This is a genomic window from Chryseobacterium barbadense (assembly GCF_042849955.1).
Lineage (GTDB): Bacteria > Bacteroidota > Bacteroidia > Flavobacteriales > Weeksellaceae > Chryseobacterium.
The window spans coordinates 1-57,671 of sequence record NZ_BAAFHL010000016.1 but is presented as its reverse complement, the minus strand read 5'-3'; the positions used below and the strand labels follow the sequence as shown (position 1 = coordinate 57,671).

Sequence of the window (57,671 nt, the reverse complement as noted above, 5' to 3'; positions counted from 1 at the left end):
GGATCCTGAGCGTGTACAAAAAGTTTTAATTTTTTGTATCTTCTCATATCCAGTGCCGTATTCTTGAACACTCCCCTTGCTTCGTTAGATGCCAAAGAAGTGGCTTTTAAATATAATGATGCTTCATTTTGTCTTTGTGCCCCTGCATTTCCACTAAGAACCTGTCTATCAATTCCAGGAGGAAGCACATAAGGTGGCTGGTTTAAAGCATTTTCTTCAATATTTACACTTCCTATCTCAAAATTATTTGGAAGAACATCTGCACTCCCTTCATCCGTAGCAGGATCCGGTATAGAAGGAGGCGTGGTAGAAGTATTACTATACTTTGCAATATTTTTAGGATATCTTCTCCAGTCTGATCTTACCAGGTCCATAGTACCGAATCTCAAAGTAGATGTCTGTTCGAATCCTGCTAACATTAATCTCGCAAATCTTACATTGTTCAATACCTCAGGACTGTGGTCACCTTCCGCTCCCGGTTCATTATATTTTGAGACCGGGATTCTGAACAAATACCATTTTACCTGTGCTGTATTTCCATTCTGGAACTGTGCCTGAACTGTTTTGATATCAACAATATTATTATCGCCTAATACTAAGCTTGCAGGATCTAGCTTTACCACATATTCATTATAGTTTTCACTTTGATCAAGGTTGTAGTCTTTATTGATATCTTCCGCATCCGGAGTTTGTGAAGAAACTTCAAGGGAGTTGCTTTGTGAATTTCCGTCCGGATTTCTGAAATATTTGTATCGCTGAATCACTGAAGATGCCTGGCTGCCCGTAAATTTATCTGACATATAAAATACGAAATCATCTACAGCCGGGTCAGCAATATTGGTTACCGGGTTTACAAAGGTATTTCCAAATCTCATGGCTTCCTGGTCTGAACTTAGACCATCATATCCAAGATCCTGAACTGTTCTTTCCTGACCTTCGCTTGAGAATGCATAAAGAATCGGCGGCTGCTTCGGCTGTACACCCCAATTGGAATTGGTAGTGGATGACTGTACAGAAGGAGTAGGCAACCCGTTCTCATACTGCATCAAACCATCTTTCAGGATATCTTCGGATACGTTTCCTAACTGTAACAATAATCTCGGGTTAGATCCTAATGTTCCCCCATCTGCATAAGGGTCCATTAGCCAGAATTCAACATATTCAATATTAGAGTTGATAAAGTTGGATACACTGATCGGTCTCATAATACCACCCCATCTTTGCAAAGGTGTTTCCGAACCCGGATTAACGTTATACGGTCCTTTTTCTAACGGGAAATAGGAAATATCAAATGTATTAGTGAAGGTCTGCTCACCGGCTACAAAATCCCTGTTATTATAGATTTCCGAATATTGTACTCTTCTTGACGCGTGGTTGGAAACAGACTGCGGAGTAATTCCTGCAGGTGCTTTTCCACCTACTCCCCAGAATCTTGGATCGATATTATACCATGATAATAATCCTCTTCCATAACCACTCGTTAAATCATTATCCGGCGGTAATCCGTTGAACGGAGCCTGTGTATTTTTCTCTGGTCTGGAAGCAAGGCTCCATGCAGCTGGTTCTTTTAAAGATATTTTGGAAGTGGTCTGTTCAAAATCATCGATGTATGACTGATCATTCGTTCCTTTATTAAGTCCCGGCAATAAATAGGCAGCCTCCATTTTAAAGTTCACATTGGAAGGTGCTTCTGTATTGACCAATGGGATTTTATCTGTCAATCTTGTCAGGAAAGGAGCCTGATTGTTATACATCAAGTTGATTCCCGCCATGGTATTATTCACAGCTTCCTGCCCATAATTTACTTTTTGGGTAAGCGGAGATTCTGAGTAATTGACAATGGTTCCTCCTAAAATAAAGTTTTCATTGAATCTTCTTTCTAAGTTTAACCCTAAGAATCTTTTTCTCTGGGTATTAAATGTCAATTGATTTTCTAATGAAATATTGATCGCTTGTCCGGATTGTTTTACCTGCTCATTAATGATGGTCACGGTTCCCAGCATATAGTCAACGGTATAATCAACCCCTTCGGTTAACTGTACTCCGTTGGCGGTCACTTTTACGGATCCTTGCGGAACGTTTACAGCTCCAAGGGAAATTCCCTGTCCCTGTGTTCCTTTGTAACGACCTTCCATGGTGTAACGCTGCGCAAGATTATTGGAAGATGCCACTTGTTTCTGCTGAGAATAAAGATCACTGAATACATACTGCGGGTTATTACTACCCAGAACACTTGCCATATAGCTACCAAAAGGCTGAACTTTAGTAAAGATGATTTTCCCTGTTTCCGGTCTGATGGTGATTCCGTTGACAAAATCAAAAATACCATCTCCCATTGTACCACCATTACTTTGCAGGTCGCCATTCAAGTTCAGACGGTCCCAGTTTAAGAGCTTCAATAGATTTGTATCCTGAACAGGAGTGTTAGGGAGGTAGTTTACTTTACCACCTGTTTGTGCATCTCTATAGAATACATTCAGAATGAAACCATCCTGATTTACCTGACCGGCATCCAATGGATAGATGTTTTTCATCATCAAATTCCACATTGGCGAAGTAATTTTTGTGGTATTGTTAGCCTTTAATACTTTTGTCACCAACACCGGGCTTTCTTCTGAGAATTCCCCTACTTTATACACCTGATTGGTCCCGTTCACCGTGTAAGAGTATGAAACCGCTAAAAGCTGGTTATCATTCAACTTCTGGTTTAGGGAAATGTACCCTAACTGTGGCTGAAGGGTATATTCATTAGCATTTAACCTTCTTGCTTTTTTATTGAAAATAAATTGTTCACCGTTATCATAAGATTCAGGCGCCCCTGAAGCATTTGGAAATGATTGCCCCTGTAGCAAATTGGCATAATTTGTTCCCGCATCTCTAGGCGTTCCCATAGTGGTGGAAATGCTTGAGTAAAGACCATTTTGTGAGTTGTCAGGAAGTCCCGAAGTCCCGTCTCCTAAGTCCCTGATTCCGACAATACTTTTTTGATAGGCTAAATTACTGTTCCCCTGATCCAACACCCATACCTCCAAACGTGTAATATTGATCTTGGAATTGATCTGAGGATAGTTGAGTAAGGCGTTGTCATAGTTATTTAAGAAATAATGCCCCAAAAAGTAGTGCTGATTATCTTCGTAATCAATGGCATTGATTTTAAAGTTACTCATCACACCCCCTCCCTGGACAACAATATTACGGGCTTCACCCTGTTGTTGGGAAAGGACTAATGTTCCGTAGGTTTTCCCCAACTGGAATTCTGTTTTAACCCCGAATAAAGATTGTGAACCACGGATCAAGCTGGTGGAAAGCGGCATATTGACGTTACCGAATTCAACTCTTTTTATGATTTTATCTTCGCCACCGGCTCCGGGTGAATTAATGTCACCGAGTCCTTTGGTCTGTAAGTCTTTCCAGCTTCCTTTGGCCTGCCAGACAAGGTTCATCCTGTTTTCGAAGGCAAAACCGCTTTGGGTATCATAATTGGCTTTCAATTGCAGGTTTTCCCCTACTTTCCCTAATAATCCCAACTGGATTCTCTGGTCTATATCAAACGTAAAACTCTTCCTGTTTTGGGGAAGAATTAAAGGATTGTCTATTTTTTGGTATAATCCGGCAAAGTCAAATGAGGCATATCCTGAAGGAATAATTTCAATTTTGTTGCTGCCGAATATGGTTTCGAAAAGTTTGTTACGAATGGTTAAGGAAGGAAGCAATCCTTTTTTCTGGGCGTCACTCTTATCTTTTCTGAAAAGAAGGCTGTACCTGTCCGATTTTTCTTTGTAGTAAGCTCTTGCCTGTGTGGCGAGCATGAACTCTTTATATTCTTCCGGGGACATCGCCGTAGGAGGACCAGTGATGGTATTCCCAATTTTAGGATACACATAGTACATCCCTGTTTTGATATCATAATAGGCTTCATACTGCGTAGGATCAGCCAACTGATAATCTTTTTTTATAATCGCCGTGTCACGTACCTGCGCAAATGCGCTTACTGACATACATAAGAACGACAGGAACAAAAATATATTGAGGTACTTATTATTTGCCACCAAATGTTAAATGTTTTTTAAAATTTGTTTTACCAACTCTTCAACAGAAATATCAGGATTTTGCTTGATTATACGATCCGCAATCTTTTCACTCATCCTTTTCGGAATCCCCAAAACTTCTAATGCAGATAACGCTTCATCCTTAATTTTATTATTTACAAATGTAGAAATATTTTCCTCCGGATTGCTGAATTTTTGGACTTTATCCTTCAAATCCACTATTATTCTTTCTGCTGTTTTGGCTCCTATTCCTTTTGCTTTTTGAATCAACGCGCTATTGCCTGAAAGTATGGCAGAAGCGATCTCATCAAGGTTTAAAGTGGAGAGTAAAATGAGTGCAGAAACAGCTCCCACTCCATTAACGCTTATTAACAGATTGAACATTTCTTTCTCTGAACGAGTGTTAAAGCCGAAAAGCAAATGGGCATCCTCACGGATAATCTGCTGAATAAAGAGAAAAGTTTCCTTATTTAATGTAAGTTTCTGAGAGGTCATCAGGCTGATTCCTACGTAATAACCAACTCCATTGACATTGATTACAGCATAAGTAGGGGTAAGTTCCTGAACAATACCTTGTAGTGAAAATATCATATTAATTTTTAAGACCTCCCAAATATAGTAATTTAAACTAATTAATATTTTCATTTCACGCAGGAATGATTTTTAACTTAATTTCTAATGTGGTTTTCAAGGATTTCCTATAAAACAAAAAGACTCCAAAATATGGAGCCTTTTGATATCTATTCTGAATAAGTCTATTTTTTTTCTCTTCTCTGAGCATCAAGAACGGCAATGGTAGCCAGATTCACGATTTCATCAACGCTAGAACGCATCTGTAATACGTGTACAGGCTGTTTTAATCCCATCAGGATTGGTCCTATCACCTGTGCTACTTTCATTCCTCTGATAATTTTGTAGGATAAGTTAGCACTCTCCAGATTCGGGAAGATGAAGGTGTTTGCAGGAGTTGTTTCCAGTTTTGAGAACGGATAATCACTCAAATGATCTGCATTCATCGCAAAATCCGGCTGAATTTCTCCATCTACCACCATTTTAGGATATTTTTCATGAAGGATACTTACCGCTTTAGCCACTTTTTTGGAAGTTTCCGAAATCGCTGCAAAGTTCTCAAAACCAAGCATGGCAATTCTTGGTTCAATAGCGAAAGATTTTACGGTAAACTCTGCCATTTTAGCAATATTCACCAGATCTTCGGCACTTGGATTATGATTGATGGAAGTATCTGCAAAGAAAATCGGCTTTTTCTCAGACAGGATCATCATCATTGCTGCTACTTTATCTACTCCTTTATCTTTTTCGATGATTTCAAGAACCGGTCTTAATACGGATGTGTAATTTTTAGAGAAACCTACGATTAATCCGTCTGTATCTCCATGTTTCAGCATCAAGGGTCCGAAATAATCTCTCTGACGAACGTATCTTTTGGCTTTGTACTCGTTCATTCCTTTTCTCTGGCGAAGTTTCCAAAGGGTTTGTCTGTATTTTTTTCTGTTTTCCTCCTGGTCGTCATCATTAGGATCGATGATCGGAACATTTAAGTTGATCCCGAAACGCTCCATCTGTTCTTTGATATATTTTTTCTCTCCCAAAAGGATCGGGTGTGCAATCCCTTCTTCATAAAGAATCTGTGCTGCTTTTAATACGTTATATTCCTCAGCATTTCCTAAGGTAATTCTTTTCGGATTGGATTTCGCACGGCTCTGCATCATTCTTACCAGCTTCTCATCTCTTCCCATTCTATCCAAAAGATGATTTTCATATTCTTCGAAATCAGCAATCGATTTTCTTGCAATACCGCTTTCAACAGCCGCTTTTGCCACCGCACTCGAAACTTTGGTAATCAACCTGTTATCGAACGGCTTTGGAATGAAATATTCTCTCCCGAACTGTAAGTTCTGAACATTGTAAGCCAAAATCACGGCTTCAGGAACAGGTTCTTTAGCTAAATCAGCAATGGCATGAACTGCAGCCAGTTTCATTTCTTCATTAATTCCTTTAGCCTGAACATCCAATGCTCCACGGAAAATATATGGGAAACCTAACACATTATTCACTTGGTTAGGATAGTCACTTCTTCCGGTCGCCATAATCACATCCGGACGGGTGGCTACAGCAAGATCATAAGCGATTTCAGGATCCGGGTTTGCCAATGCGAAAACGATCGGGTTTTCGTTCATGCTGTTCAGCATTTCCGGTGTCATTACATTTCCTTTGGACAATCCTACGAAAACATCTGATCCTTTTACCGCATCTTCCAGCGTTTCAATATCGGTATTGGCAACGAAATCCAGTTTTTCCGGGGTAAGGTTTTCTCTTTTATGGTTGATCACCCCTTTACTGTCGCACATCAGGACATTTTCTTTTTTAAGACCCAATGCAACATAAAGCTTGGTACATGCAATAGCGGCAGCTCCTGCTCCATTGACCACCATCTTCACTTCATCAATTTTCTTATTGGCAATCTGCAATGAGTTGATCAATGCCGCTGCTGAAATAATAGCAGTACCGTGTTGGTCATCATGCATCAAAGGAATATCCAATTCCTCTTTTAATCTTTGTTCAATGTAAAACGCTTCCGGAGCTTTGATATCTTCAAGGTTGATTCCGCCAAAAGTAGGGGCAATTCCTTTGACAATTTCAATAAATTTATCCGGATCTTTTTCATTGATTTCAATATCAAAAACATTGATGTCTGCAAAGATCTTAAATAACAGACCTTTTCCTTCCATTACCGGTTTTGAAGCTTCCGCTCCGATGTCACCCAACCCAAGAACCGCTGTACCGTTGGAAATTACAGCTACCAGGTTTCCTTTTCCGGTATAATCATAAACCGTTTCGGGCTTTTCATGGATTTCCATACACGGAACCGCTACTCCGGGAGAGTAGGCCAATGACAGATCTCTTTGGGATGAATGGGGCTTTGAAGGGATTACTTCAATTTTTCCTTTGGGTTCGGTTTTATGGTAATCTAACGCGGCCTGATTGAAATTCTTTTCGTCGCGGTGAGTTTTACTTGACATAAATTTTGTTTTTTATTAAAGTATATATTTAATATGGTAGTTGACTAAACTTTCTATAGGTTTCTGTACAACGTGCCCCACATGTAAATTGAGCTTTTCTGCAGCAGAACGCAGGATATTTTCATAATAATAGGCGATGGAACCGATAAAGTTGATTTCAGCATCTTTCGATTCTTCATAAGGAAGTACCTGGTAATCGAAGAAATTCATCATTTCATCAAAAACCATTTGTTGAAAGTAAGGATGCTCCTTTCTTTCTACCACAAATTTATTGAAATTCGCCAAGAAAGCATTGGGCCTGGTGGTATGATACATGTTTTTTAAAGCTTCATCAATCGTTAGCTGATAAGTCTCTTCAAATTCACGGTGAAGATCTTCCGGAAGTTTTTGCATAAAATATCTGCGTACCAGTTGTTTCCCAATAGCACTTCCGCTTCCTTCATCTCCCATAAGGAACCCTAATGAAGGTAATTTTATTTTTAGTTTATTGCCGTCAAAATAACAAGAGTTAGAGCCTGTTCCCATAATGCATACAATGGCGGGCTTTCCGTCGTATGCCGCATAGGCTGCAGCCATAAGATCTTCCTTCACTGTGATCGATGCATTTCCGAAGACTTTACTTAATTCTTCTTCTATGGTTTCACAATTTTTCTGGATTCCACAGCCCGAGCCATAGAAAAAAATTCTCGTAATAGAGTTTTTAACGCTGGCTAAACTATTATTCTTTTCTATTTCCGGAGCAATAAGTTCTTTGTTGATGAAATTGGGATTAAATCCTATGGTTTCCGTTTTTAGAAAAACTTTTTTGAAATCATCCAATATTACCCAATCTGTCTTGGTAGAACCACTATCAACAATAGCAACCATATTTTACATTTTAATTTAAGGATGCTAAATTATGAATTTATCTTGAAAAAAGAGCTTACCAAACCCTTCGGAAGCTTTATGAATGTTTTATATCAGTTTTTTCTTTGTTGAATTGGATCAGCCAGTCTTCTATTTCGTCTTCAAGATAGGAGGTCTGAAGGATCATGGCATTAATAAAATCATCGGGAACAGGTTCGCCTTTGGAATTTTCCAGGTTCCAAAGTTCGTCGGACATATTTTCATACTCTGAATATACCCGTTTGAAGCGGGAGTTCTCTCTTTCCAGAGCTTCAATATTTTTTTGCTGGAGCTGGAATTTTCTGTATTTGTTTTGACGTTTCATACAAATAGTAATATAAAAGGGTTACAAAAAAGGTCTGGTAGTACGTTCAAACACGCTTACAAGATAGAAAAAACCATCAACACAAATAGTTGAAAATGAATTTATTATCAGGTATATTTTACATCATTCTGAAAATTAAATTTAGAAATAATTTTGAATCTGAAAAAATATTTAACAACTTTTTTTACTGTTTAACATATAGTTATAAATTTGCACATCATATCACTTGAATGAGAGAATTACTAATACGCCAGAAACAAATATTATTCTTCATTATTGCGGGAGGGCTCAGTGCTGTTGTGGAGATCGGAAGTTTTAAAATCTTCAGCACCTATCTTCCTCAACTTATTTCTCAGGAAACAGATTTTCATGGCATTCATTATCCTTTAAGTAATATTTTCTCTACCAGCTGTGGAATCATCACCAATTATTTCTTAAGCATCTGGTTTGTTTTTGAAAGAGGAAAGCACTCTAAAAGAAGAGAGTTTGCTTATTTTATGGCAGTATCTTTTATTTCCACTTTGCTAAGCCTTGCTTTCTTCCAGATATTCTATAGTTATATATTTAAAGATAATATCGATTTAATTTTTTATACCTTAAGCCCGGAAATGATCAGCAAGATTGCTGCCATCTTATTGGTTTCCGTTCTTAATTATTCGGTAAAAAAGAAAATAATTTTTAATGGTTGATTTGTGGTAAAGATTCTAAATTATCTCTGGAGGTTCTGGTTGTTGGTATTGGCTTTTGTATTAACGATCATTTTAGGAATACCCGTTTATATCCTGTCTTTCAGCAAAAGACATTATAAATATGCCTACCAATTCATCCGGATCTGGTGCTACGGAATGTTTTACGGAATGGGAATGCGCTATGAGCTGATCAACCTGACGAATAAAAAGATCGACAGGAACCAGCAGTATGTAGTGATCTCCAATCATACTTCCATAATGGATATTATGCTTCCCTGCATTTTATTTCCTCACCATCCACTTTGCTATGTAGGAAAAAAGGAACTGGTAAGAATCCCGATTTTCGGTACCATATATAAAAGGATATGTGTAATGGTAGACCGAAGCAGTGCCAGAAGCCGTGCTGATGTGTACAGAAGATGTGCGGAAAAGATGGAGGAAGGCAACAGCATTGTGATCTTTCCAGAAGGAGGCGTTCCCGATGATACTTCTATTATGCTGGATGATTTTAAAGACGGAGCTTTCATTTTGTCTTCCAAGCATCAATCCCCTATCGCTGTATTTACTTTTGTCGGGTTAAAGGAAATGTTCCCGTTTGACAATTCGAAAGGACATCCCGGCAAAGTAAAAGTATACTTCAATGATATTATTGAACCTTCTGATTTTCCTAAGGATTTAAGAATGTCTGCCTTTGAGACAATAAAAAATACTTTAACAAATCATTCTTTTTAAAAGAAATAATTATATTTGTTTAAACTAACTGTAAAAAAACTATAAAGTTTATATGGAACATCACAACGAGCAAACCAAATGGTCTCAATTTATATCATTGGTTATTGTATTTTTCTTCTGGGGGTTTGTTGCGGCAAGTAATGACATTCTGATCCCCGTTTTCAAAAAAAGTTTTACACTTTCGCAGGTACAATCCCAATTGGTAGCGTGGGCATTTTATGTGGCTTACTTTGTGGGGTCTCTTATATTCTTTATCATTTCCCTAAAAAGTGATATCCTGCAAAAATTCGGTTACAAAAAAACATTATCTGCAGGATTGATTATTTCCGCAGTAGGTGCATTTTTATTTGTGCCGGCTGCTACTTCCCAAAACTTCTGGTTTTTCTTAACCGCATTATTTATTGTAGGTTTAGGATTCTCGGTTCAGCAAATCGTAGCCAATCCTTTAGCGATTAAAATGGGTAGCCCGAATACAGGTGCACACAGATTAACGCTTGCCGGAGGAATCAATTCATTGGGAACCACTATCGGGCCTATCTTATTAGGAATCGCTCTCTTCGGGACTGGAAGCGAGCATACAGAACTTTCTTTAGATGACGTAAAATTACCTTTCATTATATTAGGGGTTGCTTTTATTTTAGTAGCCATTTTCATGCTGTTTTCTAAGATAGAAGATCCTGCAAAAACGGAAGAGAAGAAAATCGAGGCCGGAGAGGAAAAATTCAACTTATTTAAATATCCTCAGCTGGTTCTGGGAATGATTGCCATCTTTATTTATGTAGGAGTTGAAGTTTCTATTATCAGTAACCTTCCTGCTCTGCTTCACACGCACGAATTCGGAAATGTTCTGGAACACAATATTGCGCCTTTCGTTTCTTTATATTGGGGGAGTCTGATGATTGGTAGATGGAATGGAGGGATCAACGTTTTTAACACCTCCAAAACTACCAACCTGATTTTAAAATTTGTAGTTCCTTTCATTGCATTCGGAATTATTTTAGTGGCAAACACTTTAAGTGGTAAAGATGTTTCTGCATTCTATATTTACCCGATCTGGATCATTATTTTCATCTTAATGAGTTTTCTTGGAGGAAAAAATGCCGGAAAGTCTCTCATGCTTTTTGGAATTGCAGGAATTGTGATGATGCTTTTAGGCCTGATCTATCCTGATAAAGAAATTGCCAAATATTTCTTCATTTCCGGTGGATTATTCTGTTCTATCATGTGGCCGTCTATTTTCGATTTAGCGATTGCAGGTTTAGGAAAAAATACAGGGAAAGCTTCTTCTTTCCTGATCATGATGATTTTAGGCGGTGGAATCATTCCATTATTACAGGGATGGATCTGTGACTTTGACAAAGCTGACCCAAGCGGAATTATGGGAATCACATATACTCACTTCTCATACATTATTCCGGCATTCTGCTTCCTGTATTTAGCATTTTACGGATTTGTCACTCCGAAAATCTTGAAGAAACAAGGGGTTGTATTAAGCGAAGAAAGCTCTAGCAGTGGACACTAATACAATGAAACTATATAAGAAAAAAAGATTTTGGGCAGCTATTTTAGTTGTCCAAATTCTTTTGTTCTATATCTTCTCAAAATCAGAAATTATGATTTCCTTTTTTGAAAGCTTCTTTGAACTTCAAAAATGGATTCATCAGACAATATTTGCATGGGTTCCGTTTTCTTTAGGAGATACTCTGTATGTGATTCTGGGAATTGCTATTTTATATTATCTGATTCAATCGTTTAAGAAAAAAAGAAGAAATACAGCTGTTGTAAAGCTTCTTTTGATCATCAATATTTTTTATTTTATTTACCAGATCTTCTGGGGAATGCTTTATTTTCAGACTCCTGTGATTAAAAAACTTTCACAGCAAAATAAGCCGGATCTGAATAAAGCCAAAATACTGGCTTTGCGATATCTTGACAAATGTAAAATCACCCGACAGTTGGTTAAAGAAGATAAAAACGGGGTTTTTGTGGTAACCGATTTACAGGCGGTTCAAAAGGAAATTCTTTCCCGGCAGCGAAAGCTCCCGAAATATCTTTCAGATAAAAGGGCCCCACAGATCAATTCTTTTAAGCCCAGCATTTTCAAAAATGTAATGAGCTTTACAGGCATTTTGGGTTATTATAATCCATTTACTGCCGAAGCGCAGTATAATGCCGAACTTCCATCCACATTCATTCCTTTTACCACTGCACATGAAAGTTCTCACCAGCTGGGTTTTGCCAGAGAGCAGGAAGCCAATTTTATCGGGTATCTGATGGGGGTGAATTCTGAAAATATAGAGCTGCGATACAGTACCGAATATTTCACTTTAAAAAGTCTTTTACGCTTTATTGTTGAAGAAGATCCCCAGTTTGTAAAGTCAGTTCTTGCCAATTATTCTCCGGGTATGAAAAGACACACGTTATATGAAAAAAGTTTTATGTTGAAACATCAGGGATGGCTGGATGATTTTTTCGGGATAACGAATAATCTCTTTTTAAAAAGCAATCAGCAGGAAGGCTCCATTACTTATTCTTACTTCATCGATTTGCTATTGAATTACGAAAATTGATTATAAACAAAAGAATCGTACCAGGCGATACGATTCTAAAAACACAAATGATGAAAAAAAATTTATTACCTTGACTTGTTCCCTCATTCAAGGCGATGTAAAAGTACAACATATTTTAGAAATACAAAAACATTTTCAGCCTTTTTTAAAACTTTAAGAAAACTTTAAGATTTTTTATGTTTTCTTGAGTTTAGTCACCCTTAAATGACTTATTTATAAAGCATTAAACTGATACAGTATTCATATTTTTGTTCTGTTTTTAACTTAATTCATCTACAAAATCAAACATTTGTTTAAAAATATAGTAATTCCGAAATCTCACCTTATTTTTTCAGGAAAATTTCAAAATATTTGTTTGACTACTCTAACTTTTGATTAAAATTGACTCTTTTATTGTATTATTGGTAATTCAATATAGCTATCTGTAAACCATTTTATTTCTAAAGGCTCTTTAGCATCAGCAATAGTCTCATCACTCACGTCTTTTCCGCTTCCATAATTGATCTGATATTCCGGAGTTTTATTAATTCCCAGTAATACAATCAGCCGGCTTCCTTTCGGAATCTTTTTTCCTACGAAAGTAGAATTATTAATAGAAATGGCTTCTATTTTACCGGGCTTTAAAAGGTGCCTTTTCTCGCGGTTCTTTGTATAGCTGGCTCTCCCTAAATAATCAGACAGATAAAAAGCCTCATTATCCGGCTGAATCTGGATGAGGGACATGATGATATCCATATCTTTTTTATTGATCTCCGCTTTCAATTTTGCTGTGAATGCTCCGTTGAGAATAATATCCTTATCTAAAACAGGGGTCTGATATATCACCACATTGTTGGCCATAAGGCTATCACTTTTGCTATATTTATAATAGACCTTCTTATTATTTCTGTCTTTAAAATCTATGATTTGTTTTATAAAATCAGTCTTTACGGGTTTTTCTTTTGACAATAACTGTGTAGAATCAGAAGTTTTAGTAAAATAAAGCTTCAGTGTATTATTATGGCTTGCTTCAAGACTTGGAAAATGTTTCCACTCATTGGTATCCATAATCTGAACATTCACTTTATCTTTCAAGAGTTCCGGTTTCTTTCCGTTTTTCATCACATAATCGAACCAAGAAAAAGCCAGGTCACTGATGTTGATTCTCGCCGCCTGATCTACGGTATATCCTCTTAATACATTAGTTGCATAGCTTTGAGCTCCACCATGGTCATAAGGACCAATGATCATATAATGATTGGGATTATGATGATATTTATGATATTCCTTGAAATAATATAAAGCTCCTAACTGATCTGCATCATAAAATCCGGTAGTAGTAAGTACGGGAATATTAATTTTTCTAAATTCCTTTTTATAAGGAACCATACTTTTCCAAAATTTATCATAACCCGGGTGGTCCAGCCAGCGTTGAAATATTTTATTTTTCTTTCCTTCAAAAGCATCCAGCGTCCTGAATGACTTTCCGCTTTTGTACCATGCCGTATTCACAGAATCCCATTTTTTATAATTCCTGAAACCATCTTCATCAGTCAGATTATTGGTAGTAACATAGGAGATCCACTGAAGCATATAGCTCATAAATACATTATTGGTCATCGGGTAATCTATTCCAATTCCTACAGCAACCTGGGGAACAACCGTCTTTAAAGCCGGATGCATTTTTTTAGTAGCTGCCCATTGACTGAAGCCTAAATAACTCCCACCGATCATTCCAACCTTACCGTTACACCAGCTTTGCTTACTTACCCAGTCAATAACATCATACAGATCATCTGCTTCATGCTCAAAGGGTTCGATTTCATCTGTACTGGTTCTTTTTCCTCTTATATTAACTACCACTCCTACATAATCATAAGCTACTGCCCTTTTACCTAGTGCACCATCATAATTTCCGGCATATATATTATTCGTTAATATGGCAGGTAAAGGCTGTTTATTATTACGGCCTCTTGTTACTGTTATACTTACCATTCCTCCTTTCCGGGTTTTAAAATCCCGAGTCTCTACCATATATTTTTCCTTTTCTTTCTCTGCCAGTAAACTTTTTACCCGTTGCTGGATACCTAACGTTGTTTTGTAGTCCAGATAACTGAACCCTAAGCCTGTTGCTGAAGCAATATTGATACTGTCACTCTTTAAAGATTCAAGCGTTTTTTTGAATTTGTCTTTTCTGGTCAAGGTATTTTCAGCAAATACATCGGCAATACGGAATGAATATTTATCCGGCAAAGCTGCATATTTGATATCAAATGCCTTATGTAGCGCTTTTGAAAAATCAGTTTTCTCATTTTTCTCAATGTCTTTAGCCATCGCATAGAGTTCATAATTGATGAATTTGGTTGCTGCGCTGTTTTTATCTGCAAAAGCTTCACGATAGGCTTGTATTGTTGCTATTGATTTTTTGTAGTTACCAGCCAGAATATCAAATTTAAAAGATCTTTCCAGGGAATCCAATCTTTTAGGTTTTTTATAATTCTCCGAAATTTTGGAGGCGATGGAAGAAATATTTTTTTCAAGAGCAGCAGAATCAGATATAGCCACTTTAGGCCAAAAGAATTTTTGAGCAGAAAAAAGATTGATAAAAAATAAGGTTACAATGGTTAATTTTAGTTTCATATTAAACAGATTTTGGCAAATTCAATCAACTAAAATCATATTATGTTACGATTTTATCATGAAGGAATCTATATTTTTCCCTTAAAGAGACAAATTTAATTATAAATTCCTTCTGCAAATCAGATTACTACAAATATCTCACCCTAAAATGAAAAAATATTTGTTTTTTTAAAACATCTCCGTATTTTAGTTTAAAAAATCAACATGACTTTTGATAAACTCATTAACTATCTTAAACTTGACAAGCAGGAATTTCTTTTCCAATTCAATTCACATCCGAATTACCCTTCTGCATTGGCTTTTAGCGATACGTTAAATTTCATGGGCGTAAGGAATGATGCTTATGAACTTGACAAAGAATATTGGGATGAGTTGCCTGAAGAATTTATTGCCATTGTAGAAAATTCTTTCTCATTAGTAAAAAAATCGGGAAATAGCTATTCTGTTTATTCTGACAAGGCTAAAACATTCAACCGCGATGAGCTGCATAAAAAATCTGCGGATTTTGTACTTCTTTTTGAAAAGGATGAAAAATCTGAGCATAGATCAATCAGTAATTTCAAGCCTTTTGTTTATGCAGTTTTTGGTCTTATTGTAGTTTATTCGATTATCAATCTGGCATGGTTTGAAACCGTTTTCACACTTTTATCCTTAATAGGTGTTTATATCTCATTGGAGATTTTCAATCAGAAATTCGGAAATACTTCTTCTGTTATCGGCAGTATCTGTGGTGATACTTCTGCACAGCAGACCGTAAATTCTTGTGACAAAATTATTACCCAGGACAAAACGAGCTTATTAGGATTAAAATTTTCCGACCTTTCTTTAATTTATTTCGTTGGGATTTCAATTCTGAGCTTATTCTTACCGTCGACCGCATTTATTATTAAAGGATTCACTTTGGTTTCCGTTTTAGCTATCGGGTATTCATTATACATTCAGGCATTTGTAGAAAAAACATTTTGCAGAGTTTGTCTTTTAATTATAGCTCTTCTTACAGCACAATTACTGATCAGCTTTTTATTTTTCGATCATTTATTTTTCAGCGTTCCAACTCTTTTATTAACGGCTATTTTATGGCTTACTGTATTTTCTGCTGTGCTTTCTCTGAATAAGCTCCTTACGGATAAAGAAGATTTAAAAAAGTCTAATGCAAAAAACCTGAGATTCAAAAGAAATTACGAGTTGTTTAAACGAGAGCTTTTAGAAAAAGAAAAAGTTTACTTTACAGATAACCAGACCTTATCATTAGGAAATAAAAATGGCAAACTGCATATCGCTGTCGTTTCCAACCCATATTGTGGTTTCTGTAAAGGAGCACATGAAATTCTGGAAGGACTTCTTAAAAAGTATTCTGATGAGATTTCTGTTCAGATCAGATTCAATTATACTTCAGAAAAAGCTAACGAGAAATATACGGCATTAGTTTCCGACCTTTTCAGTATCTATAAAAACAAATCTGAAAAAGAATTCCTGAATGCCGTAGAAAACTGGTTTGAATATAAAGATGAAAATAAAATCAAAGAACTGGCGGGATCAGCTTCTCAGGAAGATCTGGCTCCTTTAATACAAATCGGGGAAGAAAACAGCAATGCGGGAATCAATTTCACCCCTGTATTCATCATCAACGGTTATCAATTCCCTGAAAAATATGACCGTGAAGATATCTGGTATTTTATTGATGAATTAATGGAGGATGAGGAATTATAAATTATGTATAGACCTACATAAAAATTCACTATCTTAGGAAAAATTACAAATACACAAAATACACTTATCAAAAATATCTTATGAAAAATCTAAAGAAACTCAACAGAAATCAATTAAAAACAGTAGCAGGAGGTATTGCCTGCAGAGTTGATGATTATTATTGCCCGGGGACTTCCGTATGCTGTCTAAACGGCGGTCCTTTTGACGGACTTTGCAGAACTCCGGAGCAAATGGCTACGCAATGTTCCTAAATAGGAACAGAAAACTTGTACAAAACGAACATTAATACCACAATCACTATGAAAAATCTTAAAAAAATTACCAGAGAGAATCTCAAAAATATCAAAGGAGGAATTACTATAGAATGCGCTCAGACTCAAGCTTCTGCAACCTATTGCATCCCGAAAACCACCCAATGTCCACCGGATCCGGATGGTTTATTTTGTGTAAATGCCTGCAATAAATGGTGCTACCTATAATAGATGTGTAAAAGTTTAATCAAATTTTATTAAATTAGAAATGTCGTCATATTTTTTGGCGACTTTTTAAATGAATATACGTTTTGAAAAAATTTCCTTTTTATAAACAACCCGATACCAAGGACTGTGGCCCTACCTGTCTTCGAATTGTCAGCAAATATTATGGCAAAAGTATCTCCCTGCAACAAATCCGAAACCTGTCTGAAACAACAAGGGAAGGCAGCAGCTTGCTAGGTTTAAGCGATGCAGCAGAAGATTTGGGTTTCCGCTCATTAGGCGTTCAGGTAGATTTCAATACTCTTGCGGAAGAAGTTCCTTTTCCCTGCATTGTTCACTGGAACAAAAATCATTTCGTGGTTGTCTACAAAATTGATAAAAATAACAAAGTTTATATTTCTGACCCGAGCTATGGTCTTATTACTTATACCCGGGAAGAATTCATTAGAGCCTGGATTGGCGAAAATGCAAATGAAAATACGGAAGAAGGAATTGTTTTGATTCTTGAAACAACTCCTGCTTTCTTTCAAACAGAATTTGACGATGTAGAAAGCAAAGCAAGTTTTACTTTTCTTTCCAAGTATTTGCTGAAATACAAATCACTTGTTATCCAACTTGCAGTTGGACTTCTTGCAGGAAGTTTGCTATCTCTGATATTTCCTTTCCTTACCCAGAGCATTGTGGACGTCGGAATACAGAACCAGGATCTGAACTTTATCTATCTGGTTCTTTTAGCTCAAATTATGCTCTTTATAGGACGGATGGGAATTGAAGTGATCAGAAGCTGGATCCTGCTCCACCTTTCGGCAAGAATCAATATTTCTATCATTTCCGATTTTTTCATTAAACTAATGAAGTTGCCCATCAGCTTTTTTGATACCAGGATGACCGGAGATATTATGCAGAGAATTAATGACCATCACAGGATCGAGCAACTTCTTACCAGCTCTTCTTTGAATACGCTATTCTCACTTGTCAATTTAATTATTTTCAGCATTGTTCTCTTATTCTATGATTACAGATTGTTCCTTGTTTATCTGGTTGGAGCAATTCTATACGTGGGATGGATCAGTTTCTTCCTCAAAAAGAGAAAAGAACTGGATTATAAAAGATTTTCCCAGGTCTCTCAAGAGCAAAGTAAGGTCATTGAGCTGATCAATGGAATGCAGGAAATTAAAATGCATAATGCCGAAAAGCAAAAACGCTGGGATTGGGAGTTTTTGCAGGTCAAGTTGTTTAAAATAAGGATTAAATCTCTTTCTCTGGAACAGTGGCAATCTGTAGGAGGTAACTTCATCAATCAGATGAAAGATATCCTGGTAAGTTTTCTATCAGCGAAACTGGTTTTGACTGGTAATCTTACATTGGGGATGATGCTTTCCGTACAATATATCATCGGGCAGCTTAACAGTCCGCTGCTTCAGCTTATCGATTTTATCAAGCAAACTCAGGACGCTAAAATTTCCCTTGAAAGATTAGGTGAAATCCATGATAAGGAAGATGAAGAAAATAAGGATGAGCAGTATGTTTCTGAAATTCCTAAAAGAGATATTGAAATCGAAAATGTTTCATTCCGCTATATAGGTTCGGATGTATTTGTCTTTGAAAACCTGAACCTAACTATTCCTTATCAGAAAACCACTGCTATTGTAGGTGCCAGTGGAAGTGGCAAAACCACTCTTTTAAAATTATTGATGAAATTTTATGAGCCCAATGAAGGGGATATTAAAATTGCCAACACAAGGCTTAAAAACATTTCACCGAGAAACTGGAGAGATCACTGTGGCGTGGTAATGCAGGAAGGATATGTTTTCAATGATACCATTGCCAATAATATTGCAGTAGGTGAAGATTATGTAGATAAGCAAAAACTAAGGAAAGCTGTAGAAATTGCTAATATAAAAGACTTCATTGAGGGTCTTCCATTAAGCTATAATACGAAAATCGGAAATGAAGGAATTGGTGTAAGTGGCGGACAGAAACAAAGGCTGTTTATTGCAAGGGCAGTTTACAAATCTCCTGAATATATCTTCTTTGATGAAGCCACCAGTGCTTTGGATGCCAACAACGAAAAAATTATCATGGAAAACCTTGAACAGTTTTTTAAAGGAAAAACCGCTATTGTTATTGCTCACCGACTTTCAACGGTGAAACATGCTGATAAGATTATTGTTCTGGATAAAGGAAAAGTGGTTGAAGAAGGAAATCATGCGGAATTGGTTGCTTTAAAAGGAGAATACTACAGGTTAGTAAAAAATCAGTTAGAATTAGGTAACTAAAATATATTTTTATAAATTTATTTCCTTAACCCATTCAAAATGTTTTAATTATGAAAAATCTAAAAAAAATCTCAAAAGCTGAGCTGAAAGAAATTAAGGGCTCAGGATTAGTATGTTCAAGTGGTTATTACTGGTGCAAGTATACACAAAGCTGCATTTCTGAAGAAAGGGTTTGTTTTTATAACAATTTATAAAAACAATCAATTATGAAAACCCTAAAGAAAATTTCAAGACATCATTTAAAGGATGTTTACGGAGCTGGTCCCGTACAACCCTCTCCTTGCAATTGCTTTTGCTATATCAATGGCACAAAGACCTGGAATGCATGTAACCAGTATTGCCCCGGAGGAGAAGTAATACCAGGTGTTGAGCCGGGAAACCATCCGAACTGCAGTTACAAATTACCTTTGTAATCATTTTAAAATTCAATCAAAATCCTCATCTTGGGGATTTTGATTTTCACCCTTAAATTTCACATGGAAAAAGATATTTTAGATAATATAGAACTTCGCTCTGAAAGTGTACAGGATATTCTCACACAGCCACCACACTGGATGATTCGTTGGGGAAATACCATTATATTCATCATTCTCTTACTCATCCTCGCTATGAGCTATGTTATAAAGTATCCTGAATTTGTACCGGCTCCCATTATTGTAACCTCTCAAAATCCACCGGAAAAACTGGAAGCCAGAACGAATTCTAAAATTGAAAAAATATTCATTAAAAATCATCAGGAAGTCAGGAAAAACCAAATTCTTATGGTGATGCAGTCTGCCGCCAATTATAAAGATGTTTTAGAATTAAAAAAGCTTGTAGATTCTCTTACTCCCGATCAACTGCAAACCTTTCCCATCCGTGAAACATCACGATTCAAGCTGGGCGAATTGCAGGGAGATTATAATAATTTTGCCAAAGCATTCCAAGATGAAGAACTCTTCACAAGATTACAACCTTATGCTCCGGAAAACTTAGCAGCTAATCAAAGTCTTTCTGAATATCGGGTACGAATTGCTACTTTACAGCAGCAAAAAAAACTGGAACTGGCCAAATATGAATTAACTAAGAAAAGCTATAGACGTACACAGGATCTTTATAATCAAGGGGTAATTTCTGCTGTTGAGTTAGAAAATGAAAAAATAAAATATCTTCAGGCTCAACAAAGCGTTGAAAATATCAAAATTTCCTTATCTCAGATTGAAGAAAGCATTTCCAATCTTAATAAGACAAAAAGCGGAACAGCTATTAACAGCGAAAAAGATAAAATCACTTACTCTTCACAAACCCTGCAGCTATTTGAACAGCTAAGAAAATCACTGAAACAGTGGGAACAGAATTACCTGGTAATTTCTTCTATAGATGGTCTTGCCAGTTTTCAGCAATTCTTTGGAGAAAACCAGTTTGTAAAGACCGGAGATGCCATCTTATCCATCTTACCGAAAAATAAAGAAACCTTAGTGGGACGGATGTCTGTTCCTGCTACCAATTCAGGAAAAATCACTCCCGGGGAAAAAGTCTTAATCAAGCTCGATAACTACCGCTACCAGGAATACGGTATTGTAGAGGGCAAAGTACAAAACATTTCCCTTTCTCCGGATAAAGATGGAAACTATTATGTAGATGTCATACTTCCCAAAGGGCTTAAAACGAGCTATAATAAAATGCTTCCTTTTGATAAAGAACTAAAAGGTAATGCGGATATTGTGACTCAGGATTTAAGGCTGATAGACAGATTCTTCTACCAGATCAGAAAACTGCTTGGATATCAAAGCTAGAAGCGTAAGCAAATATCATAAAAAATAAACCGCAACAAATTAATTGTTGCGGTTTGTTATTGTAGCGAAGACGGGATTTGAACCCGTGACCTTTGGGTTATGAATCCAACGCTCTAACCACCTGAGCTACCTCGCCGTTTTGGTGGTGCAAATATATAAATTATTTGCTTTCTACCAAAATTATTTTAACTTAAAATATTCCAAAACATCGCCTACATGGTCTGGTTTGCTGATTATCTTATTGTTAGCATCTAAAATAAAATACGTTGGTGTAGCATGTATATTGTAGGTATCTGTATAGCTGCTGTTCCATCCTTTCAATTCGGAATCATTGATCCATGGAAAGGCAGCAATCTTTTTAGAATAAGAATCTTTGTCCGTATCTAAGGAAAAGCCTATAATCTGAATATTTTTTGTCTTCAGATCATTGTATTTTGTTAAAAGCTGCGGAAGCTCACTTTCACAATGTGAACAAGTAGATGACCAGAAAATAATAATTTTTTTATCCGCTTTTACATCATAGAGCGATTTTGCAGTTGAGTTAACCGGCGACTGAAATTTATAATTTGGAAAAGCAGCTCCCAACTCTACATTTGCATTGGATTTAAGGGTTGAAGCAAGCCTGTCTGTAATAGTACATTTTAGGTTTTTAGCAAGATTCAGGTATTTATCCTTAAGCTCACCCATTTCATAGACATCAAAAATATCAATCAGTTCTGATAGTACGGTCTGCCCACGTGGTGTCTCAACTTTTAACCTTTCTAAAAGCTTATCTACTGAGCCTCCGACATTCGCATTACCTCCGGCATTAAGATAAGCAACCAGTACGGGCCTCAATAGTGATGAAGTTTCAAGCATATCGCCGGATTTATCTAAAAAGTTAACGATATCATCCTGGCTTGCTTTATTAGTCGTATTATTTGACAAAAACTTGTTATAATTTGTATTATAGTAATAAATAAAAGGATGCTTAGCCTGGTCGATATCTCCCGCTCCCGTTGACAATCTTCCTATTTCTGCTTTCAAAGCCTTTCCAAACTCAGTATTGTCTTTGTAATATTCTTTAATCTGAGCTAAAGCAGGTAAGATCAGTTCTTTTTTCTGGGATCCTTCCTGTAAAGTACTCATCAGATCATTTACTTCATCCAGATAAGCAACTTCTTTGATTTTATTGTTTTGTGTATCCAACTTTATACTTACATTCTTATTCTCAGAAATAAAGCTTACATTATTATTGGTATTAGGAAAATACACCTTCATCATCCCCGTATAGCTCTTAGGATATTTAAAAGTCCAGACATTATTCTTACTTTGCTCTTTTGTGACAATAATATCTTTTGATCCGTTTAATGTATAGAGAATTGCATCTTGTTCTTTGAAATCTGCAGGGGCTTGAACCGAAACCGTAAATTGAGCCTGCAGTGAGAATGCAGACAATACTGCCGATAGTATATAAATCTTTTTCATTAGGTAAAAATAAAAAAACTCCCTGATTAATCAGAGAGTTTAAAATATTTTAATAAAATTTTATATTTTCTGTCTTTTGATCTTTGTCGCAAAAAATACGATGAACAAAATTGCTACGGCTGATAAAGCATATACATACATATCAATTGGTGATGCCGGCGCTCCCGGTCCTACTACACCTCCACCAGGATTAGTAACCGTTTGTGCATTGAATAACGAGACTGCTGAAAGAAAAAAAGCTGATGTGACTAGTTTATTGATAGTTTTCATTAGATTTCTATTTTAAGATTTTAGTGTTAACAGTTTCTCCTTTATCAGAAACAATTTTTACAACATATGAGTTTTTAAGTGAACCATCCAGTTCAATTACAAAATCAGTAGAAGTATTAACTGCTTTTTTAGAGATTACCAGTTTACCGCTCATATCATAAACTTCAATATCTGCTTTTTTCCAGTTGGGATCAAATCTAACAATATAGTTGGTAATTTCTGGATTATAAATTACCATTGTTCTTGAAGGCTTAACAGAAGGCGTTTCAGTTGCCAATGTATTGTTAGGCATTCCATAATATACATCGTATTCGCTGTTAGAAACAGGAACTACTTCTCCTTGCTTAGCCTGCATTACACTGCCGTTAGGAGCTTTATAATAGAATCCAACACCTGAAGATAATTGGTGTGTTCCGTTAGCAACCAAAGCTGCATTCTCTCTAATTTCGAATTTGTAGAATTTAATATTAGAGCTATAGTTTACTAATTTAACATTCTTTCCTAAGAAATTGTTTTCATTAGCTTCGTTAATATATAACCAGTAAGAGGAAGTATAATTATAATCATATCCTCCTGTAGGAGCTTCTTCAAATGTACCCAGCGTATTAAATGCCGAAGCGGCAAATTGAGTGTTTGCATTTGCAGAATACCCTGTAGTAGCATTTGGATACACAACATAATAAGTTCTGTCTACTTCTTTTCCGTCAGCATCAAGAGCTATAATACCTAATTGTTTTACAGTTCCTGTTTTGGCGGTAGCGCTCTTATTTGCTGTTACACTGTAATCGGTAGTAGCAGATCTGCTATAATAATTAAATCTTCTTAGTCTGCTGATATCAAGAACATTAGCAGCACTATTATCATTAAGTTTAATAGCGAAAGTTCCAAAAGGTCTTACCATTAAGTAATCAACATTCCCTGTAGGAACTCCTGCAGAAAATGTAACTGCCTGATAGGCTGCTGAACTTGTCCCTCCTTGATTACTTACAATTCCGGTTGGTTCAAATCTTATTCCGTAAATATTTGTCAGGTTGATGTTATCTCCGTTACCTGTAGCTCCAGCTTCAGCAGTACCAATTAACGATAAATCAAGGTTGGTAAGATATGGATTCGAAAACTGATACCAGTTTTTACCATAGTTACCCTGCCAAGCTGTGCCCCCTGCTGCCATATGGAAACCATCCTGAACATAGGTATTGTACTTTTCATTGTATTGGTTAACGTTGTTCCCGTTAAGTCCAAAGTTAACAAAAGCACCTGCATTCTGTAGGGTAATAGGAGCGTTCGCAAAGGAACCATCATCAGATACCGGACGTCCTTTCAATGTTCTTGTAGTGGTTAGGTCAAGTCCCGTACCTCCTACCATCCAGTAAGCATGTGCCGGAGCAGCATCACCAAATTTAAGCGGTCCTGTTATATCATTCAAATGAACAGCCACTACATTGGCATTGTTATAATACAAAAATTCATTCTTGGAACGTCTAACGTTTGAAAATGTTTTACCGAGTTCGGTATTTAAAGTAGAAGGCGTTTTCATAAAGAATGGCATACCCATCTGTTGGTAATCACCATGTCTTATTTGCCTTACCTGCTGATCTACGATACCAGTAATATTGGCTTGTGGAATACCACTGATATAAAGCTGACCATACGTGTAAACAGGAGTAGCTGAGGAACTATTTGTATTGACAGTCGCATACGCAGCAGGTTCATTTAACATATTAATGAAGTTACCTCCTCCGTTTGCTTCTGTTTTATCGACATTTGAAGCATCGATTGTTTTGAAAAGATCAGTACCACTGCCGGAAACCATTACATTTCCGTGGTTTTCAATAACACCATTTCCTTTCATTTGCATGCCTCCACCACTATAAACTAGCGTGCCTTTACTCACATACATATTAGCATTAGTGTCTACGTGACATAGTATCTGCGCCTGAACAGAGTAACTAATTGCTAAAAGACCTATAGCAAATAAACTTTTTCTCATTGTATATAAATTATTTGTGTGTGTTGTGTGTTAATACAATCTTCACCCGCAAAGATATATATTTTTTTTAAAGAAAAAAAATATATTGTTATTTATTAACAAATATATTATCTTCCGTTAATATAATTTCCTTTTCTTCGCCGATTGAAAACATATAATCTTCCAGAACTTTTTCCGTTGTTCCTCTGAGACCTCTTGCCCCTAATCCTTTTTCAATTGTTTCCTCTACAATTTTCTCAATAGCCCCGTCGGTGAATACCAATTTTGTGCCATCCATCTTAAATAGCTCAACAAACTGATTTACAATTGAATTCTTCGGTTCTTTCATAATTCTCACCATCGTTTCTTTGGTGAGCTTATCCAGATAAGTGATGATTGGAAATCTTCCTAAAAGTTCGGGAATTAATCCGAAAGAACGCAAATCAATCGCATTAATATTCGTTAATATATATTCATCTTCATCAGCTTTATTGATTTTTTCAGCACTGAACCCAATCGCCTGCTTGTTAAGCCTTCTTTCAATGATCTCCTTAATACCATCAAATGCTCCTCCTGCAATAAAAAGAATATTCTGTGTATTTACCTGGATATATTTCTGATCAGGATGTTTTCTTCCCCCCTGGGGCGGAACATTCACAATACTTCCTTCCAGCAATTTCAGTAATCCCTGCTGAACTCCTTCGCCGGAAACATCTCTGGTGATACTTGGATTATCTGATTTTCTGGCAATTTTATCAATCTCATCGATGAAGACAATTCCTTTTTCTGCTTTTTCCACATCATAATCTGCCACCATCAGTAATCTTGACAAAATACTCTCAACATCTTCTCCTACATATCCGGCTTCCGTAAGAATGGTAGCATCCACAATACAGAACGGAACATTCAACTCTCTGGCGATGGTTTTGGCCAACAGGGTTTTCCCTGTTCCGGTTTCCCCTATCATGATGATATTGGACTTTTCAAGCTCTACCTCTCTGTTTTCATCCTGAGCATGCAGCAATCTTTTATAATGATTATATACTGCAATTGAAAGCTGCTTTTTTGCCTGATCCTGCCCGATCACATACTGATCCAGAAATTCTTTAATTTCTTTTGGCTTTTTAAGTTCATCTATCGTTTCAGCAGGAGAAAAACCATCTTTTGAGGTGCTGTCTTTTACAATCGAGTGTGCCTGCTCAATACAGTTTTCACAAATAAAACCATTCTGCCCGGAAATCAGCATCTGCACTTCATTTCTTTTTCTTCCGCAGAAAGAACACTGGTTTGCATTCATATTCTATATAATATAATCTGTTTAAAGAAAATCGTAAAAAATTTCTTTTTTACGATCTTATTATTTTTTTAAGAATTAATAATTGAGTTTTGAATTTCCGTGTACTCTTCACTTGTTAATCTCAATCTTTCATTTCTGAAGTTCATATCTTCCATCTTATTCAAAGGAATCAAATGAATGTGAGCATGAGGTACTTCCAGTCCTACTACTGCCACCCCCACTCTTACACACGGAATAGCATTTTTTATTTTTTTGGCTACCTTCTGTGCAAACCCCCAAAGGTTTTTATATTCTTCACTGTCCAAATCAAAAATAAGATCAACTTCTTTTTTGGGAACTACCAATGTATGGCCTTTCACCAGCGGCATGGCATCCAAAAATGCTATAAAGTTTTCATCTTCTGCTATTTTATAGGATGGAATTTCGCCGTTAATGATTTTTGTGAATATAGTGCTCATTCTTCAATAGAAATTAGAGTTTAAAAATTGATACCGGAATTACAGTGTGATTTCCAGTACTTCAAAAGACAATTTATTACCGTTAGGTAACGTAATTTCTGCTGTTTCTCCAACAGCTTTTCCCAGCAAACCTTTTGCGATAGGTGTATTTACGGAAATCTTACCACTTTTAAGGTCACTTTCATTATCCGGAACCAATGTAAAAACCTGTTCCTGCTTCGTTGCATTGTTTTTTAATCTCACTGTTGTTAAAATAGAGACTTTTGAAGTGTCTAATTGGCTCTCATCTATAATTTTTGAAGTGGCAATAGCATCTTTAAGTTTAGAAATTCTCATTTCCAACATTCCCTGTGCTTCTTTAGCAGCATCATATTCTGCATTTTCAGATAAATCACCTTTATCTCTTGCTTCTGCAATCTGCTGGGTAATTTTTGGTCTTTCTACAGTTTCCAACTGTTCCAGCTCAGCTTTCATTTTCTCTAGTCCCTCCTTTGTTACGTAGCTTGCCATAATTTTAAAAATTTAGTTTTAGTATAAAAAAATAATCCGACATTTGCCGGACAATGTTTTTGGTTTAGTAATCGTTTAATTTTTACAAATATATAAAAATTTAAATTGAAATGAAAAAAACTTTTTCAATCTTATCTATTTTCACTTTACTGATATTCAGCAATTTAAGCATAAATTCATGTGGTAGCACCGATGATACCGTAAGCTGTTTTCCGAACACCCCCATCAATGTTACCCTAAATCTGAATCTGCCTGCTTACAATGTTTTAAACCAGGTGGGAGGATGGATGTATGTGAATGAACAACAGTCGGGAACCAGAGGGCTGATCATCGTAAGAGCTTCCGACACGAATTTTAAAGTGTACGACAGGAATGCCCCTCATATATGTCCGGACACAAACACTACACTGGAAGTTAAAGACAACATCAGTATTATCTGCCCAAAAGATAATGCAACATGGATTCTCCTTACCGGACAGCCTACAGCAGTTTCTTCTGTTCCGCCTAAAACTTATCCCTACAATTATGATCCGTCTGGTAAAATTTTAACGGTATATTTCTAAATATGAAAGCAGTCATACAAAGAGTTTCAGAAGCCGGTGTGAAGGTGGATGGAAAAATGGTTGGGGAAATTACTAAGGGATTAATGGTGTTGGTAGGTATTGATGAGGCGGATGAAAAGGCGGATGCCGACTGGCTGGTACAGAAAATTCTGAATTTAAGAATTTTCGGTGATGCTGATGAAAAGCTTAATCTTTCTGTACAGGATATTGCAGGAGAGATCCTTTGTATCAGCCAATTTACTCTGATCGCAGATTATAAAAAAGGAAACCGTCCTTCATTTATAAAGGCAGCCAAACCAGATAAAGCCATTCCTCTTTTTGAATATTTTAAGGAACAGATTGGAAAAACGGGATTAAAAACCGAAAGCGGGATTTTTGGCGCAGACATGAAGGTGTCCTTGATCAATGACGGACCTGTAACCATTGTGATGGATTCTATTACAAAAAGTTAGTCCGATGTTTAGATCTGATTTTCTTCTTGCAGTTTTGTTTGCATTTTTGTATTCTATTTGCTGTTGTGGACAATCCCGGGATGAGCTTTTAAAAACAAAGCTGGATTCTGCTTTTTCAGATATATTCCGTGATAATGAACCCGGGGGAAGCATCTTTATTCAACAAGGCGAAAAAGTATTATATGAAAAGTCTTATGGCTTAGCAGACCTGCAAACTAAAGAAAAGTTTACCAGCAAAACCGTTTCGAATATAGGATCTATTACCAAAACATTTGTAGCCTATGGAGTTTTAATTCTTCAGGACAGAAAAATGTTATCTGTGGAGGATAACCTATTCAAATTCTTTCCGGATTTCAAAAATAAAAGCATTGCTTCCAAAGTACAATTAAGGCATCTGCTGACCCACACTTCCGGGCTTCCGGACAGCAGAGGTGTGGAAAAGGACAGTGTATTTTATTTAACGGCAAAAGATGAAGAGAACTTCCGGCCGTTAAAGCTTACCGATTCTTTGGACTTTGAGCCCGGCTCCAAATGGGAATATTCCAATCCGGCATACAATGGATTGGCTTTAGTCATAGAAAAAGTAAGCAAAACGAAATGGCAACGTTTCATTAGTAAAAATATTTTCAAACCTAGCGGAATGAAAAACAGCAAAATAACCAATGGCAAATATCCTCATAAAAATGTTGCTCACGGCTATATTTTTAAGGATAATACATACCACGAATGTGATTACGGCGAATATCCAACTTTTACAGCTGCCGGAAATGGAGGAGTGTGGAGTTCTGTAGAGGATTTAAGAAAATATATAAAAGCAATTCAGGAATGCAAAATAACTAACTGCAATATTATAGAATCGTCTCAAACGACTCAAACTCCTGAAAACTGGAAAAAAGAAAACCCTATGTTTCATTCGGGTGTATGGTTTGTGCATAAAGGGTTCTATGCGGAACAAAAAACTGAGGAATCAGTAAATGTTATAGAACATTCAGGAGATCAGGGCGGATTCAAATCTCATCTGATCATGATCCCGGAAAAGAATATTTCCATAATATGGCTCACCAACAATAATAAATTTATTACAGGACCTGTCCGCAGAATATTATTACAATTAAAATATATTGACTAAGAATCTTTTAATTATACCATGAGGCTGCCCCGGTTTCCGGGGCAGCCTCATGGTATAATGCTATAAACTATTGAGCCGGAACACTGTTAAAATTAAGTGCTACTCTCAAATTCATGTCAGAGGTAGTCTGATTTCTCAATTCATAAACGGTTCTTACCGTAAGACCGCTACTTTTTACCACATTATCCAGATATCCTGTATCGTTAAGATCTAAATTCACACTTGATGATGTAGTGGAAATATCTGTACGTGATGCCACTAACTTTTCTCCTGTTCCGCTTGAGGAAATATACACTTTAATTGATTTCAGGGCACTCAGATTTCCGCCTGAAGGAGATACTACAGAAACTTTTGCATCCGAAATCCTTACATCTTTGATCTGTGCATTATTATTTCCTCCAAACCACGTCTGTACATTGGTGGCGGTTGCTGTGGATGAAACTTCCTGATTGGCGGGAACTCCTGTGGAAATTAAAATATTAGCGGTGTAGGGAAAAGTATTCTGAACCAGAGACTGCACCGTACCACAACTTACTAATGCTGCGGAAGCTATTACTGCGGTTAAAACTATATTTTTCATAATAGTAATTCTTTTTAAGATACCTTACAGAAATTGTACCAATTATTCCACACTTACTGAAAAACCTCCTTTCGTACTTCCGGATGCCATATTACTTTTTCCTATGATGAGCCAGACTTCTCCTGTTGTGGGAATTTCGTAAGAAATTTCTCTTCCAAACGGGCCATCATATTCGCCATTCGGAAGTTTTATCTGATTGAAACGGATGTTAAAATCTTTTTCATGAGTGGAAATTTTTGCTTTGAGAGTTGGCTGATCATAGTTGGTAATTTTCAATACCAGCTCCTGATTATCCTTGGTAAATTCTTCTCCCAAAGTAAAGGGAAGCTGTGAAGCATCCGCCGTTCTTATGATCTGCCCTTCCCTTTCCGTTCTCATAACTCCCTCCCTTAACACTTTTTTTGTTTCGGGAGCATTATTAATGATCGAATCTTTTTTCTTCCATGCAGCCGAATCCGCCTGCGCGTGCGGATCAGGTTGTTCTGTTACCATTATTGAATCGTTATTAGCCGTTTCTGAAACATGTGTCTCTTTTTTACAGGAAATAATGATTAAGGGGATTAACAATAACACTTTTTTCATATTAACTAATTTTAGTCATTCTATGCCAAAATTGTTCCATTAGCCGGGAATTCGCTACGAGTTATTAATCGGTACTGTGATTTGATTCCCTTTTTTGATGCCCCTAACCATGAAATACATAAAATTAAGCATGACACCCATTAATAGGGTTACTCCCCATGTTTTTGTATACTCCATAGGATAAATGAATCTCACGATGATGTCATTGAAAAGCCCGAAAGGATTATTCAAAATATCCCAGCTGTTCCATCGCAGGAATCTTCCGAGGTATACCCCGAAACTGCTCAGGAATAAGAAAACAATAACAATAAAATTGATCACCGGTCTTCTCAGATAGGCGGAAAGAAATTTTTCAATATCACTCAGGCTCATAAAACCGCAGATCAGTCCGGTCCATGCATAGGAAAGAATCACTACGAGATCATACCAGATCGGAATATTGTTTCTGACTTTCAGGTGAAAGAGATCCGTTAAGATGTATGGTGAATTAGGAAAGAACAAAATCCAGATCATCATCATGATCATCAGTGAGATTTTACTTTTTATATGAAAGATCAGGGCGAAGGATGTAATGATCAAAGGGATCCAGGCCAGGAATAAATTCCAGTTCAGGAAGAAAAACACTTTTGTTTCACTTATATAATATCTGAATATGGAAAGGCTAAAGCAAAATATGGTCATCAGCAGGAGAAGCAGACTTATTTCCAGCCTTTGATGCTTTATCAGTTTCTGTATCATTGTTAAACTTACTTATTTAATGGTTTCGTAATAACCTATTTGAGAAAGGAAGCTTTCATTTTGCTTTATTTTTACTTCCTTCATGAGTTCATTTTTCAGATTCACATCATGCTTTTCCTCAGCGTACTTTAAAAGCCATTTTTCATTAAAGTTGATTTCTCTTTTGTGATAATCAAGTACAAAATCTTTACGCTTCATATTCTGGGAAGTAATGATTCCGCCCCAATTGAAATAACTGCAAATCAGAATAGTCCCATACACATACCAGGTCATATTATTAAAGAGATAAGCATTTGTTTTTTGATATTGAATTTTAATGAAAGTAAAGATTAATCCTATTAATGATAAAAGCAGGAAAGCGTATACACCTAATCTCTTATAGGTAAATCCGTAATTGATAATATATTCTGAATTTTTCACGGCTGCAGAAAGAATGAGAACGACATTCAGGAAAATCCAGATTTTTGCCAATATCTTCATGAATCCGGCTTTAGGATCAAAATTGAAGCCTGATTTGAAGTAGAACATGATGACCATAATGGCCATAGCAATAGACATGATGACGGCAATCACTCTTTCATGGGTTTCATCTGAAAGCTGAGCCGGGCTTTTTGTAACTTCATAGAATTGTTCGTAATTGTAGGTAATGATGAAGAAAATCAGCAAAACATTCAGAACGAAGAAGGAAATAATTCCGCTCATTCTCTCGGATTCAAGCTCAAGAAAGGAATAAGTGGGCTTTTGAATTTTAGCTTTATCACCAAAATTGTTATTCAGGATGGGGTTTTGCTTATAAATAATTTTCTCCACCATATAGTTCCAGAAATTAAAGGCTATAAAAAATCCTAAAACCGTAATGCAGATCAATTGCCAGATGTTGATATCCAATTCAATATTTTCAAAAAAATGAGCAAAGTGGCTGCTTCCCACAGTGTAGATTGCAAAGAAAACTGCCAGCAGAAATAATGGAATAAGTATGAAAGCCAATATTTTCTGCCACAAACCGGATACATTCCTTTTGGGTAGCCAGTCGTCAAAACTGAAAAACCTACAGATAAAGGTAAAACTGTTGACAATAAAAACAGGGATAAGAAGGAGAATTTTCATTCTCCTGTTTCTGGATCTGTAAGACAGTAATAAAAGTGAACTTACCACCGCCAGAAATGAAGGAAAATCTGCATACCAGGCAAAAGCAGCACTTGAAAGAATACTCGTCGCAACAAGAAAGAGAAAGGTTTTGGTGCGGTTTTTTTCCTGAGTTCTGAACAGAGTAAGCAGTGCATAGGCGATTCCTAAAATTCCAAGGTTTAAACCTATATTTTCATCGTAAAACAAAACAATGAATAAAGCGGTTGTAAGAAATATATAATGATGTGTTTTCATAATTTGCTTTTTAGAAGTGAATTACCGTATTTTTCTGAAAGATAAAATCTTTCACGTGATCAAAGTTTTGCCAGAGCAATCCTTCGAAATCCCAATCGTAAAACGGCCTCATCTTCTGCCCTTTTTTGTATGCCTGTATGTATATACCGATATATTCCGGTAAGATGAGAGTTCCCAAGCCTATAGCCGCCAAAAGATGGGCATTCATTTTACCGTTTCCGAGGAGCAGATACTGCATGGCTATTTCATCTTCGAAATTGGTTCCACAACCTGTAATTAAATGGTGGACATCATGATTTTCCATTTTCGGGATCATGGTAAAACCATGTTTTTTATAGAACTCTCCCAGCTTTCTCCCGAGAGAGTCAGCCTCAAATTCAAGCAGTTGTTTTTCATTAAATTGCCATTGTCTTTTTTTCTTTTTAAAATATTTTCTGTAGAGCTTCTGGGTATGATCATATACAAAGAGCAGGAAGCGGACACGTTGTTTTTTCATATTATTTTTTAGTTTATAATAAATCTTTTATCATTATCGAATTATATTAATTCCGATGAATGCATATAAAACGGCAATAGGAATATTCACAAGCATCAGACATACTCCTCTGACGCAGGAATCTAAATGGGAGGTATTAAAGGCTCCGTATAGCAATAATCCTAGTGCAACAATTAAATTGATCACCGTACCGAACGTAAGAAGGAAAATGCCTCCTCCGGCGAAGCCATCCCATTTCGTCAGCATATATCCAAAAAGACAAATGTTTCCTAAGATCAACGAGGCCCAGAAAAAAAATTTCCCTACACTTTCCGCTTCTGAATTTTCCATTTTTTATTAAATAGTATTATCAAAAGAAATCCATATATCCCTCCTCTATTAACTTCCGGCAAAAGGAGTCCCGAAAATTCCTACCGCCAGTTCCATCCAAATTAAAATCAGCACTACCAGAATAATCCCACAAATAATTAATTTGTAAGAAAAACTTTTATTTGAGTTCACCACAAGATTAATGATGAATGCTGTTCCGAAAAGTAAAATTCCGGCAATGATGAAATCAAATAGTGACCAGTCAAATCCTTCTATAAAAAGATTTCCGAAAAAAGCGGCTGCCAAAAGCAAGGCAGGAACTGCGAAAATTAAAATGTTTGTTTGTTTAAGTGTTTTCATTTTTTCTAATATTTAATTATAAAGTACTTTGAATTACAAAGTTTATTTTCAAAAAAAATTTCTTTATTTTCCTAATAATTTTTCCAGTGCATTTAAATGTTCTGAAAAAGCTTCTCTTCCACTTTGCGTGACTCTGTATGAGGTTTTTGGTTTTTTCCCTACAAACTCTTTTTTCACTTCTATATAAGCCGCTTTTTCCAACGCATTGCTGTGACTTGCCAAATTACCATCCGTAATTTCCAGTAATGCTTTCATTTCTGAGAAATCAACCCAATCGTTTACCATAAGAACAGACATAATGCCCAATCTTACACGACTTTCAAATTCTTTGTTGAGTTGATTTATTTTGATCATAATATAGGTAACAGAATTCTTGAAATTAATTTCAAATCTGCAAATTTAAATTATTTGTATTTCTTATGCATGATTAATCCGTAAACAATGTGCAGAACTCCGAAACCAAATGTCCAGGTAACTAATCCCCAACCTAAAAAGAAAAAGGAAATAAGTCCTAAAACAATCTGGCAATATCCTAAATATTTAATATCTGTCAGCGTATATCTTTCGGCACTCACCAAAGCCAGGCCATAAAAAATCAGTGTTGCAGGAGCAACCCACGCAAAAAGGTGATGATAGAGTAAACCGAGGCAAACAATCCCGCCGGTAATCAGAGGAACTGCGAAAGTAGCTAAAAGGCGTTTAGTGGTGGCATCCCATATTTTAAGCCCATTTCTTTTACTTTTATTGGCCGTGAAAATATAGCCGCATAAAACAGCAGTAATTAAAATCAAAGTTCCAACAATAACAAGTTCTTTTACTAATGCGGGACTATATATATTTCTCTCCCCATCAAAGTAATCAATTCCCTCCCTCTGAAAAACAAAATAGACATACACAGCTCCGATGATTGCAGCAAGACCTGCAAAAACTCCTGACAAACCACTTAATGAAATAAATCTGGAAGAGCGTTCCATCATGGAACGGATATGAGACAGGTCTTCGTGATAGTTTTTTGTATCCATATAAAGAACTTTGAAATACAAAGTTAAAATTAAATTTCAAATCACAAAATTATTTTTTTAAATTTTTAATATTAATTTTCTACCCGTCATCAGGAATTCTTAATTTTAAGAAACTAATATGGAATAACATGAATAAAAACGTTTTGCGTTCGCTCATTTTCAGACATCTGGACGGCATTGTCGCAGCTCCCACCGTAGCTTCTCTTATCAAAAAGGATATCATTTGCTACATCATGGATAAAAAGGAAATCAGACTGCAGCAGCTTGTTGAAACGTTCAAAGCTCATGACGGATATCTTAATGTGGCATTACGAACGTTATCTTCACAGGGCTTTTTAGATTACCATGTGAATAACGAAAAAGATGAAGTGATCCTTTCGGCTAATCATAATACTCAATATTTGCAAAAATATTCTCCTCTTTACCTTAAAGTGATTCCGTTTCAGAAAAAATCTGTTGATATGAAAAGTCAGATTAAAGAAGGTGGTTTTATTGATGACTTTGCCCAACTCACAGATGCCATTAAAAATAATTTTGGAATTACATCAGCCGAAAATCCTGATGAGCGAAAAATCCAGGAGCAAATCCTGAAGCATATTGAAGGCTGTGTAATCGGGCCTATTATTGTATATCTCGGAATGACAGGTATGTTTCATAAGTATTTTATGGAAACTTCTTTTCAGGCGGCTGAGTTTCATAAAAATTCCGATAATTTTGAAATTATCCTGGACTTCCTTACTCACTTAGGCTGGTTTAAAAAAACAGGAGACAATTATAAATTTACGGAAACCGGCATCTACTTTGCCAAAAGAGCAACTTCTTATGGTGTTACGGTATCTTATCTACCTCTGCTTAATAAAATGGATGATCTGTTGTTCGGGGACGCTTCTAAAATAAGAGAGATCTCTGAAGGAGAAGACGAAATCCACGTAGACAGAACAATGAATGTTTGGGGAAGTGGCGGCGCCCACTCTAATTATTTTAAAGTTGCCAATGATTTCATTATTAACATTTTCAACCAGCCTATTCATCTCCAGCCGAAAGGGGTCCTGGATATGGGTTGCGGAAATGGCGCATTCATCCAACATATATTTGAAACCATAGAAAGGTATACACTTCGTGGAAAAATGCTTGAAGAATATCCTTTATTTCTGGTTGGGGCAGATTATAATCATGCCGCACTGAAAGCAACCAGAGCCAACCTTATCAACAATGATATCTGGGCGAAGGTAATATGGGGAGATATCGGGAATCCTCAACAATTGGCAAAAGATTTACAAGAGAATTATGAGATCGGGCTTTCTGACCTCTTGAATATCCGAACCTTTCTGGATCATAACAGGGTTTGGAAAACTCCGGACAATAAGAAGCCTGAAAGAATCAGCCAATCAACAGGGGCATTTGCTTTCAGGGGAAAAAGACTATCCAATAACCTGGTAGAAGAAAGTTTAAAAGAACATCTGGAACTTTGGTTGCCTTATATTCGGAAGAACGGACTTTTAATTATTGAATTGCATTCTTTAGATCCCAAATTAACAAGTGAAAACATCGGAAAAACTGCTGCAACAGCATATGAAGCGACCCATGGTTATTCAGATCAATATATTCTTGAAATTGATGTTTTCAGAAAAGTATGCTCGGAAGTAGGATTGAATATTGATAAAGAATTTTCCAGAAAGTTCCCGGATTCTGAACTGGCTACAGTTTCTATTAATTTGCTAAAAGCATAAAAACCTTGCCTGAAATAGGCAAGGTTTTAAAAAAAATATTAAAATTTGAATAAGAATTACAATGGATTCTGTACAATAAGCGGATTGGCATTGATCTCTGCTCTAGGGATCAAGAATTCCCATCTGTTATCTGTATTAGCAACAGTCATTACATTGTTTACTACTACTGCAGAATGATTGGCTCCGGTTCTGTCTAATCCCTGATTCAATCTCTTAAGATCTAAGAACCTGAATCCTTCACCCCAAAGCTCTATTCTTCTGCTGTTCAAAATTTCTGTAATATAAGCAGCTCCCGTTGTAGTAGCTCCGGTATAGGCAGGGTTTCTGTTGATAGAAAAAGCGTTAAATACAACCTTAGATCCTGCTTCATCACCTAATCTTGCTTTAGCTTCAGCTTCGATAAGATACATTTCCGCAGCTCTCATATAAGGCACATCCATTCTACTGTCTGAAGCACTTACAGATAAGAACTTCTGACTTGTATACGGGAATTTTGAATAAGTTGCAGGTAAAGAAACAGCTGGTATTGCCGGACTTGGCGGAGCTGCTGCTGCTCCTGCATGATTTCCTGTAGGGTCTACAAGTTTCTTTCTGATGTCTGTATTTGGAAACAATGCGTAAAGCTTACTGTTCATTGCTTTAGGATTCTGTCTGATGTTGGTAGAGTTATAGTTTCTTGACATATAAGCTCCAAAATTTCCAAAATAGTCAGTCTGATCTGCAATAATGGTAGCACCCCATATCCATTCTCCATTACCTTCCAGATTATTAAATCCGGCAACATAGGTTGCGTTGTCCATCAAAGTAAATCCTGCTCTAGCCTGTTGAGCAGAAGTTGCAGCTAAAGCATAGTTACCTTGTGTAAGGGCAACTCTCGCTCTTAAACCTAGTACTACTTTATCATTAAAATGAGATTTTGTAGATCTTGAGCTGCTCAGTCTTGATAATGCTTCTGCAATATCGCTGTTGATTTGAGCATAAACTTCTTCTACTGTATTTCTTGCCAACGGAACTTCATTCGCTTCCAATCTGATAGGAACTCCAAGCTGACTGTTGGTTGTGTTTGGAACGTATCTTTTTCCATAGATCTGAACCAGCATATAATAACTGAATGCTCTGAAAGCATAAGCTTCAGCAATTGCTTGTTTTACAGTTGCAACTTCTGCCGCGTTTGTAGTAGGTACTGTAGGTCCATTAGCAATAATAAGATTAGCATTTCTGATCAACGCATAGTAAAACTGGAAAGGATAGAAATCATTAGCCCCGTTCTCATTGATTTGATCCAGCCATCTTACTGTTGAAACATACCAGCCGTTACCTGTAGAAGGAAAAACCAAGTCTTCTCCAAGGGCATCCATCATAATCATGATTCCTCCCTGTCCGTTTTGTCCCTGGCTGCTGTTTTGTCTGTAATACATATCTCTGTGCATACCGTTTACGATAGCCATTAAATTGGATGCACTGGAATAAGCTGATTCTTCAGATACTGCAGTGGTAGGATCTGCATCCAGATAATCGCTGCTACAAGATAAACTTAAAGAAAGCATTAATAATGCAGAGGATAATATTGCAATTCTTTTATATTGTCTTTTTATTATATTTTTCATAATATTTAATTTTAGAATGATAAACTAAATCCTATTGTAACAATTCTTGCAGGTGTATATCTGTTTGAAGTTGTTCCATTAAACGTTTGTGCAGGCTCTAGTCCTTTTCTTGCCGTTTTACTCCAGATATTTTCCCCTGATAATAATAGTCTTAATGATGTCAAACCATATTGTGAAATACTTTCCGGAGTGAAGCTATATCCTAAAGTAGCTTGTCTGAAGGTGATAAAGTCTGATTTTACCAACCATCTGCTAGATGCAGCATTTGAATTTGTATAGGTAGAAGAGTTCAGTGCCGGCACATCTGTTATTTGCCCCGGTGTGGTCCATCTATTCAAAATATCAGTACTTAAAGCACCTCCTTGAGTATAACTTGACATTAATGTTTGGTAATTAGAGTCGTACGTCATTCCACCCAACTGATAGGTAAACATCGTTGATAAAGACCATTGCTTATAGGAAATTGATGTTCCGAAGCTACCGAATAGGTCAGGAATAGCTGTTCCTGAATAATCATATTTAGCTTTGTTAAAGTTAGTCGTTACCTGAGTTCCGTTCACTGTTCTGATATCCGAAGCTGTAGTACCGGCATAAGCATCAGCTACTAAGAATAATGGTGAGCCGTCTGCAGGATCAACCCCGTACCATTGTCTCAACCAATAATCATATACAGAATGTCCTACTGAAACTTTTTTAGTCCCATTGATGATCTCTGTAATTCCTTGTGATAATTCTGTAACTTCATTCTTAAGAGTTGATGCATTGGCATTGATATTCCATGTAAAGTTATCATTTTTAATAACATCTGCACTGATCGCAAATTCAAAACCTCTGTTATACATTGTTCCAACATTCTTACTGATACTGTTACCCGGCACACCACCTGATACCGGAAGTGGAACAGGGAAAATAAGATCATCTGTAATTCTGTTATAATAATCTACAGAACCTGTAATTCTATTATTCAAGAAACCAAAATCCAAACCTAAGTCAGTTTGCTTATTAGATTCCCAAGTGATGGAAGGATCAGCTAGGAAACCAAATAAAATTCCTGGCTCCTGTGCATTGTTGTACCCTAAACTATAAGTACTCTTATACATATAGTAACTATTGGTTCCGTCATTTCCAACTTCTCCATAAGAACCTCTTAACTTTAGTTCGCTCACAACTTTCGAATCACTTAAAAAGTCTTCCGCTTTAATTCTCCATCCGGCTCCTACTGACCAGAATGAATCCCATCTTACATCTTTTGCAAATCTTGAAGAAGCATCCCATCTGATAGATCCTGACAACAAATACTTGGATTGATAATCATAGTTCAACCTTGAAAAAACACTCTCTTTTTTATAGTTGTCTGTTTGCGAAGTTACCGTAGTAGGAGTAACAAAATTGATCAATTCATCATTGTCATCCACTGTTTGTCCCTGCTTATAAGCATTGAAGTACTCATAGATATATTTATAGTTTTCATGACCTAGCAAGAACTCAAAGTTATGCACTCCAAATTTACGCTTATAGTTTAATAATTGGTTCCAGGTAAGCGTTTGCTCTGTAAATGTAGTTTTTTCAGCAGCACCTGCAGGAGCTGCATCTCCGATAACTTTATTTACATATCTGCTTCTTCTATTATTTCGGATATCATATCCCACGTTGGTAGATAACGTCAAATAAGGATCCACCTTAAATTCTGCGTAAGCTCTTGAAATAATATAGTAATTTTTAGAAATATCTTTATTTAAAAGAGTTTCCTGAATAACGTTTCTACCTGCCGCTGCATCTGCTCCTCTTGCATTTCCTGCATCGTAAACAATGTTTCCTGCAGCATCATACAATGTCGCAAATGTGTTAGGATCGTGTGCATACGGGCTATAAATAGGCCCCATTGTTCTGGTCCAGCTGTATGGATTAATATAGGCACTATTATTATCGGCTCCATCAATAGAGTTATTACCATTAGACGAAACCCCACTGATACTTGTTCCTAATTTAAGCCAACTTTTGATTTGGGAATCCACTTTCAATCTCGCCGTGAATCTTTCGAAATCAGATTTCATCAGGTAACCGGTCTCGTTGGTATAACTTACTGAGGAAAAATAAGTAGTTTTGTTGGTTCCTCCACTATAGTTTAGTTCATAATTTTGTCTGAAACCTGTTTTCATCAATGGTCCTTGCCAATCAAGATCTGTATATTTCAATTGAGCATTCGGATTTAAAACTCCATCAACTACCAATTGATTATCAGCTACATTAAAAACATTTGTCTTTAACACTCCTGAAATCAAATTGTTCGTTGCAAAAGTATTAGCGGCAGCAACACCTGCAGCCGGATTTGTAGTCAATCTTCCATTTCTCATAGCTTCCCAGATTAATGGATAATATTGATACACATCTACTCTGTCATATTCCGGAATAGATCTTCCCACATATCCTGTACTCATATTAAAGTTCAGAACATCTGTTCCCTTTCTACCGGTTTTAGTTGTAATTAAAACTACTCCATTCGCTGCAGCTGAACCGTATAGTGATGTAGATGCCGCATCCTTCAAAATGTTAAAAGAGGCAATATCATTCGGGTTAATTGCAGATAGAGATCCGGTATAAATAACACCATCTACTACATATAAAGGAGATGTAGAGATTCCATATGACCCTATCCCCCTTATCTGAATGCTCGGCGCACTACCTGGTTGTCCTGTTCCTGTAGAAACTTTTACCCCCGGACTGGCTCCGTCTATCGCCTGCCCAATATTGGAAATAGGACGATCTGCAAATTGCTTGGCTTTAATTTCCGTGTTGGAACCCACCAATGTTTCTTTTTTCTGAGAACCATAAGCCACAATTACAACCTCTTCAATCTGCTTTTCAGTGGTTGTAGTATCCTTGCCAGTTCTCTGTGCTTCAACTAATTGCCCGCCTGCAAAAAACAGAACAGCAGTAGTTACTAACGACAATCTTAACTTCATATTAACAAATTTTAATATTAAAGGAACAAATGTGTTAATAAATATTAACATGTGCAAATGTTAGTTAAAAATTTAACATATCGATATATATATTATGCATTACATTGATTATAGTTAACAAAATGAATAATATATTAATAGTTCAATATGAATGAAACAAAACAAGTAAAAAATATAAAACCATTGAAAATTTTCAATGGTTTTATTCAATATATTGTGAATAGACTATTTTACCCTCAATCTTTCTTTTATGGCTTCAATATTTTTCTTTGCAGAATCTTCAAGGATCAAACTGGCACTCATATGAATTCTTGCAGGCATCAATTCATTGAAATGGTCTGTACCTTCCCAGGATACTTTTTTTATTAATGCCAATGCATCACTGCTTCTTGATGCCAGGGTTTGTAAGAATTTTTCCAGCCGGGCATCCATTTCCTCAATATTTTCAGAAACTGAGTGGTATACATTATGTTGCTCTGCCCACTCAGCGGATCTGAAATCCGCATCAATAGCCATAGCCGAGAACTGGGACTTACCTATTTTTCTTTCTACATAGGGACCGATGACAAATGGTCCGATTCCCAAATTAATTTCCGTTAAAGCCAGCGCTGAGTCCTTAGTAGCGAAACAATAATCCGCTCCGCAGGCAATACCTACACCCCCTCCGGTTGTTTTTCCCTGAACTCTTACAACTACGATCTTACCGCAGTTTCTCATCGCATTCAAAACTTTGGCAAAACCACCGAAAAATTGGGTTGACGCTTCTAGTTCTTCAATAGCCAAAAGCTCATCAAAGCTGGCCCCTGCACAAAATGCTTTTTCACCCTCACTTTTGATCAGGACTGCCTTAACTTCCTCTTTAGCGCCTTCTTCCAAAATGGTTTGAGCCAGCTTTTCTAAAATTGCCCCTGGAAGAGAATTGCTTTTGGGTGTTCCAAAAGTAATTTCCGAAATATTGTTCTTGAGTTCCGATACTACAAATTCGTTCATTTTTAGATTATTTGAATAGTTACAAAAATACTAAATACACGTTGTTTTAAGAAAATTAAATGGACAAATTACTTATTTACACCATTAATTTCTGATTCCGTATAAATACTAAAAATAAAATTTGGTCATTTTTACGCTACCCTCATTTTTTATCTGACGCTACATTTGTAATGTTCATTTTAATACGAAGCTTCGACCATGTGAACAAGGGAAAATCCGAAAGCCCTAAAAAGTGTAGGAACATTTAACTTAAAAAAAATCAACACCATGTCTTATCCAGTAGTAAAAATCACCAATTCGACCAATTACATTGCAAGCGGTAAAGTATCTTATATGAGCATTTTTTGTTCAGATGATAATTATTCGGTAACTCCCAATACAACCTGGCAAGCCGGCAGCAGAGGGGTATGTTTACTTACGGAAATCACTGCGATTATGAAAACTCCTAACGGAGATATTGTAGCAACCCCTTACACCTCATCGGGAACATCTTATAGTAATTTTGCCATCCTTCAGACAGGGCCGAATTCTTTTGCCGTTACCAGAGTGGTCAATTTAAGCGAGGATCAGGTTCCTGAAGATTATGTAGAACCTACTGTACAGCAGAAATAAGTACAGAAAATCTATATCACCATTAGATTTCAATACTATAAAATAAAACCTTCAGATCACTGAAGGTTTTTATGCTTTTTATTTGAGATGAGCATCATTACGTAGAAATACGGAATGCCAAATTTGGTATTTTCTACTCTAGTCCGGCTTTCACAGATGTTGTTACTTTGGTTTATCAAACAGACCTGTAAAATAGGGTTGAATGGCGGAATCCGAAAAGCCAACAGAGTAGGAGCTTATCACTGAAAAATTATTATCATGGACGAATTTATGGGAATTGTAAAATTATTTGCAGGAAACTTTGCCCCTAGAGGATGGCTATTTTGCAATGGAGCTTTATTAAGCATCTCTCAAAACTCAGCATTGTTTTCTTTATTGGGAACAACCTATGGTGGTGACGGAATTAATACATTCGCACTTCCAAATCTAACCGGACGCATGGCTATAGGATCAGGAACACAAAGTGGTAAATCTTATCCTTTGGGTATTTCAGGCGGAAGTGAACAGACCACTCTTCTTGCTCAAAATATACCAAGTCTTGGAGGTGGATTCCAACTGAAAGTGGCTAATAAAAATGCTACTACTGCCACTCCGTCTGCTACCACTTCGATTGGTATTACCGGAACACAGAACGGTAGAGATTTTACGGCTGTACCCAGCTTCGTAGACAACGCCAATCCAGATACAACAATCAACGCCTTATCAGTTTCTTATACAGGACAAGGCTTACCGATCAATAATATGCCTCCGTATTTGGGATTGAATTATATCATTTGTGTTGAGGGGATTTATCCGTCTCGATCTTAATATTAGAACACCTAAACTCAAAATCATGAAAAGAACTATTTTTTTAACTATCTGTAGTCTTCTCATCTCTCTCCTTTCTTTTGGGCAGACCAGTACAGAATTGTTTGAAACAGAATCACACAACAGTTCAAGCTTTACAGACAACGGAGTGATTTTCAATATTAACTCGCAGGTAAGCACTTTCGATATACAAGCGAATTACCCTGGAACAGGATGGAGTGGAACGGCTAATGATAACAGGTATATTGATAACTCAAATTCTGCTTCAAGCGGAGCCTCATTTAGCATAAAAACCACATCTAATTTATTCAAAGTCAACAGATTCTGGGTATTCCTTTCCAACATCACATTAGACCAGACAGTTCCCGGGACATTGACGGTTACAGGAAAACTTAGCGGCGTGACCAAATTCACACAAATCAAGACGACCGGTTTTGCTACTTCATTAGGAACCACCAACGGTTATACGCTGATAGATTTAACCAATCTGAATGGGCAGAATTACAGCAACATCGTTATTGATGAGCTTCAGATCACCGCAGGCGGAAACTATACTTATCTAGGATTTGATGCCTTTGTATGGGTAAAAGATTCCAACATTGTTTTGGCTACGAATGAGGTAAAATCTCAAAAGAACAAACTTGGCATTTATCCAAATCCTACCTCTGGTTCTTTCATTATTAAAGCAGACGAAGGCAGCAAGGCCGAAATATATGACCAAACAGGTAAAATAATAAGAACATTGGATCTGAGACAAGGGGAAAACAGAGAGGATATTTCCGAACTTCCTACGGGAACTTATCTGATCAAAGCCTCTTCGGGATCTTACAAAATTCTTAAACAATAAGTTCCGATTTCAGAATATAGATTGTACCGATTCTATAACATAAATGATAAAACCACCTATGATGAAAGGTGGTTTTATTTTTTCAAGGCTAAAATATATTTATCAATATACAATTGCTTTTCTTTTGATTTATATTGCTGAATATACCTGGGATGTTCTAAAATCGTCATTTTTTCAAACATTCTTTCTTTTTGGTTCAATTTAGAAATGAAATCGGCATTCTTCTTTCCCAGGATAAATACTTCAGAAGTATCAAGACCTAGGCCGATGTGTTTTTTTAAAGAATCGATCATAAAATCTTTTACGTCTTCAAACAATCTTTTATCATCATAATAATTGGCATTCAGCCAGCCATTTTTCGATTTTCTTACGATAGCCAGCGGAAAAGGAGAATTGATATAACAATCTCTGTAAAATTGCTCTACACCACCATATTCTTCAATCATGTCATAGACAAAAACGGAAGAGACTTCATGGGTGTAAGCAGATTTCATTGCAATACCGCAAGCACTTTCGAGCCGTTTGGTATCCGTGAAAGGGACTCCTGTAACTCCGGCTCCATGACGGCTTGGATTGATTCCAACAATAAACTTTCTTTGACGCGAATCATTATAGTATTTATGATAAAACTTCTGCATCACTACCATAGTTTGAGGATTATTAAGATATGGATTCAATACCTCAAAACCTTCCGGAAGCTTTCCGGAATATTTCAGATTTTGATTAAACTCAATAACTTTGTCTGCAAATGTTTTCATCAGGCTGGAATTAAAAAAACAATGTAGCAATTTATGAATAAACTGCTACATGGTTATTTTTGAATCTTATTGATTAAATCAATCCGAATTGTTCAAAATGATGCGTAAAATGTTTTTTATGCATCAGTTCCCACATTTCTTTATTCAGTTTTCCAAAAACAAAGTTCATATGTTCTGCCTGTGGATTTTCTCTGTAGTAAATTGAATATCTTTTTAAAGTATCCATGAAAGATAATTTTGCAGCTTCAAGATTTTTATGTCTTAATTCTAATAATTTCTCGTCTTCAGCTAAGAAAGGCGCAGGGAAATCTTTGGGCATTTTTCTATGATTATATAAAGAATCCTGCCATTTTTCCAAATGTTCTTCAGGGGTGTAGCACTTGTCAGCTTCCGGTTCTCCTAAGCTTACCAAAACCCCATGTTCCAAATGTTCAATCATCTGTTGCGGAGACATTTTACCCCATTTTGCTTCAGTATTTTCCGTTAATCCGTTAAGAATTTTTTCGATATTTTTTACTTTCAGATCAATAAATGGAGATTGTTTCGCCACCAACGTTAAAATTGTTGCTACGCACACCACTTCTTCTCTTTGATTCACGACCTCAACCAGCCATTTTACGACTCCGGAAGGAATATTTCTTCCTTTTACCCCTCTGTTGATCTTTTCTTTTGCCGTTAAATAAACTGTGATGGTATCGCCTGCATAAACAGGCTTAAAGAATGAACAGTTTTCAAGTCCGTAATTCGCAATAACAGGTCCTTTTTTGCCGGAAACAAATAATCCTGCCGCTGCTGAAAGGATGAAATATCCATGTGCAACTGTTTTATCAAAAATAGTTCCTGTTAAGCTTGTTGCATCCGTATGAGCATAGAAATGATCCCAAGAAACATTGGAGAAATTCACAATGTCTGCATCCGTAACCGTTCTTCCCGCTGTTTCCAAAGAGTCTCCCACTTCCACTTCTTCAAAATACTTTTGGAAAGGATGTTTATCCGAGAATTTTTTCTCTGCTCCCTGTTGATATATTTTAGTGATCGCCGTTAAAATATCCGGTGACCCCTGAATGGCTGTTTTCTGTAAGAAGAAATGAAGACCGTTCAAACCGCCCATTTCTTCGCCTCCTCCGGCTCTACCCGGGCCTCCGTGCATTAAGGTAGGAAGCGGAGAACCATGACCTGTGCTTTCTTTGGCGTTATCTCTGTTCAATACAAAAACTCTTCCGTGTTGAGAAGCCATTTTCCATGAAGTTTCTGCTACAAATTCATTATCATAAGAAAGGATAGAGCCTACCAGACTTCCTTTTCCTCTTTTTGCCAGCGCTGCCGCTTCTTCTGCATCTTTATAAGGCATTAAGGTAGAAACAGGACCAAAAGCTTCTACGTCATGAGAGATATTTTTCTCGAAAGGTTTGTCATTCAGGAATAACTTAGGACTCATAAATGCTCCTTTTTCATAATCGGCATCTACCAATTCGTGTTTTCCGTCATAAACAAGTTCTGTTTCTGCTTTCAGAATACCTATTTTTCTAAGAACCTCATCATATTGCTGTTTTCCGACAAGAGATCCCATTCTGGTTTCCCTGCTTAATGGATTTCCTATTTTAGTTTGATCTAAAGCTTTAGATAAAGCATTCTGAACATCTCCGATCAAATGTTCCGGAACGATAATTCTTCTGATTGCCGTACATTTCTGACCAGCCTTAGTGGTCATTTCATTACGGACTTCTTTAATAAACAGATCAAATTCCGGAGTTCCCGGCTTGGCATCCAATCCAAGAATAGAACAGTTCAATGAATCTGCTTCCATGTTGAAACGTACTGCATTTCCTGCAATCGAAGGTAAAGATTTTAATTTTCTGCCTGTAGTAGCTGAGCCTGTGAATAATACCGAGTCTCCATCCTGAACATAATCCAGGATATTACCAGGCTCACCGCAAACCAATTGAAGTGCTCCTTCGGGAAGAAGTCCGCTTTCAATCATGTCCTGGAAAACCGCATTGGTCAAATAAGAACCATACGGAGATGGCTTTACAATAGAAGGAACACCAGCCAATAATGAAGTGGATAATTTTTCCAACATTCCCCAAACCGGAAAATTATAGGCATTGATCTGGATTGAAACTCCTTCACTTGGAGTTAGAATATGAGTTCCCAAATGGGTTCCGTTCGCAGAGATCTTCTGTGTATCTCCATCTACCCAGAACGGGGTATTCGGAAGCATTCTTTTAGCTAACCCGGAATAGGTGAAGAAAGTTCCGAAACCTCCTTCAATATCTACCCAAGAATCAACGTGAGTAGCTCCGGTTTTATATGATAATTCGTAATATCTTTTCTTTCTTTCCAGAAGATAAAGTGCTACTTTTTTCAGCATTTCTCCACGATCATAGAATGTCATGGAAGATAGGTTTTTATATCCCACTGTCCTTCCGAAATCAAGAGCCTGCTCAAAATTCAATCCTTCCGTATCCGAAACAGCAACCTGCTCTCCATTAACGGCATTGTACAAAGGAATTCCGTTTCCGGTTCCTTCTATCCATTGTCCGCAGATATAATTTTTTAATTTTTCCATATAGTTATTTACTTTTTATTTGACTAATTTCATCTTTTTAACAAATCCTCTAATCATCAGATAAAGTAAGAAAAAGGCAAACCAACAATCCAAAATAAAAACAAAATCAAGAAATAATGTGTAGAAATTATTTCTTCGTTCAAAACGTCGGATCATTTCATTTGATTCTCCATGTTCCAATGTATCGGAAACACCAATTGATTCTTCTGCAAAATAGAAACATAAAAAATTGATTCCCATTACTACAATCAAAATCAACACCCAGTATTTCTTCAGAAAATTTATCATTTCTTATTTTGGAGTTGCAACACTTCTTCCAAAGTATAATTTTTAAAATATAAAATCTTTTCCTAAAAGGCCTTGGGCATAATCTTCCACTGTTTGTCCGATATCAGCTTCATCTCTTAGTGTATTTACTTTACATCATCCCAAATGCTGTAATCAACAATTTTGGTGGGTGTCTGGTGAACATATTCTGAAAAAGGTTCGCAAGGTAAAATAGCGTCTTTTCCTTCTCTTGCCAATTCCTGATATAATTTTGTTCCTTCTGTTTTCCAGCGAATCATTTCATCTGAAACATCACGGATGATTTTGGCGGGACTTCCAACAATCAGTTTTCTCGGTTCACTTCTGAAATTAGCCGGAACAAAAGCCAATGCACCTATAATACATTCATCTCCGATAACCGCTTTATCCATCACTACCGAATTCATCCCAACCAAACAATTTTTTCCGATATGCCCGGAATGAATGATTGCTCCATGTCCAATATGGGCAGATTCTTCCAGAATGGTTTCAATATTCGGGAATACATGCAGGGTGCAGTTTTCCTGAACATTGGCTCCGTCTTTCACCAAAATTTTACCCCAGTCGCCACGGATCACCGCGTTCGGACCTACATAGACTTCTTCACCTATTTCAACATTCCCGATAATCACCGCCTGCGGATGAATATATGCAGAAGGTTTGATAATGGGGCGAATTCCGTGATATGAGTAAATGTTCATGTCTTTCTGATGTGTTGATATGATAATTTGATGATGCGATAATGGATTGTTCATATCAACACATCATCGCATCATCAAATCAATTAAACTTTTTCGATTACCATCGCATACCCTTGTCCTACACCGATACAAAGGGTACACAATGCATATTTTTTATCTTGTTTTTGAAGTTCCAAAGCGGCTGAACCTACAATTCTCGCTCCTGAAACTCCAAGAGGGTGACCTATTGCAATCGCTCCTCCATTCGGGTTTATTCTTGCATCATCATCTTTCAATCCTAAACTTCTTGTTACCGCCAAAGCTTGAGCAGCGAACGCTTCGTTCAATTCAATAATATCCATATCATCTAAAGAAAGATTTAATCTCTTTAATAACTTCTGGGTAGCTTCCACTGGTCCGATTCCCATGATTCTTGGTTCTACACCGGCTACGGAAGATCCTAAAATTTTAGCTTTTGGTTTTAATCCGTATTTTTTTACCGTTTCTTCACTTGCCAGAATAAGAGCTGCTGCTCCGTCATTCATTCCGGAAGCGTTTCCTGCGGTTACTGTTCCTTCTTTTCTGAAGGCAGGTCGAAGTTTTCCTAATCCTTCCATGGAAGAGGCAGGCTTTATAAACTCATCTTTATCGAAAATAATAGCTTCTCCTTTTTTCTGTGGAATTTCAACTTTTACGATTTCTTCCGCCAGTCTTCCGTTTTCCTGTGCTTTTGTCGCTTTCTGCTGAGACCAAAGAGCGAATTTATCCTGGTCTTCTCTGCTGATCTGGTGAATATCGGCTAAATTCTCAGCGGTTTCTCCCATTCCGTCTACACCATACATTTCTTTCATTTTCGGGTTGATAAAACGCCATCCGAAAGTCGTATCGAACATCTGGCTGTCTCTTCCGAAAGCCATGCTTGGTTTTGACATTACATAAGGAGAACGGGTCATATGCTCTACTCCACCTGCAATATAGATTTCCCCTTCACCTGCAGCAATGGATCTGAAAGCATTGGCAACAGCAGACATCCCGGAAGCACAAAGCCTGTTTACGGTCTCTCCTCCGATTTTATAGGGAAGTCCGGCCAATAAAAGCCCCATTCTCGCTACATTACGGTTGTCTTCCCCGGCTTGGTTCGCACATCCGAAAATAACGTCTTCTATTTCTTCTACAGGAACTTCAGGGTTTCTTGAAACAATTTCTTTCAGCACTATGGCTGCCAGATCATCGGCTCTGACTTCTGATAACCCTCCCTGTAATTTTGAAATAGGAGTTCTGATGTAATCTATGATGTATACGTTGTTCATAATTTTGATATGATAATTTGATCATGTGATAATATGGTGATTATTGTCAAATCAACCTATCAACACATCTCCATATTTATAATTCTGTTACTTTTTTTCCGATTTTGTAGACCGTTCCGACAAATTTGGCAATCAGATCTTCATTTTGATTGGTAATTCTGATGTCGTAAACTGCTGTTTTTCTTGTTTCATTAACCAAGATACTTTCCGCTCTGAAAACATCACCTTCTTTTCCGGCTTTGGTAAAGTTGATAATACAGTTCAATGCAACAGCGGCATCTCCGGAGTTGTTGGACGAAAATGCTAATGCGGAATCTGCAAAAGCAAACGTAACTCCTCCATGAACTGTTTTAAGCCCATTGATCATCTCTTTTTTAATGGGCATCTCTATCAAGCAATAGTTTTCTTTGACCTCAATCATTCTGATACTCATCCATTGGGAAAAATAGTCCTGATTGAGCATATAATCTGCAACTTGTCTCGGCGTCATTTAATATTTTTATTTAGAGATTTTTTTTTCTTTCGGTTCTGGTTGTTTAATTCATCAAGAAAATAATAAAGTACAAATATTCCCAAGAAATATAATGTATAAAGCCTTGTCTGGAAATTTTTAAAATCAGGCTGCTTTATCAACATAAACATGCCTGTCATAAAAACAGCGACTGCCAGGCATTTTATTATTCTCTTCTTGTCTATTTTCATTTACAGCTTTTTTAACAATGGACTTTGTCTGTATCTTTCTTCCTGATATTCTTCATAAAGATCCTGCAGGGTTTCGGAAATTTTTGAATATCCGATCTCTTTTCCCCAGCTTAATAATCCTTTCGGATAGTTCACTCCTTTCTGCATAGCCAATTCGATATCTTCATCATTGGCAACACCTAATCTTTTCGCTTCAATCGCTTCATTAATCAGCATTGAAATAATTCTTAAAAATATCTGTTGATATAAAGCATCATCTTTCCGGGCAACCGGTTTTTCTGCTCCTTCGTTATAGTCATAGAAACCTTTTCCGGTTTTTCTTCCATGAAGTTTAGCTTCAGACATACGCTGCTGTAATAAAGATGGTTTGTATTTCGGATCGTAGAAGTAGTCTTTGTAAACGGTAGTAGTTACAGCGAAATTCACATCCACCCCAATTAGGTCCATCAATTCGAAAGGTCCCATTTTGAAGTTTCCGAGCATTCTCATTGCTTCGTCTACTTGTTCAGGAGTTGCGATATTTTCCTCAACAATCCTTAATCCTTCTCCATAATAAGGACGGGCAATTCTGTTGACAATAAATCCGGGAATATCCTTAGCAATAACGGGCATTTTACCCCATTCTTTCATGAGGTTATATATTTTTTCCGCCAATGATTTTTCTGTTAATAAAGATGGAATAACCTCTACTAAAGGCATTAATGGTGCAGGATTGAAAAAATGTATTCCGATGAAACGCTCCGGTTTCTTAAGTTCCGCACCTAAAGAGGTAATAGAAATGGATGATGTATTGGAGCCAATAATGCAGTCTTCTGAAACATAGTTTTCGAGCTCAGTGAAAACTTTGGTTTTGATTTCTTTGTTTTCAATAATTGCTTCAATTACGAGATCTGAATGTTCTAAATCCTGCAGATTTTCAGCTTTACTGATGTTATTTCTGATCTCTGTGGCTTCTTCCCGGGAAATTTTAGTTTTTTCAACCAGTTTCTGAAGGGTTTTCTCTAAGCCTGAAAGTGCTTTATCAATTTGCAGAGCCTGTGCGTCGTAAACAACTACTTTACATCCTGCTGTTGCAGCGACCTGAGCAATTCCGATACCCATGGTTCCTGCTCCAATAATTCCTACATTCATTTCTTTATATGTACAATGTATTTATGTAAAAAGTATTCATGTAAATGAAAAACAAATTCCAGGTTTGAGTTTAATCAGCATCAGAATCATGAACATTTTACATGAATACTTTAATACGTTTTTTATCTTCCTTTATAATTAGGTTTTCTTTTTTGTAAAAAGGCATTTACACCTTCTATAAAATCTTCTGTTTCTGAAGCTTCCTGCTGCAAATCTGCTTCCAGTTCCAATTGTTGGCTCAATGTATTATCGTATGAATGAGCAAAGGCTTTTTTAGTCAGTTTGAAAGCAGCTGTAGGCATATTCGATAGTTTCTCCAGAATTTCCATGGATTTCGGCATGAATTCTTCTTCGCTGAAAACTTCTGCTACCAATCCATAAGATTTAGATTCTTCAGCAGATATTTTTTTTCCTGTGAATGCTAAATAAGTAGCCAATTGTCTTCCTAAAAGTTTCGGCAAGAAGTAAGTTCCTCCTGTATCCGGAATCAATCCAATATTTGAAAATGCCTGAGAGAAATAAGCTTTATCATTGGCTAAAACGAAATCGCAGATCAATGCTAACATCGCACCAGCTCCTACTGCAGGACCATTCACTAAAGCCACTACAGGCTTTTTAGAATGTGTAACTTCCGTTACTAACGGATTATAATAATCTTCTACAATTTTGCGAACGATATATTTATCATGATGTTCGTTACCCTGAACGAAAGCGTCATCCAGATTTTGTCCGGAACAGAATGCTCTTCCTTTTCCTGAAATTGCAATACATCTTACGGTTGAGTCTTCATTACAATCTTTGATAAAATCTTTTAGATCGGATAAAGACGGCTTGGTAAGCGCATTCATCGTTTCCGGTTGATTCAGGTAGGCGATTTTGAGTTTCCCGTCAAAATGCGTTTCAATATCAAGTTGTGTATACATATTGAATTGGTTGTTAATGTGTTAATATAAAATGATTATTTCTATAAAGTTAATCATTTTTAATGACATTTAAAATAGTCAAAAGGCTCCAGACAGTCTAAACACTGGTACGAAGCCTTACATAATGTAGACCCGAATCTGCTGATCTGTTTGGTGTGCATGGAACCACAACGAGGACATTTTTTAGGTTTTCCTATATGATGTTCGTCTGCTCCTTTTTCGGGAGGGGTAATTCCGTATACACGAAGTTTTTCTCTCGCTTCATCCGTTAACCAGTCTGTTGTCCAAATCGGAAACATCTTGGTTACCACTTTCGCTTCCCAACCGTTTTCCTTCATGATCTTTATGATGTCTTCTTCAATGGTAAACATAGCGGGACAGGCAGAATAAGTAGGCGTAATCGTCACCTCACAAGAATTCTCGCCGGTCACTTTTGCATCTCTTACAATACCTAATTCCACGATGTTGATTACCGGGATTTCCGGATCGGGAATTAATTCTAATATTTCTATGGGATCTTTCAATCTTTTTAAATCTACAATTTATAATGCATCATAAGATGCTTCAACAAGTTCAGCATGACAGTGCGGTTATTATACTGTTAGACGCATTGTTACATTTAGAATTTTACCAAGAACACCCCGGATAAGCTCTCTGCATATATTGCAATTCACAAAGGATATACCCAAAGTATTCCGTATGATATCCGGTTCTTGATTTTGGCTGCATGAAATGATCTTTCAGATAATCCAACCCAAAACTCTGGAAATCTTTTTCTGTAATAGCAATAAACTGCTGATATAATTCGTCAACATTAGGAGCGATGTTTAAAGCAATTAAGTCATTTTCTCCTTCTACTTTCGCGAATAAGCCTTTTGTATATTCCCAGATATTATCAATAGCTTTTACCAAACGTTCACGGCTTTCCTCTGTTCCCTGAGCGAAGATTTTCATCCAGGAAGAAGCATGGGTATAATGATATTTCACTTCTTTCAAAGATTTCTGAGCAATTGCAGATAGTTCTTCGTCCGCAGAGTTTGATAAGGCTTCATACATTAACTTCTGATAGACCGCAAGAACGTATACTTTAAGAACAGTCTGTGCATAATCTTCATTAGGCAATTCCACCCAATGCGCATTCACATATTCATGTTCGTATCTTAAAAATGCTAAATCATCTTCACTTTTACCATTATCGGCTACTCTTGAAGCATACACATAAAAGTTATTAGCTTGTCCCAGTTCGTCTAAAGCGATGTTCGTCAATGCAATATCTTCCTCCAGATACGGACCTTTTCCACACCATTCAGATAATCTTTGTCCCATGATGAAACTATCATCGGCAAGTTTTAATAAATAATTGAATAATGCACTCATATTACATGTTTTTTACATCATTAGGAATCTCATAGAAAGTCGGGTGACGATACAGTTTATCATCCGCAGGATCGAAAAACGCATCCTGTTCCATCCCTTCCGAAGTCACAATATATTTGCTTGGAACTACCCAAACGCAGGTTCCTTCTTTTCTTCTGGTATACACGTCTCTTGCATTCTGTAATGCCATTTCCGCTGTTGGCGCCTGAACTGTTCCGGCATGTTTGTGGGATAGTCCCGGTTTAGTCTGAATAAACACTTCCCACATATCTAAATTGGCCATAGTCAAATTTTAATTTAACAATGTATCAGTGTAACGGTTTACCAATGAGATGCTTCGATAAGCTCAGCATGATAAGGATTGTTACATTTTTACATTGGTATACTGTTACATATTATATTACTTCTTTTTGTTGTTTTTCCGCAAAAGCAGCTGCCGCTTCTTTTACCCAAAGATTTTCCTCCTGCGCTTTTACTTTGGTCTGTAATCTTTTCTTGTTGCAAGGTCCGTTTCCTTTCAAGATTTCCATGAATTCATCCCAAGGAAGTTCCCCGAAATCGTAATGACCTCTTTCTTCGTTCCATTTCAGGTCTTTATCCGGAATCGTTAATCCTAAAAATTCAGCTTGAGGAACGGTAACATCAATGAATCTCTGACGAAGACTGTCATTACTTTCTCTTTTTACTCTGTAATTCATAGAAATTTTAGAATTAGGCGAGCTGTCATCATTTGGCCCAAACATCATTAAAGCCGGCCACCAGAAACGGTTCAACGCCGCCTGTGCCATTTCTTTCTGCTGTTTTGTTCCACGGCAAAGTGCCATCAAAATTTCATACCCTTGTCTTTGGTGGAAAGACTCTTCTTTACAGATTCTTACCATCGCTCTTGAATAAGGGCCATAAGAATTTCCCATCAACATCACCTGGTTCATAATGGCTGCTCCGTCTACCAACCAGCCGATTGCACCAATATCTGCCCAACTTAGTGTAGGATAATTGAAGATACTTGAATATTTTGCTTTCCCTGAAAGCATATCATCATAAGTAGCATCTCTGTCTGCCCTGATGCTCCCGTTTCCTAATGTTTCGGTTGCAGCATACAGATATAATCCGTGTCCTGCTTCATCCTGAACTTTTGCTAAAAGAGCCATTTTTCTTCTCAATGAAGGTGCTCTGGAAATCCAGTTGGCTTCCGGCAGCATTCCTACAATTTCAGAATGGGCGTGCTGTGAGATCTGACGAACCAATAATTTCCTGTAATCATCAGGCATCACATCTTTTGGTTCTACTTTATTTTCTTCGTGAACGTACTGAACAAATTTTTCTAAGTCCATTTCTTTTGTTTTTGTAAAATGTAAAAAGTATTTATGTATTCATGAATACATTGTACATGAAGTCATTAATACAATTAAACGTCATAATTAAGCATCACCACATTGGTTGTCGGGTGACATTGACATGTCAGAACATAACCTCTGGCTACTTCTTCTTCGGTAAGCGCGAAATTTTTCTCCATGAAAACCTCTCCTTCTAAAACTTCCGCCTTACACGTACAACAAACTCCACCTTTACAAGCGAAAGGTACAGGAAGATTGTCTTTCAATGCTTTATCTAAGATTCTTTCTTTTTTTGAATTCAGGTGGAACGAATATTCATCATCATCAATGATCACCGTCACCATACTTTCTATATTGGCAATAGCCTTGAATTCTTCACTCATTTCCTCAGAATTTTCTTCATCAGGAGCAGTGAAATATTCATATAAAACCTGGATAGCAGGTACTTTTTTGTCTTTCTTTAAATAATCGGAAATTCCTTTGATCATTTCCGCAGGTCCGCAGATAAAATAAGTGGATTCCTGAACGTTGATCTCAGGATATTTTTCAAATAACTGTTCTAATTTCTCCGCTGAAATTCTTCCTTCAAATACCGGATCTTCATGTTTTTCACGGCTTACCAGATAAATTACCTTTAATCTCCCGTTGAAATGCTCCACCAATCTGTCAATTTCAGCCTTTTTCATCACATGATTCATACTTCTGTTACTGTAAAACAGGTAAGCATTGCTATTAGGTTCCTGATAAAGGCTTTCTTTAATATTGGAAAGAATCGGGCTGATTCCGCTTCCCGCAGCCAAACCTACATATGTTTTAGTATTGGTAGGATGATAGGTAGTGTTGAAGCTACCCATCGGAGGCATTACCTCAAGAATCTCATCCATGTGAAGATGTTCATTGAAATATCCAGAAACTTTTCCACCTTCCAAAAGCTTTACCAATACTTCAAGTGTATTGCTTTTTTCACTTGGAGCATTGCAAATAGAATAGGAACGGCGTTCTTCATTACCGTCTATCATTAATTTAAAATTAAGATACTGCCCCTGCTTGAACCTGAATTTATCTTTCAGTTCTTCAGGAATTTCCACCGCTACATTCACTGCATCGTTGGTATCTTTCTGAACCTTTACAGTTTTTAGCTTATAAAATGAATTCATTATTTTTTGAGTATTCTGTTTATTTTTCCGCCTTCGCACTTAGGCAGGCTGTCCTGGGCATGAATTTTTACTTTCGTGGTGATTCCTACCCGTTTTTTTATTTCGTTTTCTATATTTTTTCCGAAGCTTCCTACAAAATTAAGATAATCGTCGGTATTTATCTCAAGTTGCTGAGCTTTTACCAGTTCATCATCAATTTCCACATCAATATCCAATGCCACACACATTTGCTCCTTTTCAACAGGAGTTAAATAATAATTCGGAACCACTCCTTTCACATGAGAGAATACTTCTTCAATCTGGCTCGGATATACATTCACTCCTCTTACAATCAGCATATCATCGGCTCTTCCCACAATAGGCTTCATTTTCACCATGGTTCTTTTAGCATTCAGATCATAGTAAAGACTCGTAATATCATTCGTCCAATACCGTAAAAGCGGCATCGCTTTTTTCGTTAAAGTAGTGATCACCAAGACTCCTTCTTCCCCAAACGGAACCGGCTGTTTGGTTACCGGATCTAAAATTTCCGGATAAAAATGATCTTCCCAGATATAAGCTCCGCCTTTCTCTTCAAAATCTTCCATGGAAACTCCGGGACCGATAATTTCACTTAATCCATAAATATTAGTGGCATGAACGCCTAATTTCTCTTCAATGTGTCCTCTTATAATTTCTGTCCAGGGTTCCGAACCCAACACAGCATATTGTAAACTGATTTCCTCCGCAATAACCCCTCTTTTAGAAAATTCATCCGCAATGGTCAAAGCATAAGATGGGGAACAGCAAATAACTTCAGGCTTGAAATCTAAAATTAAATCTACCTGTCTTGCTGTCATTCCTCCTGAAATCGGAAGAACGCTCATTCCCAGTTTTTCTGCTCCATAGTGCAAACCCAAACCTCCCGTAAAAATTCCGTATCCGTAAGCATTGTGCAACTGCATTCCCGGTTTTGCTCCCGCAGCATTTAATGATCTTGCCACTACTTCACTAAAAAGATCCACATCCTCTTTGGTATATCCTACAACCGTTGGCTTCCCTGTCGTTCCGCTCGAGCAATGAATTCTTTGAAGCTCATTTTTCGGGACCGTAAACAAACCAAACGGATAGTGATCTCTTAAATCCTGTTT

At 36.9% G+C, this 57,671-nt stretch carries 55 protein-coding genes and 1 tRNA gene (1 of these 56 running past the window's edge); 18 read left to right on the top strand and 38 right to left on the bottom strand.

Annotation, left to right across the window (positions count from 1 at the left end; translation table 11 throughout):
* From sov to ACGHIN_RS08680, 5 genes are all read right to left on the bottom strand, one after another.
* Positions 1-3,998 carry the 5' portion of a T9SS outer membrane translocon Sov/SprA gene (gene sov / locus ACGHIN_RS08700; RefSeq protein ID WP_390452605.1) on the bottom strand. Its footprint begins 3,037 nt before the window's first position, so only the first 3,998 of its 7,035 coding nucleotides appear in the window; it begins with the start codon at positions 3,996-3,998; the stop codon falls past the left edge of the window.
* Positions 3,999-4,055: 57 nt separating this feature from the next.
* A complete protein-coding gene (gene ruvA, locus ACGHIN_RS08695) occupies positions 4,056-4,640 on the bottom strand; it encodes a Holliday junction branch migration protein RuvA (RefSeq protein WP_390452604.1) in 585 nt (194 codons plus the stop codon).
* Between the two features lie 164 nt (positions 4,641-4,804).
* Entirely contained in the window at positions 4,805-7,090 is a 2,286-nt protein-coding gene (locus ACGHIN_RS08690; RefSeq protein WP_390452602.1) for an NADP-dependent malic enzyme, read from the bottom strand.
* 15 nt (positions 7,091-7,105) lie between these two features.
* Positions 7,106-7,957 carry a BadF/BadG/BcrA/BcrD ATPase family protein gene (locus ACGHIN_RS08685; protein WP_390452600.1) on the bottom strand — a complete coding sequence of 284 codons (852 nt, stop codon included), beginning with the start codon at positions 7,955-7,957 and terminating at the stop codon, positions 7,106-7,108.
* A 76-nt stretch (positions 7,958-8,033) separates the two neighbouring features.
* The gene (locus ACGHIN_RS08680) at positions 8,034-8,300 is read right to left on the bottom strand and encodes a hypothetical protein (RefSeq protein WP_390452598.1); all 267 of its coding nucleotides are present in this window, start codon (positions 8,298-8,300) and stop codon (positions 8,034-8,036) included.
* A 230-nt stretch (positions 8,301-8,530) separates the two neighbouring features.
* Between ACGHIN_RS08680 and ACGHIN_RS08675 the strand changes: the two genes are divergently transcribed.
* The 4 genes from ACGHIN_RS08675 (at position 8,531) to ACGHIN_RS08660 (ending at position 12,291) form a co-directional block, all read left to right on the top strand.
* Positions 8,531-8,989 (top strand): GtrA family protein, encoded by a 459-nt coding sequence (locus tag ACGHIN_RS08675; RefSeq protein ID WP_390452596.1) that lies wholly within the window; start codon positions 8,531-8,533, stop codon positions 8,987-8,989.
* A gap of 3 nt (positions 8,990-8,992) precedes the next feature.
* Positions 8,993-9,721, top strand: a complete 729-nt coding sequence (locus tag ACGHIN_RS08670) for a lysophospholipid acyltransferase family protein (RefSeq protein ID WP_390452595.1) — start codon at positions 8,993-8,995, stop codon at positions 9,719-9,721.
* Positions 9,722-9,773: 52 nt separating this feature from the next.
* Positions 9,774-11,243, top strand: coding sequence for an MFS transporter (locus ACGHIN_RS08665; RefSeq protein ID WP_390452594.1), 1,470 nt, complete (start codon positions 9,774-9,776; stop codon positions 11,241-11,243).
* Positions 11,244-11,334: 91 nt separating this feature from the next.
* Positions 11,335-12,291, top strand: a complete 957-nt coding sequence (locus ACGHIN_RS08660; RefSeq protein WP_390452592.1) for a DUF3810 domain-containing protein — start codon at positions 11,335-11,337, stop codon at positions 12,289-12,291.
* Positions 12,292-12,681: 390 nt separating this feature from the next.
* On the opposite strand, the gene ACGHIN_RS08655 is transcribed toward ACGHIN_RS08660, so the two are convergent.
* Entirely contained in the window at positions 12,682-14,910 is a 2,229-nt protein-coding gene (locus ACGHIN_RS08655) for a CocE/NonD family hydrolase (RefSeq protein WP_390452591.1), read from the bottom strand.
* A 204-nt stretch (positions 14,911-15,114) separates the two neighbouring features.
* On the opposite strand from ACGHIN_RS08655, the gene ACGHIN_RS08650 reads away from it, so the two are divergent.
* The 7 genes from ACGHIN_RS08650 (at position 15,115) to ACGHIN_RS08625 (ending at position 21,150) form a co-directional block, all read left to right on the top strand.
* A complete protein-coding gene (locus ACGHIN_RS08650) occupies positions 15,115-16,620 on the top strand; it encodes a thioredoxin domain-containing protein (protein WP_390452589.1) in 1,506 nt (501 codons plus the stop codon).
* Between the two features lie 80 nt (positions 16,621-16,700).
* Entirely contained in the window at positions 16,701-16,871 is a 171-nt protein-coding gene (locus tag ACGHIN_RS08645; protein WP_390452588.1) for a bacteriocin-like protein, read from the top strand.
* Between the two features lie 48 nt (positions 16,872-16,919).
* Positions 16,920-17,099, top strand: coding sequence for a bacteriocin-like protein (locus ACGHIN_RS08640; RefSeq protein ID WP_390452586.1), 180 nt, complete (start codon positions 16,920-16,922; stop codon positions 17,097-17,099).
* A gap of 83 nt (positions 17,100-17,182) precedes the next feature.
* Positions 17,183-19,375 carry a peptidase domain-containing ABC transporter gene (locus ACGHIN_RS08635; RefSeq protein ID WP_390452584.1) on the top strand — a complete coding sequence of 731 codons (2,193 nt, stop codon included), beginning with the start codon at positions 17,183-17,185 and terminating at the stop codon, positions 19,373-19,375.
* A 50-nt stretch (positions 19,376-19,425) separates the two neighbouring features.
* Positions 19,426-19,569, top strand: coding sequence for a bacteriocin-like protein (locus ACGHIN_RS17335; RefSeq protein WP_407936039.1), 144 nt, complete (start codon positions 19,426-19,428; stop codon positions 19,567-19,569).
* Positions 19,570-19,581: 12 nt separating this feature from the next.
* Positions 19,582-19,788, top strand: a complete 207-nt coding sequence (locus ACGHIN_RS08630; protein WP_390452582.1) for a hypothetical protein — start codon at positions 19,582-19,584, stop codon at positions 19,786-19,788.
* A gap of 63 nt (positions 19,789-19,851) precedes the next feature.
* Positions 19,852-21,150, top strand: coding sequence for an HlyD family secretion protein (locus ACGHIN_RS08625; RefSeq protein WP_390452580.1), 1,299 nt, complete (start codon positions 19,852-19,854; stop codon positions 21,148-21,150).
* Between the two features lie 62 nt (positions 21,151-21,212).
* Here the strand turns inward: ACGHIN_RS08625 and ACGHIN_RS08620 are convergent.
* The 7 genes from ACGHIN_RS08620 to greA all read right to left on the bottom strand — a co-directional run bounded on the left by ACGHIN_RS08620 (position 21,213) and on the right by greA (position 27,121).
* Positions 21,213-21,286: transfer RNA gene (locus tag ACGHIN_RS08620), tRNA-Met, on the bottom strand.
* Positions 21,287-21,330: 44 nt separating this feature from the next.
* Positions 21,331-22,617, bottom strand: coding sequence for a TlpA family protein disulfide reductase (locus tag ACGHIN_RS08615; RefSeq protein ID WP_390452578.1), 1,287 nt, complete (start codon positions 22,615-22,617; stop codon positions 21,331-21,333).
* Between the two features lie 60 nt (positions 22,618-22,677).
* A complete protein-coding gene (locus ACGHIN_RS08610) occupies positions 22,678-22,887 on the bottom strand; it encodes a signal peptidase (RefSeq protein WP_390452576.1) in 210 nt (69 codons plus the stop codon).
* Between the two features lie 7 nt (positions 22,888-22,894).
* Positions 22,895-24,877 (bottom strand): T9SS type A sorting domain-containing protein, encoded by a 1,983-nt coding sequence (locus ACGHIN_RS08605; protein WP_390452575.1) that lies wholly within the window; start codon positions 24,875-24,877, stop codon positions 22,895-22,897.
* Positions 24,878-24,965: 88 nt separating this feature from the next.
* Complete coding sequence (gene clpX, locus ACGHIN_RS08600; protein WP_390452573.1) at positions 24,966-26,153, bottom strand: ATP-dependent Clp protease ATP-binding subunit ClpX; 1,188 nt, start codon at positions 26,151-26,153, stop codon at positions 24,966-24,968.
* Positions 26,154-26,221: 68 nt separating this feature from the next.
* Positions 26,222-26,611 carry an HIT family protein gene (locus tag ACGHIN_RS08595; protein WP_390452572.1) on the bottom strand — a complete coding sequence of 130 codons (390 nt, stop codon included), beginning with the start codon at positions 26,609-26,611 and terminating at the stop codon, positions 26,222-26,224.
* Between the two features lie 39 nt (positions 26,612-26,650).
* Complete coding sequence (greA, locus tag ACGHIN_RS08590) at positions 26,651-27,121, bottom strand: transcription elongation factor GreA (RefSeq protein ID WP_390452570.1); 471 nt, start codon at positions 27,119-27,121, stop codon at positions 26,651-26,653.
* Positions 27,122-27,231: 110 nt separating this feature from the next.
* Between greA and ACGHIN_RS08585 the strand changes: the two genes are divergently transcribed.
* Genes ACGHIN_RS08585 through ACGHIN_RS08575 form a run of 3 tightly spaced genes read left to right on the top strand, consistent with a single transcriptional unit; the run spans position 27,232 to position 29,265 of the window.
* Positions 27,232-27,684 carry a hypothetical protein gene (locus ACGHIN_RS08585; RefSeq protein ID WP_390452568.1) on the top strand — a complete coding sequence of 151 codons (453 nt, stop codon included), beginning with the start codon at positions 27,232-27,234 and terminating at the stop codon, positions 27,682-27,684.
* A gap of 2 nt (positions 27,685-27,686) precedes the next feature.
* The gene (gene dtd / locus ACGHIN_RS08580; protein WP_390452566.1) at positions 27,687-28,136 is read left to right on the top strand and encodes a D-aminoacyl-tRNA deacylase; all 450 of its coding nucleotides are present in this window, start codon (positions 27,687-27,689) and stop codon (positions 28,134-28,136) included.
* A gap of 4 nt (positions 28,137-28,140) precedes the next feature.
* Positions 28,141-29,265 (top strand): serine hydrolase domain-containing protein, encoded by a 1,125-nt coding sequence (locus ACGHIN_RS08575; RefSeq protein ID WP_390452564.1) that lies wholly within the window; start codon positions 28,141-28,143, stop codon positions 29,263-29,265.
* Positions 29,266-29,332: 67 nt separating this feature from the next.
* Here ACGHIN_RS08575 and ACGHIN_RS08570 read toward each other — a convergent pair whose 3' ends face one another.
* The 9 genes from ACGHIN_RS08570 to ACGHIN_RS08530 form a co-directional block, all read right to left on the bottom strand.
* A complete protein-coding gene (locus ACGHIN_RS08570; protein WP_390452563.1) occupies positions 29,333-29,845 on the bottom strand; it encodes a hypothetical protein in 513 nt (170 codons plus the stop codon).
* Between the two features lie 42 nt (positions 29,846-29,887).
* Complete coding sequence (locus ACGHIN_RS08565) at positions 29,888-30,427, bottom strand: hypothetical protein (RefSeq protein ID WP_390452561.1); 540 nt, start codon at positions 30,425-30,427, stop codon at positions 29,888-29,890.
* A gap of 54 nt (positions 30,428-30,481) precedes the next feature.
* Complete coding sequence (locus tag ACGHIN_RS08560) at positions 30,482-31,165, bottom strand: DUF1361 domain-containing protein (protein WP_390452560.1); 684 nt, start codon at positions 31,163-31,165, stop codon at positions 30,482-30,484.
* A 12-nt stretch (positions 31,166-31,177) separates the two neighbouring features.
* Positions 31,178-32,548 (bottom strand): DUF4153 domain-containing protein, encoded by a 1,371-nt coding sequence (locus ACGHIN_RS08555; protein WP_390452559.1) that lies wholly within the window; start codon positions 32,546-32,548, stop codon positions 31,178-31,180.
* Positions 32,549-32,558: 10 nt separating this feature from the next.
* Positions 32,559-33,044, bottom strand: a complete 486-nt coding sequence (locus ACGHIN_RS08550; RefSeq protein WP_390452557.1) for a Coq4 family protein — start codon at positions 33,042-33,044, stop codon at positions 32,559-32,561.
* Between the two features lie 33 nt (positions 33,045-33,077).
* Complete coding sequence (locus ACGHIN_RS08545; protein WP_390452555.1) at positions 33,078-33,374, bottom strand: hypothetical protein; 297 nt, start codon at positions 33,372-33,374, stop codon at positions 33,078-33,080.
* A gap of 48 nt (positions 33,375-33,422) precedes the next feature.
* Positions 33,423-33,713 (bottom strand): hypothetical protein, encoded by a 291-nt coding sequence (locus ACGHIN_RS08540; protein ID WP_390452554.1) that lies wholly within the window; start codon positions 33,711-33,713, stop codon positions 33,423-33,425.
* A 63-nt stretch (positions 33,714-33,776) separates the two neighbouring features.
* A complete protein-coding gene (locus ACGHIN_RS08535) occupies positions 33,777-34,067 on the bottom strand; it encodes a winged helix-turn-helix domain-containing protein (RefSeq protein WP_390452552.1) in 291 nt (96 codons plus the stop codon).
* A 50-nt stretch (positions 34,068-34,117) separates the two neighbouring features.
* Positions 34,118-34,735, bottom strand: coding sequence for a hypothetical protein (locus ACGHIN_RS08530; protein WP_390452551.1), 618 nt, complete (start codon positions 34,733-34,735; stop codon positions 34,118-34,120).
* A gap of 128 nt (positions 34,736-34,863) precedes the next feature.
* Here ACGHIN_RS08530 and ACGHIN_RS08525 point away from each other — a divergent pair, with 128 nt between their 5' ends.
* Positions 34,864-36,465 carry an AprA-related methyltransferase gene (locus ACGHIN_RS08525; protein WP_390452549.1) on the top strand — a complete coding sequence of 534 codons (1,602 nt, stop codon included), beginning with the start codon at positions 34,864-34,866 and terminating at the stop codon, positions 36,463-36,465.
* Positions 36,466-36,521: 56 nt separating this feature from the next.
* Here the strand turns inward: ACGHIN_RS08525 and ACGHIN_RS08520 are convergent, their stop codons facing one another.
* The 3 genes from ACGHIN_RS08520 to ACGHIN_RS08510 form a co-directional block, all read right to left on the bottom strand.
* Positions 36,522-38,072: a RagB/SusD family nutrient uptake outer membrane protein gene (locus tag ACGHIN_RS08520; RefSeq protein WP_390452547.1), complete on the bottom strand. Its 1,551-nt coding sequence runs from the start codon at positions 38,070-38,072 to the stop codon at positions 36,522-36,524.
* An 11-nt stretch (positions 38,073-38,083) separates the two neighbouring features.
* Positions 38,084-41,035, bottom strand: a complete 2,952-nt coding sequence (locus ACGHIN_RS08515) for a SusC/RagA family TonB-linked outer membrane protein (protein WP_390452545.1) — start codon at positions 41,033-41,035, stop codon at positions 38,084-38,086.
* Positions 41,036-41,260: 225 nt separating this feature from the next.
* Positions 41,261-42,025, bottom strand: coding sequence for an enoyl-CoA hydratase/isomerase family protein (locus tag ACGHIN_RS08510; protein ID WP_390452544.1), 765 nt, complete (start codon positions 42,023-42,025; stop codon positions 41,261-41,263).
* A gap of 267 nt (positions 42,026-42,292) precedes the next feature.
* Between ACGHIN_RS08510 and ACGHIN_RS08505 the strand changes: the two genes are divergently transcribed.
* The 3 genes from ACGHIN_RS08505 (at position 42,293) to ACGHIN_RS08495 (ending at position 44,291) form a co-directional block, all read left to right on the top strand.
* Entirely contained in the window at positions 42,293-42,637 is a 345-nt protein-coding gene (locus ACGHIN_RS08505; protein WP_390452542.1) for a hypothetical protein, read from the top strand.
* A 258-nt stretch (positions 42,638-42,895) separates the two neighbouring features.
* Entirely contained in the window at positions 42,896-43,444 is a 549-nt protein-coding gene (locus ACGHIN_RS08500; protein ID WP_390452541.1) for a phage tail protein, read from the top strand.
* Between the two features lie 25 nt (positions 43,445-43,469).
* Positions 43,470-44,291, top strand: a complete 822-nt coding sequence (locus ACGHIN_RS08495; RefSeq protein ID WP_390452539.1) for a T9SS type A sorting domain-containing protein — start codon at positions 43,470-43,472, stop codon at positions 44,289-44,291.
* A 74-nt stretch (positions 44,292-44,365) separates the two neighbouring features.
* Here the strand turns inward: ACGHIN_RS08495 and ACGHIN_RS08490 are convergent, their stop codons facing one another.
* The 13 genes from ACGHIN_RS08490 to ACGHIN_RS08430 all read right to left on the bottom strand — a co-directional run.
* The gene (locus ACGHIN_RS08490) at positions 44,366-45,049 is read right to left on the bottom strand and encodes an SMUG2 DNA glycosylase family protein (protein ID WP_390452537.1); all 684 of its coding nucleotides are present in this window, start codon (positions 45,047-45,049) and stop codon (positions 44,366-44,368) included.
* A 73-nt stretch (positions 45,050-45,122) separates the two neighbouring features.
* Complete coding sequence (paaZ, locus tag ACGHIN_RS08485) at positions 45,123-47,618, bottom strand: phenylacetic acid degradation bifunctional protein PaaZ (protein WP_390452536.1); 2,496 nt, start codon at positions 47,616-47,618, stop codon at positions 45,123-45,125.
* Between the two features lie 413 nt (positions 47,619-48,031).
* On the bottom strand, positions 48,032-48,625 hold the full coding sequence (locus tag ACGHIN_RS08480) for an acyltransferase (RefSeq protein WP_390452534.1): 594 nt from the start codon (positions 48,623-48,625) through the stop codon (positions 48,032-48,034).
* Between the two features lie 83 nt (positions 48,626-48,708).
* On the bottom strand, positions 48,709-49,914 hold the full coding sequence (gene pcaF / locus ACGHIN_RS08475) for a 3-oxoadipyl-CoA thiolase (RefSeq protein WP_390452533.1): 1,206 nt from the start codon (positions 49,912-49,914) through the stop codon (positions 48,709-48,711).
* Between the two features lie 76 nt (positions 49,915-49,990).
* Entirely contained in the window at positions 49,991-50,404 is a 414-nt protein-coding gene (locus ACGHIN_RS08470) for a PaaI family thioesterase (RefSeq protein ID WP_390452532.1), read from the bottom strand.
* A gap of 212 nt (positions 50,405-50,616) precedes the next feature.
* Positions 50,617-51,747: a 3-hydroxyacyl-CoA dehydrogenase NAD-binding domain-containing protein gene (locus ACGHIN_RS08465; protein WP_390452530.1), complete on the bottom strand. Its 1,131-nt coding sequence runs from the start codon at positions 51,745-51,747 to the stop codon at positions 50,617-50,619.
* 122 nt (positions 51,748-51,869) lie between these two features.
* Positions 51,870-52,670 carry an enoyl-CoA hydratase-related protein gene (locus ACGHIN_RS08460; RefSeq protein ID WP_390452528.1) on the bottom strand — a complete coding sequence of 267 codons (801 nt, stop codon included), beginning with the start codon at positions 52,668-52,670 and terminating at the stop codon, positions 51,870-51,872.
* A gap of 59 nt (positions 52,671-52,729) precedes the next feature.
* On the bottom strand, positions 52,730-53,194 hold the full coding sequence (gene paaD / locus ACGHIN_RS08455) for a 1,2-phenylacetyl-CoA epoxidase subunit PaaD (RefSeq protein ID WP_390452526.1): 465 nt from the start codon (positions 53,192-53,194) through the stop codon (positions 52,730-52,732).
* 103 nt (positions 53,195-53,297) lie between these two features.
* Positions 53,298-54,047 (bottom strand): 1,2-phenylacetyl-CoA epoxidase subunit PaaC, encoded by a 750-nt coding sequence (gene paaC / locus ACGHIN_RS08450; RefSeq protein WP_390452524.1) that lies wholly within the window; start codon positions 54,045-54,047, stop codon positions 53,298-53,300.
* A gap of 1 nt (position 54,048) precedes the next feature.
* Complete coding sequence (gene paaB / locus ACGHIN_RS08445; protein WP_390452522.1) at positions 54,049-54,330, bottom strand: 1,2-phenylacetyl-CoA epoxidase subunit PaaB; 282 nt, start codon at positions 54,328-54,330, stop codon at positions 54,049-54,051.
* A 112-nt stretch (positions 54,331-54,442) separates the two neighbouring features.
* On the bottom strand, positions 54,443-55,381 hold the full coding sequence (paaA, locus tag ACGHIN_RS08440) for a 1,2-phenylacetyl-CoA epoxidase subunit PaaA (RefSeq protein ID WP_390452520.1): 939 nt from the start codon (positions 55,379-55,381) through the stop codon (positions 54,443-54,445).
* A 74-nt stretch (positions 55,382-55,455) separates the two neighbouring features.
* Positions 55,456-56,541: a 2Fe-2S iron-sulfur cluster-binding protein gene (locus ACGHIN_RS08435; RefSeq protein WP_390452518.1), complete on the bottom strand. Its 1,086-nt coding sequence runs from the start codon at positions 56,539-56,541 to the stop codon at positions 55,456-55,458.
* Positions 56,541-57,671, bottom strand: a 1,131-nt coding sequence (locus tag ACGHIN_RS08430) for an AMP-binding protein (protein WP_390452516.1), incomplete at its 5' end; no start/stop codon positions are given. The genes ACGHIN_RS08435 and ACGHIN_RS08430, both read right to left, overlap by 1 nt.

Coding starts and splice junctions, on each gene's coding strand:
- ruvA (WP_390452604.1), bottom strand. CDS start 4,640: ATGATATTTTCACTACAAGGTATTGTTCAGGAACTTACCCCTACTTAT.
- ACGHIN_RS08690 (WP_390452602.1), bottom strand. CDS start 7,090: ATGTCAAGTAAAACTCACCGCGACGAAAAGAATTTCAATCAGGCCGCG.
- ACGHIN_RS08685 (WP_390452600.1), bottom strand. CDS start 7,957: ATGGTTGCTATTGTTGATAGTGGTTCTACCAAGACAGATTGGGTAATA.
- ACGHIN_RS08680 (WP_390452598.1), bottom strand. CDS start 8,300: ATGAAACGTCAAAACAAATACAGAAAATTCCAGCTCCAGCAAAAAAAT.
- ACGHIN_RS08675 (WP_390452596.1), top strand. CDS start 8,531: ATGAGAGAATTACTAATACGCCAGAAACAAATATTATTCTTCATTATT.
- ACGHIN_RS08665 (WP_390452594.1), top strand. CDS start 9,774: ATGGAACATCACAACGAGCAAACCAAATGGTCTCAATTTATATCATTG.
- ACGHIN_RS08660 (WP_390452592.1), top strand. CDS start 11,335: ATGATTTCCTTTTTTGAAAGCTTCTTTGAACTTCAAAAATGGATTCAT.
- ACGHIN_RS08655 (WP_390452591.1), bottom strand. CDS start 14,910: ATGAAACTAAAATTAACCATTGTAACCTTATTTTTTATCAATCTTTTT.
- ACGHIN_RS08650 (WP_390452589.1), top strand. CDS start 15,115: ATGACTTTTGATAAACTCATTAACTATCTTAAACTTGACAAGCAGGAA.
- ACGHIN_RS08645 (WP_390452588.1), top strand. CDS start 16,701: ATGAAAAATCTAAAGAAACTCAACAGAAATCAATTAAAAACAGTAGCA.
- ACGHIN_RS08640 (WP_390452586.1), top strand. CDS start 16,920: ATGAAAAATCTTAAAAAAATTACCAGAGAGAATCTCAAAAATATCAAA.
- ACGHIN_RS17335 (WP_407936039.1), top strand. CDS start 19,426: ATGAAAAATCTAAAAAAAATCTCAAAAGCTGAGCTGAAAGAAATTAAG.
- ACGHIN_RS08630 (WP_390452582.1), top strand. CDS start 19,582: ATGAAAACCCTAAAGAAAATTTCAAGACATCATTTAAAGGATGTTTAC.
- ACGHIN_RS08625 (WP_390452580.1), top strand. CDS start 19,852: ATGGAAAAAGATATTTTAGATAATATAGAACTTCGCTCTGAAAGTGTA.
- ACGHIN_RS08615 (WP_390452578.1), bottom strand. CDS start 22,617: ATGAAAAAGATTTATATACTATCGGCAGTATTGTCTGCATTCTCACTG.
- ACGHIN_RS08610 (WP_390452576.1), bottom strand. CDS start 22,887: ATGAAAACTATCAATAAACTAGTCACATCAGCTTTTTTTCTTTCAGCA.
- ACGHIN_RS08605 (WP_390452575.1), bottom strand. CDS start 24,877: ATGAGAAAAAGTTTATTTGCTATAGGTCTTTTAGCAATTAGTTACTCT.
- clpX (WP_390452573.1), bottom strand. CDS start 26,153: ATGAATGCAAACCAGTGTTCTTTCTGCGGAAGAAAAAGAAATGAAGTG.
- ACGHIN_RS08595 (WP_390452572.1), bottom strand. CDS start 26,611: ATGAGCACTATATTCACAAAAATCATTAACGGCGAAATTCCATCCTAT.
- greA (WP_390452570.1), bottom strand. CDS start 27,121: ATGGCAAGCTACGTAACAAAGGAGGGACTAGAGAAAATGAAAGCTGAG.
- ACGHIN_RS08585 (WP_390452568.1), top strand. CDS start 27,232: ATGAAAAAAACTTTTTCAATCTTATCTATTTTCACTTTACTGATATTC.
- dtd (WP_390452566.1), top strand. CDS start 27,687: ATGAAAGCAGTCATACAAAGAGTTTCAGAAGCCGGTGTGAAGGTGGAT.
- ACGHIN_RS08575 (WP_390452564.1), top strand. CDS start 28,141: ATGTTTAGATCTGATTTTCTTCTTGCAGTTTTGTTTGCATTTTTGTAT.
- ACGHIN_RS08570 (WP_390452563.1), bottom strand. CDS start 29,845: ATGAAAAATATAGTTTTAACCGCAGTAATAGCTTCCGCAGCATTAGTA.
- ACGHIN_RS08565 (WP_390452561.1), bottom strand. CDS start 30,427: ATGAAAAAAGTGTTATTGTTAATCCCCTTAATCATTATTTCCTGTAAA.
- ACGHIN_RS08560 (WP_390452560.1), bottom strand. CDS start 31,165: ATGATACAGAAACTGATAAAGCATCAAAGGCTGGAAATAAGTCTGCTT.
- ACGHIN_RS08555 (WP_390452559.1), bottom strand. CDS start 32,548: ATGAAAACACATCATTATATATTTCTTACAACCGCTTTATTCATTGTT.
- ACGHIN_RS08550 (WP_390452557.1), bottom strand. CDS start 33,044: ATGAAAAAACAACGTGTCCGCTTCCTGCTCTTTGTATATGATCATACC.
- ACGHIN_RS08545 (WP_390452555.1), bottom strand. CDS start 33,374: ATGGAAAATTCAGAAGCGGAAAGTGTAGGGAAATTTTTTTTCTGGGCC.
- ACGHIN_RS08540 (WP_390452554.1), bottom strand. CDS start 33,713: ATGAAAACACTTAAACAAACAAACATTTTAATTTTCGCAGTTCCTGCC.
- ACGHIN_RS08535 (WP_390452552.1), bottom strand. CDS start 34,067: ATGATCAAAATAAATCAACTCAACAAAGAATTTGAAAGTCGTGTAAGA.
- ACGHIN_RS08530 (WP_390452551.1), bottom strand. CDS start 34,735: ATGGATACAAAAAACTATCACGAAGACCTGTCTCATATCCGTTCCATG.
- ACGHIN_RS08525 (WP_390452549.1), top strand. CDS start 34,864: ATGAATAAAAACGTTTTGCGTTCGCTCATTTTCAGACATCTGGACGGC.
- ACGHIN_RS08520 (WP_390452547.1), bottom strand. CDS start 38,072: ATGAAAAATATAATAAAAAGACAATATAAAAGAATTGCAATATTATCC.
- ACGHIN_RS08515 (WP_390452545.1), bottom strand. CDS start 41,035: ATGAAGTTAAGATTGTCGTTAGTAACTACTGCTGTTCTGTTTTTTGCA.
- ACGHIN_RS08510 (WP_390452544.1), bottom strand. CDS start 42,025: ATGAACGAATTTGTAGTATCGGAACTCAAGAACAATATTTCGGAAATT.
- ACGHIN_RS08505 (WP_390452542.1), top strand. CDS start 42,293: ATGTCTTATCCAGTAGTAAAAATCACCAATTCGACCAATTACATTGCA.
- ACGHIN_RS08500 (WP_390452541.1), top strand. CDS start 42,896: ATGGACGAATTTATGGGAATTGTAAAATTATTTGCAGGAAACTTTGCC.
- ACGHIN_RS08495 (WP_390452539.1), top strand. CDS start 43,470: ATGAAAAGAACTATTTTTTTAACTATCTGTAGTCTTCTCATCTCTCTC.
- ACGHIN_RS08490 (WP_390452537.1), bottom strand. CDS start 45,049: ATGAAAACATTTGCAGACAAAGTTATTGAGTTTAATCAAAATCTGAAA.
- paaZ (WP_390452536.1), bottom strand. CDS start 47,618: ATGGAAAAATTAAAAAATTATATCTGCGGACAATGGATAGAAGGAACC.
- ACGHIN_RS08480 (WP_390452534.1), bottom strand. CDS start 48,625: ATGAACATTTACTCATATCACGGAATTCGCCCCATTATCAAACCTTCT.
- pcaF (WP_390452533.1), bottom strand. CDS start 49,914: ATGAACAACGTATACATCATAGATTACATCAGAACTCCTATTTCAAAA.
- ACGHIN_RS08470 (WP_390452532.1), bottom strand. CDS start 50,404: ATGACGCCGAGACAAGTTGCAGATTATATGCTCAATCAGGACTATTTT.
- ACGHIN_RS08465 (WP_390452530.1), bottom strand. CDS start 51,747: ATGAATGTAGGAATTATTGGAGCAGGAACCATGGGTATCGGAATTGCT.
- ACGHIN_RS08460 (WP_390452528.1), bottom strand. CDS start 52,670: ATGTATACACAACTTGATATTGAAACGCATTTTGACGGGAAACTCAAA.
- paaC (WP_390452524.1), bottom strand. CDS start 54,047: ATGAGTGCATTATTCAATTATTTATTAAAACTTGCCGATGATAGTTTC.
- paaB (WP_390452522.1), bottom strand. CDS start 54,330: ATGGCCAATTTAGATATGTGGGAAGTGTTTATTCAGACTAAACCGGGA.
- paaA (WP_390452520.1), bottom strand. CDS start 55,381: ATGGACTTAGAAAAATTTGTTCAGTACGTTCACGAAGAAAATAAAGTA.
- ACGHIN_RS08435 (WP_390452518.1), bottom strand. CDS start 56,541: ATGAATTCATTTTATAAGCTAAAAACTGTAAAGGTTCAGAAAGATACC.